General features: G+C 63.5%; 45 protein-coding genes (2 of these 45 only partly in view). 13 read left to right on the forward strand and 32 right to left on the reverse strand.

The window, feature by feature from the left end:
• Positions 1–705, reverse strand: partial view of a PglD-related sugar-binding protein gene (locus tag M1E07_RS13360; RefSeq protein WP_461187155.1) — the 5' portion only. Its footprint begins 15 nt before the window's first position; only the first 705 of its 720 coding nucleotides appear in the window; it begins with the start codon at positions 703–705; its stop codon lies beyond the left edge, outside the window.
• A 198-nt stretch (positions 706–903) separates the two neighbouring features.
• Here M1E07_RS13360 and M1E07_RS13365 point away from each other — a divergent pair, with 198 nt between their 5' ends.
• Positions 904–1,671: an acylneuraminate cytidylyltransferase family protein gene (locus tag M1E07_RS13365; RefSeq protein WP_461187156.1), complete on the forward strand. Its 768-nt coding sequence runs from the start codon at positions 904–906 to the stop codon at positions 1,669–1,671.
• 61 nt (positions 1,672–1,732) lie between these two features.
• Here the strand turns inward: M1E07_RS13365 and M1E07_RS13370 are convergent, their stop codons facing one another.
• Genes M1E07_RS13370 through M1E07_RS13385 form a run of 4 tightly spaced genes read right to left on the reverse strand, consistent with a single transcriptional unit; the run spans position 1,733 to position 4,907 of the window.
• On the reverse strand, positions 1,733–2,764 hold the full coding sequence (locus M1E07_RS13370; protein ID WP_461187157.1) for a hypothetical protein: 1,032 nt from the start codon (positions 2,762–2,764) through the stop codon (positions 1,733–1,735).
• A gap of 56 nt (positions 2,765–2,820) precedes the next feature.
• The gene (locus tag M1E07_RS13375; protein WP_461187158.1) at positions 2,821–3,717 is read right to left on the reverse strand and encodes a glycosyltransferase family 2 protein; all 897 of its coding nucleotides are present in this window, start codon (positions 3,715–3,717) and stop codon (positions 2,821–2,823) included.
• Between the two features lie 2 nt (positions 3,718–3,719).
• Positions 3,720–4,130, reverse strand: a complete 411-nt coding sequence (locus tag M1E07_RS13380) for a DUF2304 domain-containing protein (RefSeq protein WP_461187159.1) — start codon at positions 4,128–4,130, stop codon at positions 3,720–3,722.
• 3 nt (positions 4,131–4,133) lie between these two features.
• Positions 4,134–4,907: a glycosyltransferase family 2 protein gene (locus M1E07_RS13385; protein WP_461187160.1), complete on the reverse strand. Its 774-nt coding sequence runs from the start codon at positions 4,905–4,907 to the stop codon at positions 4,134–4,136.
• Positions 4,908–5,065: 158 nt separating this feature from the next.
• On the opposite strand from M1E07_RS13385, the gene M1E07_RS13390 reads away from it, so the two are divergent.
• Positions 5,066–7,123 carry a DUF6541 family protein gene (locus M1E07_RS13390; protein ID WP_461187161.1) on the forward strand — a complete coding sequence of 686 codons (2,058 nt, stop codon included), beginning with the start codon at positions 5,066–5,068 and terminating at the stop codon, positions 7,121–7,123.
• A 46-nt stretch (positions 7,124–7,169) separates the two neighbouring features.
• Here M1E07_RS13390 and M1E07_RS13395 read toward each other — a convergent pair whose 3' ends face one another.
• The 6 genes from M1E07_RS13395 to glf form a co-directional block, all read right to left on the reverse strand.
• A complete protein-coding gene (locus tag M1E07_RS13395) occupies positions 7,170–8,213 on the reverse strand; it encodes an ABC transporter substrate-binding protein (RefSeq protein WP_461187162.1) in 1,044 nt (347 codons plus the stop codon).
• A gap of 83 nt (positions 8,214–8,296) precedes the next feature.
• Positions 8,297–10,372: an acyltransferase family protein gene (locus M1E07_RS13400; RefSeq protein ID WP_461187163.1), complete on the reverse strand. Its 2,076-nt coding sequence runs from the start codon at positions 10,370–10,372 to the stop codon at positions 8,297–8,299.
• A 185-nt stretch (positions 10,373–10,557) separates the two neighbouring features.
• A complete protein-coding gene (locus M1E07_RS13405) occupies positions 10,558–11,307 on the reverse strand; it encodes an ABC transporter ATP-binding protein (protein WP_307094533.1) in 750 nt (249 codons plus the stop codon).
• A 1-nt stretch (position 11,308) separates the two neighbouring features.
• A complete protein-coding gene (locus M1E07_RS13410) occupies positions 11,309–12,178 on the reverse strand; it encodes an ABC transporter permease (protein WP_461187164.1) in 870 nt (289 codons plus the stop codon).
• Positions 12,179–14,170 (reverse strand): glycosyltransferase, encoded by a 1,992-nt coding sequence (locus M1E07_RS13415; protein WP_461187165.1) that lies wholly within the window; start codon positions 14,168–14,170, stop codon positions 12,179–12,181.
• Entirely contained in the window at positions 14,167–15,354 is a 1,188-nt protein-coding gene (glf, locus tag M1E07_RS13420) for a UDP-galactopyranose mutase (RefSeq protein ID WP_461187166.1), read from the reverse strand. The genes M1E07_RS13415 and glf overlap by 4 nt, the downstream gene beginning before the upstream one ends.
• Before the next feature lie 304 nt (positions 15,355–15,658).
• On the opposite strand from glf, the gene M1E07_RS13425 reads away from it, so the two are divergent.
• Positions 15,659–19,747, forward strand: a complete 4,089-nt coding sequence (locus tag M1E07_RS13425; protein ID WP_461187167.1) for an FtsK/SpoIIIE domain-containing protein — start codon at positions 15,659–15,661, stop codon at positions 19,745–19,747.
• 33 nt (positions 19,748–19,780) lie between these two features.
• Here the strand turns inward: M1E07_RS13425 and M1E07_RS13430 are convergent, their stop codons facing one another.
• Complete coding sequence (locus tag M1E07_RS13430) at positions 19,781–20,284, reverse strand: hypothetical protein (protein WP_461187168.1); 504 nt, start codon at positions 20,282–20,284, stop codon at positions 19,781–19,783.
• Between the two features lie 230 nt (positions 20,285–20,514).
• Between M1E07_RS13430 and M1E07_RS13435 the strand changes: the two genes are divergently transcribed.
• On the forward strand, positions 20,515–20,763 hold the full coding sequence (locus M1E07_RS13435) for a WhiB family transcriptional regulator (RefSeq protein WP_015937605.1): 249 nt from the start codon (positions 20,515–20,517) through the stop codon (positions 20,761–20,763).
• A 99-nt stretch (positions 20,764–20,862) separates the two neighbouring features.
• Here M1E07_RS13435 and M1E07_RS13440 read toward each other — a convergent pair whose 3' ends face one another.
• From M1E07_RS13440 to M1E07_RS13455, 4 genes are read right to left on the reverse strand one after another with little or no spacing between them, the layout of a single operon-like run.
• Positions 20,863–22,332 carry a sensor histidine kinase gene (locus tag M1E07_RS13440; RefSeq protein ID WP_461187169.1) on the reverse strand — a complete coding sequence of 490 codons (1,470 nt, stop codon included), beginning with the start codon at positions 22,330–22,332 and terminating at the stop codon, positions 20,863–20,865.
• Positions 22,333–22,360: 28 nt separating this feature from the next.
• The gene (locus M1E07_RS13445) at positions 22,361–27,214 is read right to left on the reverse strand and encodes an NAD-glutamate dehydrogenase (RefSeq protein WP_461187170.1); all 4,854 of its coding nucleotides are present in this window, start codon (positions 27,212–27,214) and stop codon (positions 22,361–22,363) included.
• A 57-nt stretch (positions 27,215–27,271) separates the two neighbouring features.
• On the reverse strand, positions 27,272–28,579 hold the full coding sequence (locus tag M1E07_RS13450; protein ID WP_461187171.1) for an AAA family ATPase: 1,308 nt from the start codon (positions 28,577–28,579) through the stop codon (positions 27,272–27,274).
• Positions 28,576–29,220 carry a hypothetical protein gene (locus M1E07_RS13455; RefSeq protein WP_461187172.1) on the reverse strand — a complete coding sequence of 215 codons (645 nt, stop codon included), beginning with the start codon at positions 29,218–29,220 and terminating at the stop codon, positions 28,576–28,578. The genes M1E07_RS13450 and M1E07_RS13455 overlap by 4 nt, the downstream gene beginning before the upstream one ends.
• Before the next feature lie 153 nt (positions 29,221–29,373).
• On the opposite strand from M1E07_RS13455, the gene M1E07_RS13460 reads away from it, so the two are divergent.
• Positions 29,374–29,589, forward strand: a complete 216-nt coding sequence (locus M1E07_RS13460) for a helix-turn-helix domain-containing protein (protein WP_045729765.1) — start codon at positions 29,374–29,376, stop codon at positions 29,587–29,589.
• A gap of 50 nt (positions 29,590–29,639) precedes the next feature.
• Here the strand turns inward: M1E07_RS13460 and M1E07_RS13465 are convergent, their stop codons facing one another.
• Entirely contained in the window at positions 29,640–30,209 is a 570-nt protein-coding gene (locus M1E07_RS13465) for a hypothetical protein (RefSeq protein ID WP_461187173.1), read from the reverse strand.
• 139 nt (positions 30,210–30,348) lie between these two features.
• On the opposite strand from M1E07_RS13465, the gene M1E07_RS13470 reads away from it, so the two are divergent.
• Both M1E07_RS13470 and M1E07_RS13475 read left to right on the forward strand, forming a co-directional pair.
• On the forward strand, positions 30,349–31,281 hold the full coding sequence (locus M1E07_RS13470) for a LysM peptidoglycan-binding domain-containing protein (RefSeq protein WP_461187174.1): 933 nt from the start codon (positions 30,349–30,351) through the stop codon (positions 31,279–31,281).
• A gap of 60 nt (positions 31,282–31,341) precedes the next feature.
• On the forward strand, positions 31,342–31,836 hold the full coding sequence (locus M1E07_RS13475) for an Rv3235 family protein (protein ID WP_461187175.1): 495 nt from the start codon (positions 31,342–31,344) through the stop codon (positions 31,834–31,836).
• A gap of 113 nt (positions 31,837–31,949) precedes the next feature.
• On the opposite strand, the gene secA is transcribed toward M1E07_RS13475, so the two are convergent.
• The 7 genes from secA to mtrA all read right to left on the reverse strand — a co-directional run bounded on the left by secA (position 31,950) and on the right by mtrA (position 42,212).
• A complete protein-coding gene (secA, locus tag M1E07_RS13480; protein ID WP_461187176.1) occupies positions 31,950–34,694 on the reverse strand; it encodes a preprotein translocase subunit SecA in 2,745 nt (914 codons plus the stop codon).
• A gap of 47 nt (positions 34,695–34,741) precedes the next feature.
• Complete coding sequence (locus tag M1E07_RS13485; RefSeq protein ID WP_461187177.1) at positions 34,742–36,010, reverse strand: winged helix-turn-helix domain-containing protein; 1,269 nt, start codon at positions 36,008–36,010, stop codon at positions 34,742–34,744.
• Between the two features lie 32 nt (positions 36,011–36,042).
• Positions 36,043–36,768: a ribosome hibernation-promoting factor, HPF/YfiA family gene (gene hpf, locus M1E07_RS13490; protein ID WP_461187178.1), complete on the reverse strand. Its 726-nt coding sequence runs from the start codon at positions 36,766–36,768 to the stop codon at positions 36,043–36,045.
• A gap of 200 nt (positions 36,769–36,968) precedes the next feature.
• Entirely contained in the window at positions 36,969–37,838 is an 870-nt protein-coding gene (locus tag M1E07_RS13495; protein ID WP_461187179.1) for a ComF family protein, read from the reverse strand.
• A 96-nt stretch (positions 37,839–37,934) separates the two neighbouring features.
• On the reverse strand, positions 37,935–39,653 hold the full coding sequence (locus M1E07_RS13500; protein WP_461187180.1) for an LpqB family beta-propeller domain-containing protein: 1,719 nt from the start codon (positions 39,651–39,653) through the stop codon (positions 37,935–37,937).
• Positions 39,650–41,401 (reverse strand): MtrAB system histidine kinase MtrB, encoded by a 1,752-nt coding sequence (mtrB, locus tag M1E07_RS13505; protein ID WP_461190400.1) that lies wholly within the window; start codon positions 41,399–41,401, stop codon positions 39,650–39,652. The genes M1E07_RS13500 and mtrB overlap by 4 nt, the downstream gene beginning before the upstream one ends.
• Before the next feature lie 136 nt (positions 41,402–41,537).
• Positions 41,538–42,212: an MtrAB system response regulator MtrA gene (mtrA, locus tag M1E07_RS13510; protein WP_461187181.1), complete on the reverse strand. Its 675-nt coding sequence runs from the start codon at positions 42,210–42,212 to the stop codon at positions 41,538–41,540.
• Positions 42,213–42,393: 181 nt separating this feature from the next.
• On the opposite strand from mtrA, the gene M1E07_RS13515 reads away from it, so the two are divergent.
• From M1E07_RS13515 to M1E07_RS13540, 6 genes are read left to right on the forward strand one after another with little or no spacing between them, the layout of a single operon-like run.
• Positions 42,394–43,845: a DUF7847 domain-containing protein gene (locus M1E07_RS13515; protein WP_461187182.1), complete on the forward strand. Its 1,452-nt coding sequence runs from the start codon at positions 42,394–42,396 to the stop codon at positions 43,843–43,845.
• Entirely contained in the window at positions 43,835–44,500 is a 666-nt protein-coding gene (locus M1E07_RS13520; protein ID WP_461187183.1) for a DUF4129 domain-containing protein, read from the forward strand. The genes M1E07_RS13515 and M1E07_RS13520 overlap by 11 nt, the downstream gene beginning before the upstream one ends.
• Positions 44,497–45,696 (forward strand): DUF4350 domain-containing protein, encoded by a 1,200-nt coding sequence (locus M1E07_RS13525; RefSeq protein WP_461187184.1) that lies wholly within the window; start codon positions 44,497–44,499, stop codon positions 45,694–45,696. The genes M1E07_RS13520 and M1E07_RS13525 overlap by 4 nt, the downstream gene beginning before the upstream one ends.
• Positions 45,693–46,685 carry an AAA family ATPase gene (locus tag M1E07_RS13530; RefSeq protein WP_461187185.1) on the forward strand — a complete coding sequence of 331 codons (993 nt, stop codon included), beginning with the start codon at positions 45,693–45,695 and terminating at the stop codon, positions 46,683–46,685. The genes M1E07_RS13525 and M1E07_RS13530 overlap by 4 nt, the downstream gene beginning before the upstream one ends.
• Positions 46,685–47,977: a DUF58 domain-containing protein gene (locus tag M1E07_RS13535; protein WP_461187186.1), complete on the forward strand. Its 1,293-nt coding sequence runs from the start codon at positions 46,685–46,687 to the stop codon at positions 47,975–47,977. Before M1E07_RS13530 ends, M1E07_RS13535 begins: the two co-directional genes overlap by 1 nt.
• Positions 47,978–48,013: 36 nt before the next feature.
• On the forward strand, positions 48,014–48,727 hold the full coding sequence (locus tag M1E07_RS13540) for a DUF4166 domain-containing protein (RefSeq protein WP_461187187.1): 714 nt from the start codon (positions 48,014–48,016) through the stop codon (positions 48,725–48,727).
• 34 nt (positions 48,728–48,761) lie between these two features.
• On the opposite strand, the gene M1E07_RS13545 is transcribed toward M1E07_RS13540, so the two are convergent.
• The 8 genes from M1E07_RS13545 to M1E07_RS13580 all read right to left on the reverse strand — a co-directional run.
• Entirely contained in the window at positions 48,762–49,835 is a 1,074-nt protein-coding gene (locus M1E07_RS13545; protein ID WP_461187188.1) for a uroporphyrinogen decarboxylase/cobalamine-independent methonine synthase family protein, read from the reverse strand.
• Complete coding sequence (locus tag M1E07_RS13550) at positions 49,832–50,239, reverse strand: chorismate mutase (protein WP_461187189.1); 408 nt, start codon at positions 50,237–50,239, stop codon at positions 49,832–49,834. Before M1E07_RS13550 ends, M1E07_RS13545 begins: the two co-directional genes overlap by 4 nt.
• A gap of 98 nt (positions 50,240–50,337) precedes the next feature.
• Positions 50,338–52,065, reverse strand: coding sequence for an ABC transporter ATP-binding protein (locus tag M1E07_RS13555; RefSeq protein WP_461187190.1), 1,728 nt, complete (start codon positions 52,063–52,065; stop codon positions 50,338–50,340).
• A complete protein-coding gene (locus M1E07_RS13560) occupies positions 52,065–53,075 on the reverse strand; it encodes an ABC transporter permease (protein ID WP_461187191.1) in 1,011 nt (336 codons plus the stop codon). Before M1E07_RS13560 ends, M1E07_RS13555 begins: the two co-directional genes overlap by 1 nt.
• 2 nt (positions 53,076–53,077) lie before the next feature.
• Positions 53,078–54,169 carry an ABC transporter permease gene (locus M1E07_RS13565; protein WP_461187192.1) on the reverse strand — a complete coding sequence of 364 codons (1,092 nt, stop codon included), beginning with the start codon at positions 54,167–54,169 and terminating at the stop codon, positions 53,078–53,080.
• A gap of 130 nt (positions 54,170–54,299) precedes the next feature.
• Positions 54,300–55,931, reverse strand: coding sequence for an ABC transporter substrate-binding protein (locus M1E07_RS13570; RefSeq protein ID WP_461187193.1), 1,632 nt, complete (start codon positions 55,929–55,931; stop codon positions 54,300–54,302).
• Positions 55,932–56,167: 236 nt separating this feature from the next.
• Positions 56,168–57,307, reverse strand: a complete 1,140-nt coding sequence (gene mnmA / locus M1E07_RS13575; protein WP_461187194.1) for a tRNA 2-thiouridine(34) synthase MnmA — start codon at positions 57,305–57,307, stop codon at positions 56,168–56,170.
• A 138-nt stretch (positions 57,308–57,445) separates the two neighbouring features.
• Positions 57,446–57,671, reverse strand: the 3' end of a protein-coding gene (locus M1E07_RS13580) for a cysteine desulfurase family protein (RefSeq protein ID WP_461187195.1). The gene runs 1,004 nt beyond the window's last position; the window shows 226 of its 1,230 coding nt (coding positions 1,005–1,230); its start codon lies off the right edge, out of view; it ends in the stop codon at positions 57,446–57,448.

Raw genomic sequence — 57,671 nt, forward strand, 5'->3', positions numbered from 1 at the left:
CAGACCTTTCGTAGATTTGGAGGGCTTTGCGGGCACCCCGACATATGTTGTCATACCTGCCAGCGGGCGGTTTGCCACGGCGCCTGCTCCGAGCAGCGCACCGTCGCCCACGGAAACACCCGGAAGTATTCGGGCTCCTGACCCAACGAACACCTGTTGACCGACGGAAGCTGCACCAAGAAGGGCGGCAGCCGGTGCCACGTGGCTTCCTGCCCCAACCTCCGCTTCATGTTCAACGATGGCTCCTGTATTGATCACTGCAGCGTCGTCTATTCGGGCCAACGGCCCAACGTGGGCGTGTTCGCAGATTTGGGTGAGCCGACCGAGAGTCGCTGTAGCGTCGACAGACGCTGTGGCGGCAATCAGGGGCTGGAGCAGCGGCGCAAATCGGGGCTCCGCCAGAAGCGAGGAGGCTATACGGGCACGGACGGCGTTGTCGCCGATTCCAATGGCAATCGACAGTGACTGGTCAACAGCGAAAGCCAAGGCGGCGCCGTCGTCCGTGAAGTAGCGGAGCCCGGCGCCGTGGCCCGTTAGGAAGGGCGCATTCTCCCGGAGAACGGCCAGCTCTTCCGGCGACGAATCACCGAACGAGACGTCGCTGACGGCCGCAACGGTGTCTCCCCTGCCCCTGACTATGGCTGCCAGGCTGCGGCCATGGCCCGAGGCCCCAATGATCAGCCAACGTACCGGCTCAAGTTTCAAAACAGACCTCCTTTCACTGCTACAGAACGCCTGCACCGCGCACCAAATGCCTTTGACATCATACTTTGGCGAGACGCGCGACCGCGGGAACGCTGCGTGCAGCGCGAATCACGGTCTCCACAACAGACAAATGTACTGTTGTAGTAAATGCCTTGCGGCGAGTGCTGCCACCCACACCATATGAGGTTGAAACTAACAATGAACGAGAATTCGCCTGAACCGAAAATCCTTGCCGTCATCCCAGCACGTGGCGGTTCAAAGGGACTTCCTGGCAAGAACATCCGTCCGCTGATGGGGAAACCCCTCATCGCGCACACCATCCTGCTGGCCTCCACTCTCGGGCCGAACGTGCGGACCATTGTTTCGACGGACGACGCAGGCATTGCCGCTGCAGCCCGTGAAGCCGGCGGAGATGTCCCATTCCTGAGGCCCGCTGAACTGGCCAATGATACGGCGCCCATGAGCGTCGTTCTCCGGCATGCACTCCAAACCATGGAAAAGATGGACGGAACAACCTACGATCTGGTTCTTCTGCTGGATCCGACCAGCCCAACGAGACTTGGCAGCGATATCGCGGACGCAGTGGAGCGCCTCGAAACAAGCCCGGAGTTGGACGGTGTGATTTCAGTGTCTGAACCCTCGTTCAACCCGATTTGGGTAGGCGTCAAACCCAGAGAGGGCGGCCACGTTTTGGAGCGATACTTTGATGAGGGCACGGGTGTTATTCGCAGGCAGGATGTCCCGCGCTTTCTTCGCATCAATGGCAGCTTCTACGTCTGGAGGGCGGAATATATCCACCGGCTGGAGACCAGCTGGTTCGACGAAGGAACGCACGGATACGTGGAAATCCCCGAGTCACGGTCTTTTAGCATCGATGACGAAGGCGAATTCCTCCTACTGGAAGCTGCAGTTAAGGCCGGGTTGGCGCCGCTTCCCGGATATTCGCCGAAATCCGAAGAGAACTGACCTCTGCAGGATGCACGCGGCGGCAGCCCCGTTTGACGGGGCCGCCGTCGCCTTGGCACCGTCAGGCGTGGAGCGGCTCAACAGGAGCCAGCGCGGGCAATTGAGGCAAAGGCGACGGCAGGTGCTTCAGCGGGTGCCGCATCCAGTGCCAAGGGGACAGGCCCTTCTCCGTTGCGTGAGCACCATGTGGCACCTCCTTGAGGCCCAGGACGGTCTGTACCTTCGTTAGGGGTCCGCTGGCCCAGTACTCAAGGAATGGGCCAGCTGTGCTCTTATCCCACCCCAGTAGGTGCTTCAGCTCTTCCGGTCTCCTCATGTCGCCATGGCCCAGCTCCGCTTCGGCTAGTTTAATGAGGACTGACTGCGGGGTTGTTTCATCGTAGAATTCGGGCCAAATTTCACGCATGATGAGACCGGGGTCCGCTGCAGCATTGTGCCCGAGCTTGAAGTCCGGGCCGTAAATGGCCACTTCAGCACCACTGACCGCAGCGTACATTATTGATGTGGAAAGACGGTTGGAGACAACTCTCCGGGCCTCTGACATCATGGTCAAAATTCGCCCGATAAACTTTGGGTCCCTTCGGTCCCCGGCACTGACGACCTCGTGACCGGCGGCCTTCCATGCAGTGAGAATGACGTCATCATGCAGGTCATCAATGTGGAGGCAGACCCGGGCCGGCCCTTCTTGGTCCCTTACCATTCGCGCATAAGCGCCATGGTCGCCGTCGACCTTTAACAGCGCCGTTCCGTGAAGAGGCAAGACCAGAGCCTTTTCCCCACGCTGCGGCAACGTGCCCGAGTCCTTTGCCGCCTGCAGCAGGTACAGATAGGGGGCACCCACCGCGGTCAGCATGTTGGTGCCGTCCTCGAAGAAGTTGCCGGGATCTCCAGGGCTCCAGGCACGCGAGGTGCTCGTCCAGGACAGCCGGCGCCGGGAGGGACCCCAACCGGCAAAATCGCCAAACTGAGCGGTAACCGGGCTGCTGACCGTCCAGCCGTGCTGGATCAGCCCCGCAACGTGCCGTAGCCGCTTAATGCCGCAGTAGCGGGCAAAGACAGCCGAGTGGCCGTAATAGTGGTTTTGAATGTCCATAAGTGGTCAATGGCCCCTCGGGTCGAAACGTGGATCTGGAATGTCTTCCCTGGCCCTTAAGGCCGGACGGCGTGGGCCACCAGTTTGCGCAGGCCCGGCCACATTCCCTTCGAAACGACCTTTGGAGTAAGCGATGCGGCGTTCAGGCGCGACGTCAGGTGCCAGCGTGCTGAACGAGCGGCACTGTCCCAGCCCTTGGCGCTGAAGTCGCGTACACACTCATCGAAGAAGGCCCGTTCCTCGGCAAACCGCCGGCCATCCAGCGCACGGACGGACGAGTCAGACTCACGGTGCCGGCGGTACTGGAAGCAGACGGTGTCCAGCACAGCCATCTTCCCCCCACTAAGAATGATGTCGATGGCCAATGCCAGATCCTGAACGACGTCGTACTGCGGCCGGAAGTCATGTTTTTTGACGGCTTCGGCGCGCCACGCGACGGACGGGAAGTACAGCCAGTCCCCGATCATGAGGCTCTCAGCAATAGCCTCCCCTGAGACGATTGCCTCTGAAGACTGGCCCACGAGCCGGTGCCGAAGGTACTGCTTGACCTTGTCGCCGAGGGGCGCATAAACGGCACCGTTCTCGTCAATGACCTCAACGCCCGGCTGCACAATGCTGACGGAAGGATCCTGGAATGCCTTGCGTACGGTGCTGATGTAGTTTGGGAGCATAACGTCATCTGCACCCATGATGACCACGACGTCGTGCTCGACCAGGCCCACGCACTTCTTGTAGTTGCCGTTGGCACCAAGGTTCTGTTCGTTACGGAAGTAGCGGACCCGATCGTCGCCTGCCACGAGGGCGGCGAAGTAATCCGGCAGGCTGTCATCCGGATACCCGTCATCCACGATCGTGAAGCGGAAGTCCCTGTCGTCCTGTGCGAGTACCGAGTCGACTGCAGCTTTCATCATTGCCACGTCGCCGTAGTACGGGAACATTACGTCAATAGTCACTGTCATCTTCTCTCGGTTGGCGGTGTTCCGGGTCCCGACGGACCGTCGTCTGCTGTCGGCTGGGTAATGCTGATCTGATGCTGCAGTTGCTCGAATCCGGCGCGAAGAATAGCCACTTCTTCAGCGAGAATTCTGGTTTCGTCCTCCAGGACGGTCAGTTCACGTGATACGTGAAGACTGACTCCCACCAGCAGCAGAATCGAAAGGGAGAAGAGCAAATTGGCGGGCACTACCACGCCCACCATCGACGCTGCCCAGTTCAGCAGTCGAGGAAACATGCCCAAAATGATCGTGAGACCACCGATGACAAGCCACAGGATGGCGTACTTCTCGCGAAGACGCCCATTGCGGAGCATAACAAGGACAACCGCCACCATAATGATGGCAAGAATCAAGGAACCGGCAACATTCATTCCTTAGGCACTTCCCTCTCCGGCGATGTCGCCGGACAGCGGCGCATGTAATTCGGTCAGCCGGGGTGTCCTGCGTCGCGCCAGCGCGAAACAGAGAACAAGCCCGGACCTGGCTAGGTAAATGGAGGCCTTGAACGGACCCTGGCTGGGGGTGCCCGCCTGACGGGCTTTCATCTCCACCGGTACCTGGGTCACCGTGCAACCGGACTTGATCGCCACGACAAGGGAGTCGATAGTGTCGCCCAGGTACTCGGCCGGAAAGTGCGATATATATTGCCGGATGGCTGCCTCGTTCCCGGCGCGGAAGCCTGACGTCACGTCTGTCAGACTCGTCCCGGCGATGCGGGAAATCACCTTGGCGAGAAAAAACATGGCCCAACGGCGAGGTCCCTTTGCACCGTAGTTGCCTCGGCCCGCGAACCTTGCGCCGATTGAGATGTCTGCATGCTCGAGGCCCGCCAGCACGCGATCGATATCGTGCGGATCGTGCTGTCCGTCAGCATCTACCTGAATAACGGCGCGGTACCTGTTGCGGAGAGCGTACTTGAACCCCGCCCGCATGGCCCCGCCGACGCCGAGGTTGAACGGCAAACGAAGTACTGTGGCCCCGGCTTCCTGGGCGATCCGCGGCGTGTCGTCCTTGGAGCCGTCATCGACGACCAGAACGTCATGCTGAGGAACCGTAGATAACACGTGGCGGATGGTGTTCCCGATCGCTTCCGCTTCGTTCCACGCTGGCATGACAATGAGCACGCCAGATCGCTGTGAGTTACGCATGATTTGCAAGTATAGCGGTGAGAGCGCGTCCCCCTTGACTGCAGAAAGCGACGTGCGGGGCCGACGCCCCGACCTAACTCCCCCCTCGATGCCCGTGAATTCCAAGCAAGTTGCCCCTCCCTTGTAAGGTTGGTGGTGACTTATGAGGAGCTTGATCGATGACTTGGTGGGAAACCCTCCCTACGTTCGCCGCAACATTACTGGTCTACTTCCTGCCGGGCCTGCTGATCCTTGCCGCAGCTGGAGTGCGGCGGCTTAATCTCGCAGCTCTGGCGGCACCGGTCTCTGCTTCGGTGGCCGGCTCTATAGCTGTCGTACTGCCTTACCTTCGGCTCCCGTTTAACCCTGTCACGTATTTCGCCATCACGGGCTTGCTCGCCGGGCTGGTGCTGGCCGTCAGGCACCTGCTCCGACTGCGCCGGGAACGGGCCGGGCTCACCGCCACCCACTGGCGTCTCGAGTCAAACCTCCGCTTATCCGCCTCGGACACTGGTATCTGGGTGTCGCGGCTGGCCATCCCGGTGGCCGTCCTGTTTCCAGCAGTGATCATCGGTGCGCGGTACGTCGCTGGCTTCGGTTCCCCGGAGAGCTTCTCCGAGACCTTCGATAATATTTACCATCTCAATGCCGTCCGTCACATTGCAGAGACCCAGAATGGTTCGACGCTGATGCTGGGCAACCTCACCGAGGCATCCCGCGGGCTCTACCCAGCAGCCATGCATGACTCCATGGCTCTGGTACTTATGCTTGGCGCGCCTTCGGTAATGGTGGCTGTGAATGTCGGGACTATCGTCACCGGCGCGGTCATCTGGCCGCTGGCATGTCTGTTTCTCATCAGCAGGGTGGTCGGCTACCGGCCAATGCCGCTGCTCGCGGCCGGCGTGCTGTCTGCCGGTTTCAGCGCGTTCCCCTATCTCATGGTCGCCTACGGCGTTCTGTATCCGAACCACGCGGCGCTCGCCCTGCTTCCGGCGGTCTTGGCTCTGGCCATCGAAGCCCTCGGGATGTCGCGTTCCCCGGGAAGATCGTGGCTGCCTCCCGGGCTGGCCTTGCTGGCCACTCTGCCTGGCCTTGCATTGTCCCACCCCAGCGCTTTCGTGGCGCTCCTTGGTTTTGCCAGTCCCGTAGTCGCTGCCGCCTGCGTGCGCGCCGTGCTAGCCGCCAGGAACGGTGCTTCAACCAGGTCCAGCGCCTGGAAATGGCTGGCGTTCGCTGCCATCTACGCTGTGGTGACTTTGGCTGTATGGATCGTCGTCCGCCCTAGTCTTTCTACGGCGGGGTGGACTTCGTTCCAGACTAACGCGAAGGCCCTCGGCGAAATTCTGGGCAGTGCCCCGATGGGTACTACGACGGCTTGGCTCCTTATGATCCTCACGGTCATCGGCCTTTATGTCGTTGCGCGCCATTTCCGGCGGCTGTGGTGGGTGGCAGGCATGTACGCCGTTGGCGGCGTGCTTTTTGTCGTTGTCTCGAGCTGGTCAAACGGCGCATTCCGAGATTTCCTCACTGGCGTCTGGTATACCGACAGCTACCGTCTTGCGGCCCTTCTGCCGATGGTCACTCTGCCAGTTGTTGTCCTGGGTGCAGAATGGGTCGTTTGGCGTGTGCGCTGGCTTGCGGGTACGTTCGTGGGTCAAGCGGCCAGCAATACCGGCCCATCGCAGAAAGTTGCCTCCCGGCTACTGGCCAAGCTGCCTGGGAGAACCGAGGCAGCCGTGGGCTGCACGGTTCTCCTGGTACTCGGCCTCGGCGTTCAGGGTGGATCCCTTAACGGAGTGCAGAACCGTCTTCATACTGTTTTCTCAACCAGTGACGTCTCCGGCCTTGTGAGCACCGACGAAGTCGCCCTGTTCAACCAGGTGGCCGGGCTGGTCCCAGCTAGCGATGTCATCGTAGGCAACCCCCGAACGGGCGCGGCGCTCGTCTATGCGTTCAGCGGGCGACGAACCGTTGCGCCGCACATTTTCGGCATCAGGACCGAACAGGAACAGCTGCTTCTGGACCACTGGAGCGAGGCTGCGTACAACCCCCGCGTCTGCCCGGCCATCCATGACCTCAAAGCCTACTGGGCGCTGGACTTGGGCGATACCGAAATCACCCCCCGCGCCGAACCCCTGCTCGGCGTCCGGGACCTTGCCGATGATTCCGCCCCCGGCGTCGAATTGGTCAGGGCAGTCGGCAAAGCCAGGCTGTTCCGGGTCACCGCGTGCGGCTAACGGTCAACGACGGCGGCCGTACGGAGCCGCCGTCGTAGCCTAGTGCCTATCTGGACTTTGAGAGATAGGCCGTCTTGGCAATTTCTGGAACGATGTTCCTTCCGGCCCAGGCGATGCCAAGCGGGGAGCCCGATTCCATGGACAAAGCCTCGTTCCCTGACACGAAATAGACCTTCCCCTTCCCGAAGGCTGGCAATGAGGGCACCGCCCCCTTCGCCTTGAAGGCAGCCATATCGTCAGCTCCGATGGAAACAACCAGGACATCGGCGGAAAGTTCTGATGCCCGCTCGCCTGGCAGCCAGTAGGAGGCCGGGACGTCCGAGGTATCCGCGGGCCGCCCCTGAGCCTGAGCGAACTCCAAAACGGGCGCGTTGCTGGCCAACCCGAATTCCTTCAGGAGTTTCACGGGCAGGGAGGAATCGGAGAATACGCGAATATCTGCGCCGGGAACCGAAGACGCGCTTAGGTACAGAACAGTGGACCCCGGCAGTCCTGGATAGTCCTGAACTGCGGACTTGATCGCATCCTGCGTTGTGTCGATCAGAGCCTTCGCGGCGTCTTCACGGCCCAGGACGCGGCCGATGAGCCTGACACTGGACCGCCAGTCACGTACTGTTTCGTTCTTTGCCGGAATTACCACCGGCGCAAAATCCGACAGCTCCATATACATGTCCCTCGACAAGCTTGAGCCGAGACCCAAAATTACGTCCGGCTTCAGCTTCTTGATTTCCTCAACCGGTATCCCCTGCCGGTCATTGAAGAAGTATGGGACGGGCGCGTCGATTGCCCTCATGGCCACAGTGAACCAAGGGGTCTGCCCTGTTTTGGACATGCCCGCCGGACCGAGTCCCAGTGCCATGCAGATGTCTGCTTCTGCGGCGCCCAGTACCACCACGTGTTGGGGCGGAGCGTCGAGGGTGGTTGATCCAAACTCGTGGTCGACAGTAACGGGGAAGGCATCGGCGCTGGCAGTCGCCAGCACGGTCTTCGGTTCCTGCGCACAAGAAGCGAGCGCCAAGGGCAGGGCACCCATGATCGCAAGGAAACCGCGCCGTCCAAACTTCTGTACTTCGCTGTCCTTCATGGCCATCTATTCAATCCTCAGCAACTCGTTGGGTTTACTCATCCCGGAAACGGCAAACGGACAAGTCCGCTTGTACAGCTGCAGCGAAATCATCCGGAAGCCTCGCGGAAGCGCGACTCAAGGACGGGCTGCAAAGATCTCATATAGCTCCTTGACACGTGATCGGCGTCAAAGTAGACGTGCAAGCCGCCGATGGCGGCGTAACAACTACGCAGATCGCAGAACTGGTCGGACAAGTCCAGCACATGCGCGTTGGCGGAGCCAAGTTTTCTTACGCCTTCCGCCATAGGGTCTGGCGGCAGCGCCAAGGCGCGCTCATTCGCGCATGCCGGAGCATTCCCGCGGTTGCGTGCCAGGCATTCGGGCGTGCTCTTCTTGAACGTCAACGGAGTGTCCCGCAACAGGAAAATGCGCGTGCCGTTCTCTGCCCAGACACCGATCCTGGACCGGACGCCGGTGGCGTATTGTTCAAGCTGTGAGCCACCGCTCCCATCATCGACGGTCTCCTTGGATCCGAACGATGAAACAAACACCATGTCCGGGTTCTCAGCCAAGATCCGGTCGGAGACCAGCCGGCTCCAGTCGAGGCAGCGCTGCTGAACCACAGTGCTGCGGGTGCGGACATCCATAAAGGCCACCCGCGTGGCGTCAATGACCGGGCAACCGCCGAGAAGACTTTCATGCAGCCGCCAACCGTTCTTTCGGGCCAGCTCGATGATGCCCACCTTCCACTGCTCTGCATGGGAATCCCCCACGAGCCAGACGTCGGCCGCCCCTTGTTTCCCGCCGGAGAAGTCGCACTCGTTCAGGTATCTCTTGTCCTGGACGGTAATCGGATTGGATGCCAGCTTGCATTCCGGTTCTGAAAACCAGGGGGCTTCCGCCGGGCCGACGTTGTTTACCAGAGGATCGCCGAAGGCATTCGGGCAGTTGTTCTCCGGATTCATGCTGCGCCCTCCATAGCACGGGCTATTCTCGAGGTCACGAATGCGCTGGGCCTCGGCGCTCTGAGCTACCCCCGCCCCCGTCAAGAGTGCACCACACAGCAAAGCCATGACAGACATCGCGGCCGCCATGGACAGCAGTGTTGCTCGCGGTTTGGATCGTGCAAACAATTTGCTGCGGCCCGGGTCCTCGACAAATTTTTTGGTCAGTCCGGACAACAGGAGTGCGATTGCGAGCAGGCCGAACCGGTCTGTTGTGGATAACTCACGGGTAAGCAGACTCGGGCCCAGCACGATAAGCGGCCAATGCCACAAGTACAAGGAGTACGAAATGTCGCCCAAATACTGGACCGGGCGGGCGTTCAACGAAAAGTTGGGTGACCACAATGGCCCGCGGGGTCCTGAGACGATGACCAAAACCGTTCCGAGGACCGGAATTAGTGCGAGATAGCCCGGAAACTGTGTCTGTTGAGTGAAAACAAGCGCGGCGGCGAAAATCAAACCATAGCCAAGCCACTGCAGGCAGCCCCTGACGTTCCAGGACGCGGGCCCGGACTGGCGGACGCGCTCCGTGGCCGTCAATGCAATGAGCGCTCCAGCTGCAAACTCGTATGCACGCGTGGGTGTGACGAAGTACGCCTGGCTCTTGCTGGTCTCAGTGAAAAAGACGCTGAACGCCAACGACGCCGCGAACACAACGCCCATGCCTGAAAGCAGCACAACCCTGTTGTTAGCGGATTTCCGTCGAGCCAGCACAAAGAGACCGAGCAACAACAGTGGCCAGACGAGGTAGAACTGTTCTTCCACCGACAAAGACCAGTAGTGTTGAACGGTCGATGCCTGCTCATTGTGGGCCGAGTAGTCTACGGACTTGGCGGCGAGCACCCAGTTCTCAACGTAAAAAGCTGACGCGAGCGTTTCCTGCGCCACGCTGGTCCAGCGTGAGAAGGGAAGCATAAGCCAGGCCGCCGCCAAGGAAACTACGCCAACAAGCAGTGCTGCGGGCAGCAGCCGTTTGGCACGACGGGCGTAAAACATACCAAGACGGAGTCCGCCGGTTTCGTCAAGTTGTGCAAGGAGATGCTTGGTGATCAGGTAGCCCGAGATGACGAAGAAAACGTCGACACCGACGTAGCCCCCCGGGAGCAGGTCCGGCCACAGATGGTTAAGGACCACCAGGCCGACAGCGATAGCCCTTAACGCTTGAATATCCTTGCGCACGCCGGTTGACCTGGAGCGCCGGAGCTCAGATCGCACGAGAGTGGACTGCTCCGTCACTCCTGCTCCTCATCCATCAAATCTCTTCATAAAGCACCCGTTGATGAGGCGCCGGCCGGCAGCGGCACGTTCAAGGGTACCTTGCTGCGTCCAGCCCTACTGTCCACAGCGGCATGCATTGGCCTGGCTCAGGCTGCAGACCGTCGCCTGAGTTGCGCCACCACGTCCCGGACGGGTCCGTCCATCAGCACTTCGCCGTGTTCCAGCAGGACACCGCGCTCACATACTGTGGAAACGAGGTCCAGGTCATGGCTTACGACGAAAAGCGTCTTGCCTTTGTCCGACAGCTCCTTGATCTTCGCAATGCACTTGCGCTGGAAGGGTTCGTCCCCGACGGCGAGGATTTCGTCAATAAGGAAGACCTCGGGGTCGGTATGGACCGCGATGGAGAACGCCAACCGAAGGTACATGCCCGAGGAATAGAACTTTACTTCGGTGTCGATGAACTCACCGATCTCAGAGAACTCCACGATGGAGTCAAACATCTCATCGATGTGTTTCTCCGACATACCCAGGATGGCGCCGTTCAAATAGACGTTGTCGCGTCCACTGAGGTCATGGTGAAAACCGGCTCCGACCTCGATCAGCCCTGCTACCCGGCCACGCGTGCGCACGGTTCCGCCGTCCGGCTGCAGCACGCCCGAGATCAGCTTCAACAGAGTCGATTTGCCGGATCCGTTGAGTCCCATGAGGGCCACGGTCTCTCCCTGCTTGACCTCGAGCGAGACGTCCTTGAGTGCAAGGAACCTCTTGGAGAGATCGCCCTTGCGGCCCTTGACCAACCACACGAGAGCTTCCTTGAGGGAGCGGGTGTGCCGCAGGACGAACTGCTTCCGGAGACCGGTACAGCTAATGGCTACGTGGCCGTGCGAGGTCATGTCAGAGCTCCTGGGCGAAGTGTACGGAAAGGCGGCGGAACATCAACTGACCAAGAAACAGGATGGCGAGTGAGATGAGCAGTGACAAGGGGAGCCAAAATCCCAGCAGGTCGGGGGGCATGGTGTCGCTGACCACCTGGTTCGCCTTCAGCGTCGGCTCCCAGAAAGTCCAGTGGAAGACTTCGACGGCGGTGGTGATCGGGTTCAGCTGGTAGAGCCAGTACCAGGGCCCCATGACGCGCTCCACCATGGTCCAGACATAAAGAACAGGCGAGGCCCAGGTGACAACCATAACGATCATGTCCACGATGTTCTCGGAGTCGCGGAAGTAGACGTTGACCGCGCCAAACATGAGGCCAAGGCCGGTAGCCAGCACTGCCATCATGAAGAAGATCAGGACGGCCGCGGCCAGTTGCAGGACAGACGGGCTCCACCCCACAACCAGGCACGCGGCGACCAGCACCAGCAGTTGCGGCAGGAAGTGAGCGGCCGAAACCCACACGGTAGCCGCCGGAAACAATTCCCGCGGCAGGTAGATTTTCCGGATCAGGTCCCGGTTATCCACGATGGAGCGGGTGGCATTGGACAAGGATTCCGTGAAGAAGTTGACCAGCACGATGCCCGAAAAGAGGTAAATGGCGTAGTTCGGTGTCCCTTTCTCAAGGTTCAGGAAGACGCCCAACGCGATGAAGTAGATGAGAAACTGCATCAGCGGTTTTACATAGGACCACATCAGCCCGAGCACGGATCCCCGGTAGCGGATTTTGATTTCCTTGCGTACCAGCAGCTTCAGCAGGAAACGGTCGCCGTAGATGTCGAGGAGACCCCGGCCTGTCCCAGGCTTAACCAGCTCGTCGATCTGGCTGCCCATTTAGCGGCCATCCTGGGAGTCGGCGTCGAACGTCTTCTTCCAGGCCGCCATCGAGGTGATCTCCGGAACGGCACTGCGGTACTGCTCAGCCAGCTTGTCCCACTCACGGTAGAGCCGAAGGTGCAAGCGGGTGGCCTCGGCCAGCATCGACTTAAGCTTTTTGGGATCACGCCGGTACCACGAGGCCCCGGTGCCCTCGGCGTTGGACACAATGACGCTGTCGTAGTGTGCAAGCCGGAACCAACGGTTGTCGCGGTGCGCCAGGAAGCCCTGCGGACGTTCGGAGCTCTCCGGCGCGGGGGTCTGAACAAGCTGACGCGACACCGTCTTGATGCCCCAGGGAACAAGGTCCTTCTTGCGCGGCATACCGATCGGGGCGCCCCCCATGGGGCCCCGGCCCAGCTTTGGCGCCGGGAAGTCGTCAACGTCGTCCTTCAACTGGGCGTCCGGGTATTCGGATTTCAGCGCATTGATTTCAGGAAGCCTGGTGGCCAGGACCCGGTGGAGGTCATCGGGTCCCTTGAACATGTCCTTAAGTGCTTCAATCCGGCCGTGCTCGGTAAAGTACTGCATTGATACAAGGTGCTTGACATCGGCCTGGACAGATTCACGCAACACACGCCCACCTTTGGGGTAGGGGCTGTGGATGAGGGTAGTGATCAGCCTGTTGCGTTCATGGAAATATGACTGCCAACCGACCATGTCGTCTTTGTCGGCCCATGAGACGTGCCAAACCGCTGCACCCGGCATCGATACTGTCGCGTAGCCGGCCTCCCGGGCACGGAGACCGTATTCGGCGTCGTCCCACTTGATGAACAGCGGGAGAGAGAGCCCGATTTCCTCGATCACCTTCGTTGGGATGAGGCACATCCACCAGCCGTTGTAGTCGACGTCCACCCGGCGGTGCAGCCAGGCGGTCTGGCGAAGGTTGGCGACGCTGAAGTCGTGACGGAGTTCCATGTCGGCGTGCGGCTGGGCCGGCACGATCCGGTAAGGATCGACGACCTCACCAAAAGTGTGGAGGACGCTGCGGCTGTACAGGTCAAACATGTGTCCGCCGACGATTGTCGGTCTGCGGCAATGGTCGGCGAACGTGAGAAGCCGGACAATGCTTTCGGGCTCGACAACTATGTCGTCGTCAAGCAGCAGGACGTAGTCGCTGCCGTTCTCCACAGCCTCGTACATGCCGCGGGCAAAGCCGCCGGACCCGCCCAGGTTTGCCTGGTTAATCACCCGCAATTTGCCCCCGAGGGACGCTTCTACCTCAGCGAAACCCTCCTGGTCCTCCACCTTCTCCGTGCCCTGGTCCACGATCAGGATTTCCTTGACGTCGGTGAGGACGTCCAGGTTTTCCGCCAGGATCCGGGCGTTGTTGAGGCAGAACCCGGGCTTGTTCATCGTCGTGATTTCCAACGTCACCTGCCCGTTTTCACGGGCGGCCTCCGCTGTCTCCCACTGTCCGCTTTCCAGCACCAGTCCGTCAGCGGTGGCAGCGAGATCAAACCAGTACCAGCCGCCGTCACCAAATGGTTTGAGCGGTAGCTCGAAAATCGAGGTGGTATCCGCTTCGACGTGGCGGCCGTCAACCCGCTGAATTGAACCGCGGGCGTTTGACTTGTAGACCGTGACTGTTCCGGCGCCCCTTGTCCTGACGACGAGCCGGATATCCCGGACGGACGTCCACCGCCGCCAATAACTCGCGGGGAATGCATTGAAGTAGGTGCCGAAGGAAACCTGCTCGCCGGGTCGAACCCGCATGGATTCCCGTGACAGCAAGTCCTCAAAGTGCGCCTGGCTCACGCCGGAGCTAAACATCTGCAGTTTGTCTTCGGGCAGCTTCGGCGAGCGCGCCAGTTCGTCATTCTCCCGCAAACGGATACCACTCGCCGGACCGGCATCCACGTAAAGCGGAATGGTGTCCGTCTGGTCGGCGGAAGGGAGGATCACTCGCTGAAGAACGCTCCATGAGGACGACTCTTCAGTAGTAGTCATGCGTCCACGCCTCCGCTTTCCAGCTGTACGCCGCTCTCAAAGTGCGGCCGGATCTTGTTGTCGAACATGCTCAGCGCGGACCCGATGGCCATGTGCATGTCGAGGTATTTATAGGTTCCCAGCCGGCCACCGAACAGGACGGCCTTCTCCGCCGCTGCCAGGTCACGGTATTTGAGCAACCGGTCGCGGTCTGCAGAGGTGTTAATTGGGTAGTACGGCTCGTCGTCCTTCTCGGCGAAGCGCGAGAATTCGCGCATGATGACCGTCTTTCCTGTCTGGTAATCACGCTCAGGGTGGAAGTGGCGGGGTTCGATGACGCGCGTGTACGCCACGTCGTCGTCGTTGTAGTTCACTACCGATGTTCCCTGGAAGTCCCCGACCTCAAGAACCTCTTCCTCGAAGTCGATGGTGCGCCAGGACAGGTCGCCTTCAGCGTAGTCAAAGTACCGGTCGACCGGGCCGGTGTAGATCACCGGGATGTTGCCGACAACTTTGTTTTTGCTGTACTCGTGCGACTCGTCAAAAAAGTCTGTGTTCAGCCGGACCTCGATGTTCGGGTGCTCGGCCATCTTTTCAATCCACGCCGTGTACCCGTTGGTGGGCAGACCCTCGTACTTGTCGTTGAAGTACCGGTTGTCGTAGTTGTAACGAACAGGCAACCGCGAGATGATGCCGGCCGGCAGGTCTTTCGGATCCGTCTGCCACTGTTTGCCGGTGTAGTGCTTGATGAACGCCTCATAAAGGGGCCGGCCGATCAACTGGATGCCTTTGTCATTGAGGTTCTGCGGATCAGTTCCGGCAAGCTCGCCGGCCTGCTCCTGGATGAGGTCCCTCGCCTGGCCAGGGGTCAGGTTGGCGCGGAAGAACTGGTTAATCGTGCCCAGGTTGATCGGCAGGGAATAGACCTCGCCCTTGTGCACGCCGTAAACCTTGTGGACATAGTTCGTGAAGGTGGTAAACCGGTTGACGTACTCCCACACGCGCTCGTTGGATGTGTGGAACAGGTGGGCACCGTAGCGGTGCACCTCGATACCCGTTTGCTCTTCTTTTTCGCTGTAGGCATTGCCGCCGATGTGGTGGCGGCGGTCGATGACTACGACCTTCAAGCCGAGCTCAGTAGCGGCCCGTTCTGCGATTGTCAGGCCAAAAAAGCCGGACCCTACAATGACGAGGTCAGCGGTCACAAAATCTCCTGGTTTGAATGCGGGCAGCGCAATGGTGCGCATTGTCTGCTGCTCTAGCCTACCCGAGGCACTGCAGGCGCCGTCGAATCAAGCGCCGCCGCAGGCGGGCCGAAGATCCGGCTTGCGCTCAGGCAGAACGCCGTGTTCACACGGCTTCCCGCAGAACCCGGGACCGCCACGCGGTCGTAGTTTCCAGCGATGCCAACCGAGCGGCGCCGGCCGTTGTCCACATACGGAAACTCTTCCGAGCGACGCGGCGAACCGCTCACTAGCGTGGGTGAAAAGGCCGTGAGGATTTGTACCGATGAGATTCCATTGCACGCTGGTCCGCAGCCCCAATTCCGGGCTGCAGGAATCACCACTTGAACTGACCATTAATGCTCCCGAGGGGACCCCTGGCGAAGTTGTCCATGCTCAGCTGATCCAAAAGTTCGCGACTGGGCCTATCACGATCAATGGCAATGACATCCGGTGGATGACAGTGGGCTCGGAACCATTGACCAACGGCGCCATTCTTGTAGACAGGGCCTCACAGCGGAACGCCCGGAAGGTCCGACGGCGGGCGCCGGCCGAGGACGCCCGCCTCGCCCTTGCTGTGCACACCGGTGTAGGGGCGGGCACCGTAGTGCCGCTGCGGCGGGGCTCCTACTCCTTCGGGCGGAGCGGCACGCGCATCGTCATCCCGGACCCGGAACTGTCCCGCGAACACGCGCGCCTCGACGTCACCGAGACCGAGATCATGATCATCGACCTGGACAGCGCAAACGGCATCCACGTCGACGGGGAACGGGTCCGGAACGCCGTCATCTCCACGGACTCGATCATCACCTGTGGCAACACAACTATGTCGCTGGTATTTATGGACCTGGCGGACAAAACACTTGCCTACGCCGGGACCTCCACACAGCAGCCCCTCACCGTCCCTGGCCGAATGGATACAGGCAACAGGACGATGCTCCTGGTGACCGCCCTTCTTCCTTTGCTGATCGGGATAGGACTTGCCGTGCTCACAGGTGTGTGGATGTTCCTCGCCTTTGCAGCCGGATCGGCAGTGTCTGTCCTCGTGCCCCTCGCCTCAGGGCGCCGGCAGCGCCGCGACCTCGCTAAAGCCGTCGCAGCGGCCGTGGCAGAAGACCGGGAAAGACGACGCCGGGCCGGCCCTTCCCTGGCGATCCTAACGCTGGCCGTCAGTCAGAGGCAGGCTCCTACCTCTGTTTCCTCTGGCGAAGAAGGCGCATGGCTGCGGCTCGGGGAGTCTCCGCAGCCCGCAAATGTGAGAGTCGAGCCAGCCGCCTTGCTGGTGCGCGTCCCCTCCTTATGCACAGTTCCTGTGTTCCTGGACCCAACGGTCCAGCGGACCACGTTCCGGGGACCAAGTGCAGTGGCGGACGGGATTGTTCGTTCCTTTGTGATGCAACTTGCCGGCTACCCCACGGGCCACGGCACACGAATCGTGATTTATGGTGAAGCAGGTCGCCTTCCCTTGGGCGCCCGCTACTTGCCCGGAGTCATTCTCACCGCTTCTGCCCACGACCTACTCCGCATCCTCAGCGAGGGCTTCGGGCGGAGTTATCAATACGGCGTACTCCTGCTGGCACCCTGCGATTCAGGCGACGACGGCGGCACCGTTGGCGAAAGTGCAGCGGCGTTGGGTTGGCAGGTCCTTGAGTTTCTCGCGCCTGCAGAAGGTGCAAGCGCTTGTGATGTGGAACTTTCCGAGCGGAAATCCGTCTTGCGGCTTACGGCCGGCGATGTCACCTTTGTCCCTGATCTGGCACCGGAGGACGTCTTCCTCAGTTTCTGCAGACAGCTCGCCTCGCGTCGCGAACGGCGGGTCAACGACGAACCGGCTGTCCCCACTGTGTGCTCACTCCAGGACGTGCTGCAGCTCTCTCCTCGCCAGACTGCTGCCCGCTGGCAGGCAAGCGGCGCGGATCACGGCCTCAACATTCCTTTAGGGCTGGGCGCCATGGGACCGCGCACCCTGGACCTTCAGGTCGACGGCCCCCACCTACTGGTTGCCGGAACCACAGGCTCCGGCAAGTCGGAGCTCCTCCGCAGCCTCACCCTAGCTTTGGCCCTGAGCTACCCACCCGAGCGGGTTAATTTTCTTTTTGTGGATTTCAAGGGCGGATCAGGGCTCGGTCCCCTCGCGGAACTTGTGCACTGCGTCGGGCTCCTGACGGACCTGTCCGCTGACGACCTCGAACGCACCCTTACTTCCCTCCGTGCAGAAATCCGGCTGCGCGAGGAAGCGCTGGCTTCCGCCCGGGTGCCGGATATCGCGGCATACCGGTCCACCCGCGCTTCACAGGATTTCCCCCTCCCCCATCTGGTCATAGTCATTGATGAGTTCCGCATGCTCGTGGATGATGCCCCGGAAGCTCTCCGGGAGTTGATGCGGATCGCAGCCATTGGTCGCTCGCTGGGACTCCATCTGGTTATGGCCACCCAACGGCCACAAGGGGCCCTGACCGCAGACATCCGGGCCAATGTCACCTCGAGCATTGCGCTTCGGGTGCAATCGGAGATGGAGTCCTCGGACATCATCAATTCCAGAGTTGCGGCCGCCATCAGCATTGACGCACCGGGCCGGGCCTTCCTGGCACGCGGTACGGAAGCTCCGCAGGAATTTCAGACGTCAGCCGTAGCATCAACCAACGGCGAGTCCCGCTTGGCGGACGCAGTCGAGGTGCAGCTCGCCGTGGACGGTCTCGCCTCCGCCGGGATGGCCGGCCCTGAAAGTCGCCTCTGCACCGGGCAAACACCTGCTGAGGCCGCAGCGCCACTGGTTGCCATGGTGCGGAACTTGTGGCTTGAACGTAATGGAGCGGCGCCGAGGCGGCCAGTCGCTCCTCCCCTTCCTGCGAACCTGACCGCCCCGCAAGAGGCAACACCGACATCTCCAGCCGGCAGCGACAGGAGCACGGGATGGTCAATTGAGCTCGGCCTGCTGGACCTGCCGGAAAAGCAACGAGTGGTGCCACTTGAGTGGAGTCCGGCCGAAGACAGTCACCTGGCCTTCATCGGCGCTCCGTCCTCCGGCGCCACAGAGGCGCTCGAACTAGCCGTTACGCAGTTGCTTCTGAAACCGTTCAAAGCACACGGCTACATTTTGGATGCTGGCAGTACCTTTCTGGATATGGGAACCCACCGCAGCATCGGGGCGCATGCGGGCCTGCATGAACTGCGGCGCGGCGTCCGGGTGCTCGAGCGGCTGAAAAAGGAATTGGCACGCCGGCTGAGCCGAGCCGCCGAGCATGGTGAAGCGCCCTTGGTACTTGTTATCTCCGGCTGGGGTTCATGGGTTTCAGCGTTCCGGGCAGGGCCTTTGGCCTGGGCCGAGGATCTTATTCAGGACCTGGCCCGCGATGGCGGACGCGCAGGGATCATTCTGATGGTCGCCGGCGATCGCGAACTCGTCAGCTCCAGGGCGTTCTCGGCATTTCCGAACCGGCTCTACTTCCCCACCGGTTCCAATTCGGACAGCCGGATAGGGTGGCCGCGATTGCCAGCCACTGCCGAACTCAAAGGGCGCGCCGTGGCCTTCGGGCCTGTCTCCCACGGAGGGCCGGCTGTCGCCCAGCTGTACAGCGTGAGCCCTCACCACTCCTGGGATTCACCACCAGCGGCCTGCCTGGACAACAGCGAAGCAAGCCTGGACAGTTCGGAGAGCATGGGCAGCCAACCAGGCAAGCGCCCGTTCAGGGTGGAACAACTGCCGGCGTTGGTGCCGGCCCCGAAAATACGGCGGGCGGCAGAGTCTGCCGGAGTGGCAGGGCAGCTGACCGGGCGCGGCCAGCAAATAGCCGCTGCGGATAGCTCCAGATTGCAGGACATCCTTATGGGCCTGGGCGGTGACGAACTTGAGCCAACGTCCTGCAGACTGCAGGGGGCAGGAGTACTCACCGTCCTGGGCGGCCCTGGATCCGGAAAAACGAACGTCCTTCGCGCGCTGCCGCTGATGAATCCAGGCTTCCCGTGGCTCTGTCCCGAAGATGGGACTGACCCATGCGACTTCTGGAAGCGACTACTAGCCACCGCTGCAGCAGGTGAAACGCTAAAGGGGACGGTGGTGTTGGCTGATGATGCCGACCTCCTCCCCGCCGAGGCCATCCGGAATCTATCGGAGCTTAACGCCTTGGGGTACCCAGTGATTCTCACCGCGACCTACGGCTCCTTGCTCATACAACGCGTGCCACTGGTCATGAACTCCCGCTCGACCGGCACCGGCCTCCTGCTCGCGCCGCGTTCCATGCAGGACGGTGAACTCTTTGGGGTCCGATTCGAAGTGGAGCCCAACGCACCGCCCGGCAGGGGCGTCCTTATCTCCCAGGGCCTGGCCCGTAGCATCCAGGTGGGATGGGCTGCTCCCGTGCAGGAACACACCTAGGACACGCAAAAGACATGCACCCGGCCACCGCGGTCACAGGGCGGGGGTCCCGCTCCCGGTACGGGAAGCGAAACTGATGACCTTGTTATGGAACAGCAGCACGATGGAGGTGACGGCCGGGACCAGCATCGCCATTCCAGCCAAAGGCAGACCGCCAGTTAGCGTGGGAAATCCGATGGTCAGAACGAACAACTGCGCCACAAGCGCGGCCGCCCTGGTCCACCGGTATCCCCGGTAAAGGAACACCGCCACTGAATAGAGCCAGGCCGAGAGTGCCAGCAGCAGCCCGAGTGTGAAGACTGCGCCCCAGAACGAAAGAACGGGGCTCCCTGCTGCCAGCTGGTAGCCGTACCAGGCAGCGGCTGCCAATAGGGCTGTTGCCTCAGCCGCCACAATCAGCGCCACCACGAGGACAGCTGCCGGCCGTGCCGGGCGGGCCCCGCCCGCCTGCAGCTCCGGCGACGGCTGCCCCGGGCCTTGGCCCGCGCCTTCCGGGTCGCTCGGCGGGTTGGTGGGATACACAGGGGGTCTTGACACACTGGCACCCTACCGGACATAGTCGGACAGTGGTGAGGGCCAATACTGCCACTGTGACGTATCGCTCAGCGATCCCGGTATTTCAAGCCTTATTACCCCTTGTTTACACAGCGTTAACATGACAGGCTTGATTCAGATGACCAACGGGGCCCTGCCGGGCCCCTTTCCTTTGTAGCTACTAGTGAATAATTTCACAAGGGCTCTTCCCAGAATTGGAGCAACTGATCAGCATGGATTGGCGTAACCGCGCAGCGTGCCTCGAAAAGGACCCGGAACTGTTCTTCCCCGTCGGAAACACAGGCCCGGCCCTCCTGCAGATCGAGGAAGCGAAAAGCGTCTGCCGCCGGTGCCCGGTAGTGGACACATGCCTGCAGTGGGCTCTCGAGTCCGGCCAGGATGCCGGCGTCTGGGGCGGCATGAGTGAAGATGAGCGCCGCGCCCTCAAGCGGCGGGCAGCCCGCGCCCGCCGGGCTTCCTGATTCGGTCAGACACACAGGCGTAAGCTAAACAGCTCTTTTTGATAAGGCCCTGGCCGCAACCCGCAAAGGTTGCCGCCAGGGCCTTTCGCTGTCCCGTGACTACTTGGCTTCGAGGCTAAGGCGAATCTGAACGGCGGTGCCGCCGCCCTCACGCGGCTGCCACTGGATGGTGCCGCCGAGCTCGCTGGTCACCAGGGTTCGGACGATCTGCAGGCCGAGACCCTCAACGTGGGGCGTTTGAGGCAGGCCCACACCGTCGTCGGCGATAGTGACCGTCAACTCTTCCTCGCCTTCATCCCCTTCGGAGCGGTCAGCGAGAAGCCATACAGTTCCGGTACGCCCCTCAAGGCCATGCTCCACCGCGTTGGTAACGAGTTCATTGATGACCAGCGCCAACGGGGTGGCGAAATCACTGGGCAGTTCGCCGAACATACCGGAACGCTCGGTCCTGACCTGCTGCGACGGCGAGGCAACTTCTGCTGAAAGCCGGAACTGGCGCCCGATCAGCTCGTCGAAGTCCACGCTCTGCGTCAGGCCTTGGGACAACGTTTCGTGAACGAGGGCAATCGTGGCCACCCGGCGCATCGCCTGCTCCAGGCCCTGCTTCGCCTCGTCACTGACCATCCGGCGTGACTGCATCCGCAACAGCGCAGCAACGGTCTGCAGGTTGTTTTTCACCCTGTGGTGAATTTCGCGGATGGTGGCATCCTTGGTCACCAACTCCATCTCCCGCCGCCGCAGTTCGGACACGTCGCGGCAAAGAACCAGCGCACCGAAGCGCTGCTGCTCATCACGCAGCGGGATTGCCCGCAGTGACAGGCTCACCCCACGGGATTCGATCTCGCTGCGCCACGGCATCCGGCCGGTCACCACCAGGGGCAGCGTCTCGTCCACCATGCGGCGGTCCTTCAGCAGGCTCGCGGTGACCTCGGCCAGCGAGCGCCCTTCCAGCGATTCCCCGTCACCGAGGCGCCGGAAAGCGGAGACACCGTTGGGGCTGGCGTACTGAACGATGCCCTCGGCGTCAAGCCTGATCAACCCGTCACCTACACGGGGAGCCCCGCGACGGGAACCCGTGGGCGAGGCGAAGTCCGGCCACAACCCCAGAGTGCCCATCCGCAGAAGGTCGTACGCGCACTGCCGGTAGGTCAGCTCAAGCCGTGAGGGCATCCGCGAGCTCGACAGGTCCATGTGGGTGGTGACAACGGCCAGCGTGCGGCCGTTCCGCACCATGGGGACCGCCTCCACCCGCAGCGCCATGTCACTGCTCCAGTTGGTTTCACTGGAACGCTCAATGGAGCGGCTGTTCCAGGCTTTGTCCACGAGTGGCTGGAGATCCGGGCGGATGGGTTCCCCCACGAAGTCGCCGTGGAACACGGTATGGGTGGTGGAGGGCCGGACATGCGCCAGCGCCACGTACCCATGGTCAGGGTGGGGGAACCAGAGCGCCAGGTCCGCGAACGCCAGGTCCGCGACCATTTGCCAGTCCCCCACCAGGAGGTGCAGCCATTCGGCATCCCCCGGCCCGAAATCAGCATGTTCCCTGATGGGGTCCGTAAAGATTGCCACTGCACCTCCATTTGCGACGCCTGACTCGCTAGCGTCGAACGATTGACCTCAAGAGCCTCAATGCTACCGACAGTGAGGCCATATCGTCGGCCTCGAGCGCATTGACCTCATCAAACATGCTCTTCGCCCGGCCCAACTGCTCCGCGTTCCGCGCCTCCCAATCCTTCAGCCGCGCCTCAGGCGAGTCGGCAGAATTGGTGGCGTCCAGCACCGCCGTCGTCATGTCCGAGATGGTGGAGTACAGGTCATCGCGCAGGGCCGCCCTGGCCAGCGCCTGCCACCGGTCCTGCCGCGGCAGGCTGCTGATGCGCTCCAGCAGGGAGTCCGCGTGGAACCGGTTGAAGACGGTGTAATAGACCGCCGCTATCTCCTCCACGGGGTCCTTGCGGCCGCGGGCGATCTTGGCGATGTCCAGCAGGACAAAGCTTTCGAAGAGCTCCGCCCACCGCAGAGCCAGCCCTTCCGGGAGCTCCCAATCGCCCGCCTTCTCAAGCCATGCGGCGACCCTGTCCCGGTCATCGCCGCGCAGGTAGTCCAGCAGGCGGGCCCGCATGGGATCCACGAGGGGTTTGAATTCATCCACCACGTCGGCAATCGGCCGGGAAACGCTGCCCTGCCCCAGCAGCCACCGGACAGCCCGGTCCAGCAACCGCCGTATGTCCAGGTGAACTGTGCTCCAGTGCTCGGTGGGGAACGATGCCGGCAGGTTGTTCAGCTCCTCAACCATTACGTCGAGCTCGTACACCTCCCGCAAGGCAACGAATGCTTTGGCAACAGCCACTTCGGAGGCAGACGTTTCTTCCATGGTCCGGAAGGCGAACGTAATTCCGCCCATGTTGATCATGTCGTTGGCCACGATGGTTGCGATGATTTCACGCCGCAGCGGGTGGGTGTCCAGCTCCGCGTCAAACCGGTCGCGCAGCTGCTTCGGGAAGTAGGCCCGCAGCGTCTTCCTGAACCAGGGGTCGTCGGCCAGGTCGCTGTCCCGCAGGGCGGAGGTCAGCTCGATCTTGGCGTAGGCGGCCAGCACGGACAACTCCGGCGAAGTCAGGCCCTGCCCCTGCTGGAGCCGCTCCCTCAACACTTCCGTGGTGGGAAGCGCCTCCAGCTCGCGGTTAAGGTCAGCCTTCTTCTCCAGCCAGTCCATCAGCCGTTCGTAGCTGGGACTCCACTCGGCCACGCGTGTACGGTCATTCAACAGCAGGATGTTCTGGTCGATGTTGTCTTCCAGCACCAGCCGGCCCACCTCATCGGTCATCGAGGCCAGGAAACCGGCACGCTCTTCGGCCGACAGCTTCCCGGCAGCAACCATCCGGTCCACAAAGATCTTGATGTTGACCTCGTGGTCGGAGCAGTCAACGCCGGCAGAGTTGTCGATGGCATCGGTGTTGAGGATAACTCCCTGCAATGCGGCCTCAATCCGGCCGCGCTGCGTCATGCCCAGGTTTCCACCCTCGCCCACCACCTTCACGCGCAGGTCCCTGCCGTCAACACGGATGGCGTCGTTGGCCTTGTCCCCCACGGAGGCGTTGGACTCGGTGCTTGCCTTGGCGTAAGTGCCGATGCCGCCGTTGTAGAGCAGGTCGGCAGGAGCCAGCAGGATTGCACGGAGTAGTTCCGGCGGGCTGAGTTCGGTTGTTTCGGCGGGAAGTCCCAGGGCCGCCCGTACCTGGGCTGAAACCGGTATCGACTTTGCCTGGCGGGGGAACACTCCGCCGCCTTCGCTGATGAGGGACTTGTTGTAGTCGTCCCACGATGACCGCGGCAGTTCGAACAACCGCTGCCGCTCCACGAAGGAGGTTTCTTCGTCCGGGTTGGGGTCAAGGAAGATGTGACGGTGATCGAAGGCTGCGAGGAGCCGGATGTGGCGCGAGAGGAGCATACCGTTACCGAACACATCGCCGGACATGTCGCCCACCCCCACCACGGTGAATGGCTGGGTCTGCGTGTCCAGGTCAAGCTCGCTGAAGTGGCGTTTCACGGATTCCCACGCGCCCCGGGCGGTAATGCCCATCGCCTTGTGGTCGTAGCCCACTGATCCCCCGGACGCGAACGCATCGCCGAGCCAGAACCCGTATTCCTTGGCCAGACCGTTTGCGATGTCGGAGAAGGTCGCGGTTCCCTTGTCGGCCGCCACCACGAGGTAGGAATCGTCGTCGTCGTGCCTTACAAGCTCCGACGGCGGCACCAGCCTTTCGCCATCGCCCCCGCTGATCAGGTTGTCAGTCAGGTCGAGGAGTCCGCGAATGAAAGTCTTGTAGCTTTCGATGCCTTCGGCCATCCAGGCGGACCGGTCAACAGTGGGGTCCGGAAGCTGCTTGGCGAAGAAGCCGCCCTTGGCCCCGGTGGGCACGATGACGGCGTTCTTCACGGTTTGTGCCTTGACCAAACCCAGGACCTCGGTGCGGAAATCCTCGCGGCGGTCGGACCAGCGCAGCCCGCCTCGGGCCACCTTGCCGAAGCGGAGGTGAACGCCTTCAACACGGGGCGCGTAGACCCAGATTTCGAACATGGGGCGGGGGAACGGCAGCCCTTCAATTCCTGCAGGGTCGAGCTTGAAGCTGAGGTGGGGCTTGTACTGGTAGAAGTTGGTCCTCAACGTGGACTCAATCAGGTTCACGAAGGTCCGCAGCACCCTGTCAGCGTCAAGTGTGGCCACCTTTTCGATGGCCGCTGCCAATTCTTCACGGACGGAAGCCTGCGCCTCCAGCCGTTCCGCTTCATGCAGGAAAGGATCAAAGCGGGCGGCGAAGAGCGCGGTCAGTCCCTTGGTCACTTCCGGGTTAGCCAGCAGGGTATCGGCCATAAAACCAAAGGAGTTGGCATTGCCCATTTGGCGCATGTAGCGGGCGTAGGCGCGCAGCACCGTAATCTGACGCCACTGCAGTCCCTCGCGCAGGACCAGCCGGTCAAAGGCGTCCGATTCAGCCGCGCCGGTAACGGCAGCGGAAAAGGAGTCAGCCAGCAGCTGGCCTGTGGACACAGGATCCACTCCGGCCGGATACTTCAGCCCCAAGTCGTAGAGGAAGAAATCCCTCCGGTCCGCGGTCTCGATCTCGAACGGCCGCTCATCCAGCACCTCCAGGCCAAGGTTATGGAAGAAGGGCAGGATCTGGCTCAGGCTCTTGGGCTCCAGCATGTAGAGCTTGACCCGGGCGTCCTCCTCCAGCGTCGCCCCCGCTCCTTCCGGGAGGTAGACGTGCACGCCTGGCCGTTCCTGCCTGGCCCCGACAGTCCGCTCAGCTGTCGCACCGTATTTCTCGAAGCGGGCGATGTCCTCAAGGGCGTCCTCGACTTCGTAGTCCACGCGGTAGCTTGCCGGAAAGGCCTCGGACCAAATTGCGGCCAGCTCCTTCGCCTCTGCAATGTCACGCCCTTCCCGCAGCACCTCAGCGATACCTTCGCTCCAGGAGCGGGCGGCCCGCACGAGCCGCTTCTCCAGTTCCTCGGTGTTGACGTTGCTGACGTCGGCACCCTTGGGCAGGCGGATGCGGAAGAACAACCGGGCAAGCGCCGACTCCGTCATTCGCGCTTCATAGTCGATGGACACAGCCTGGAACGTTTCGCGGAGTTCCTGCTCAATGCGCAGCCGGACGTTGGTGGTGTACCTGTCCCGGGGAAGGTAGACGACCGCGGACATAAATCGGCCGTAGATGTCCGGACGAAGGAAGAGCCGGGTCCGCCTGCGCTCCTGCAGTTTCTGAATACCAAGAGCTGTTGCGGCGAGGTCCGGAACCTCGATCTGGAAGAGCTCGTCCCTGGGGTAGGTCTCCAGGATTCCCAGCAGGTCCTTCCCGGAATGTGAGTCCGGCGGGAAGCCCGCACGGCCCAGGACCGCATGGACTTTTTCCCGCACAATCGGGATGTTCCGGACGGAGCCGGTGTAGGCGCTGGTGGCAAAGAGGCCGATGAAGCGGCGCTCGCCGTTGACGTTCCCGGCGGCGTCAAAACTTTTAACCCCGATGTAGTCGAGGTATGCCGACCGGTGGACAGTGGAGCGGGAATTGGCCTTGGTGATGACAAGCGCACGCTTTTCGCGTGCCTTTTTCCTGCCCGTGTCGGTGAGGTGCTGGATGTGCGGTGCATCCGCCGCTGCCCGCAGCAGTCCCAGTCCGCTGTCTTCCCGCAGTTCCAGGACATCTTCCCCGTCCACGTTGACCAGGTCGTATTCACGGTAGCCGAGGAACGTAAAGTTGCCGTCGTCCAGCCAGTGCAGGAGGTCCTGTGCCTGGCGGAGCTCACCGATCTGCGTCGGGTTCGCGACCTTGTCCAGGCTTTCCGCAACCTGCAGCGCTTTCTGGCGCATGTGCGGCCAGTCTTCAACCGCTGCCCGGACATCGCTCAGTACCCGCTGCAGGCCTTGCATCAGCGCTGCTTTCGCTTCATCGGATACGCGGTTGATTTCAACGGCGATCCATGACTCCATATGCGAGGCGTTTTCACCCTGCGCTATGAGGTGGGACAGATTCGGCATGGCAGCGGTATCGCCGCTGGAGATGCCCAGGTGGGAGGGAACCCTGCTGACCTTTACCAGCGCCGCCGTATCCCTGTTACGGGTAGCCACAAAAAGGGGGTGTACCACCAGCCTGATAGCCGCGTGCTGCCGGACGAGTTCAGCGTTCACGGAATCGACGAGGAACGGCATGTCGTCGGTGACCACGAAGACCACACTGCTGTCTTCCTCATCGACAATGGAAACGCTCGCCTGGCCGGGTTTCCGCACCGACGCCACGTTTCGGTGCGCTTCCGCGCGCGCGGTCAGCATGTCTGCCGGATAGCTCCGGGCATCTTCTTCGGCTAGATGCTGATAGTAGTCCCCGATAAAGCCTTCACGGCCTTCAATGAAAAGGGGCTGATCCTCCACGCTGGATCCAGACGACATCGACACACGCCTCCATCACGAGATATTCGCTGCTTCGTTGCAGCTCTTACGGCGAGCCTAGTCTTTTAGCCTGCGGGCTGCTGTGGAAGAAAATACAGAGGTTTTCGACTTTTGCTGGGCGGGTGCACAAACGAGTAGAGCAATCGCGCGACGCAGGGGTGATTCAGGTGCCGCCTCCAACAACAGCGAGCCGCCCAGCAGTGCCGCGTCCGCGGCCGCCCTGTCTTCAGGGAGGAATGCCTTCAGCTCCGACGCCGGCCCGAACCTTTCCCATGCGTCCTGCAGCTGCCGCTCGGGGCCCCGGCCCACCGAGGAGGCCCGCGCCTTGTTCATCACCACAATGGGCGCGGCCTGGGGAACGGCGGTCTCGAGCTCGGCCAAACCCCGCACGAGCCTTGGCACTCCGACAGGATCCGCGGCGCCGACCGCGTAAACAGCGTCCGCGAGTTCGAGGGAGCGCAGAGTGGCCGCGTTCCTCCGGGGAGCCATGGTGTCAAAACTGAGCTCCTCGTCAGCCTCAAGGCAGAATCCGGTATCCACGACAACCACGTCCGCAATCTGTTTTGCCCGTACCAGGACGAGGGCCAGTGCGGATGCCCGGAGCTCCGTCCACCGATCCGCGCGGGTGATTCCGGTAAGGACCCGGAAAGAACCGAGTTTGGTCGCGACCGGCGTGGCCACTCTTCTGAGCGCGTGCGCGTCCAGGAGCCCCTGGTCAGCCAGCCTGCATGCTTGTGCCAGGCCGGCGGACTCATCCATCAGGCCCAGCACAGCCGCTATGCTCGCACCGTAACTGTCGGCGTCGACGAGAATAACGGACTTCCCCTCGGCGGCTAGTTCGCCCGCGATGTTCGCCGCGACCATGGTCCGTCCGGGCGACCCGGCCGGACCCCACACCGCGATGATCCGGCCAGGCCCCGACTCCTCCGGGTTGCTTGGCGGTGCCGCCGGAACAGGATGGAGGGCAGCGCCGGTGTCGGCAGCACCGCTCCGGTGCGCGCCCCGGGGTCCCCCGCCCGTCAGGTGGGCTACAGCCTCGGCAATCCTGTCTGACAGCACGGCCGATTCCACTCCGGTCAGGGCCGAAGCCACCCCTATCCCCCGGAGTCTTGCCGCTTCCTCAACCGAATCGGTCAGGGCAATAATGGCGACACCGACCGCTCCGAGCCGGTCCACAAGGGAAGCGGTCAGGCCCTCGGAACCCTCGGCAACGACGGCGGCCCTCGCCAGTCCGCTTTGGCACGCTGCCAACAACTCGGCCAGTTCCGCACATCTCCGGACTACAGTAACCGGACCATGCAGGCGTTCGAGCCCCCCGACCAAATCCTCGCGGCTCTGCCCAACGGTGACGACGGGAATACTCATCGGGGGCCGCCTCCGGGATTCCACACCACAGAGATTTTTGCTTCATTCGCCTGCGCCCCCAGCAGGGCAGGCATCTGGTTATCCTCCACCAACACCATCAATACGGTGGTACGGGACGAGCCGAGGGCCGTGGAACCGTCCGTCACCTCGGCTATTTCAGCGCCCGGAAGCAGAAGCTTCGGTTCGCTGAAGCCGTTGCGGGCATCGGGCTGGGCCACCCAGACGTCGACCCTGGCCCCTGCAACCGCCTGCGCCGGAAGGGTCTCCTCGATGGTCAGGGCAACGGGCTTACGGTCCAGTTGGTCCACTGCGCCTAGGCTTGCCCGGGGAACGAGCTGGTCCTTGCCGATCCTTTGCACCGCCACCATGTTCTCCGGCAGGCCGGACTCGGCGGTGATGTAGTGCGCCTCCGTCTCCCCCAGCCTGACCTTGGCGCGGACGACGTTCTCCGACGTCAGCTTTTCGCCCACCCCTATGCCATCGCGGGCCGCGTAAACCTCCGTGGTCCGGTCCGCGCTTCCCACCAGGAAAACGACGCCCGCCACGGATGCCAGCACAAGGAGAACACCTACCAGCAAGCGCGGATCCTTCCACGACGGCCGTTTCAACCGTGCGGCCGTGGCAGCTGACTCAGGAACCATTACCGTTTCTCCCCCTATGCGCACCGGAACTGCTCGCTGTGTCCGGACTCCTCATTGTTACGGCAGGGACGCCGGAACAAAAGTCATAAGTTCAAACAAGGCCAAATTGTGGATAACAACAACAAACTGCCCGCCCAGTGGCAAAATGGATGTATGCCCAGGTTCCTTACACTCGCAGACGTCGCCGAGCAGCTCCAGATTAATTCTCCGGCTGCTTATGCCCTGGTCCGAAGCGGCGAGCTCAAAGCGATCCAGGTCGGTGGCAGGGGGCAGTGGCGGGTCGAAGAAAAGATGCTTGAGCAGTACATCGAGGAACGGTACGCCGAAGCAAGCCGCATGATCCAGGAATCCAAGTCCAAGTCAGTCTGACTCCCAGGCCTGCCCCTCCGGCCTCGGTCCCGGCCCCCGGTAGCGGCCCTCTAGATCCCGTTGGTCCGTCGCGACCTGATCGCTGCCAGTGCGGCAAAGGGAATGGTGGCAATTTGGCTGACCTGGTGGCTGCGGCGCACTTCGCCCGGGGCGAGGACAGCGAGGTCGAAGTAGTCCCTTCCCACCCGGTCTATGACACCTGCCAGCCGCACCGTACCGCTGGCATTGCCGGTGATAACTGACAGCTCTGCCCGGTCCCTGGCCATGCCGCGCAAGGCGCTGGCGAGCCCAATTCTCCGGCGCACAGAAGACGATTCCGCCAGCGACAGCCGGCCGAGGCCCACGTAGCGCACTGCTGCCGCATACGGAATAAGCAGCTGGTGCTGTTCTTCATCCAGGACGAGTGCGTCTCCACCCGCGTGGGTGAGCGTCCCGGAGAACGACTCCCCGGCGGTCACGTAGACGGTTAGCCGGCAGCCCAAAACCGCGCGCAAGCGATCGGCGAGTTCCAGACCCACCATCTCCGCACGCACCCGCTCATTGACCTCAGCATCAAGATCAATTCGGTCCGCCTCCGCAAATTGGCTTTCGAGGTCCTCAAAGAGTGCATCCCAGCGCATTCGGCCAGCGTAGGGGCCCCGCACGCACAGCGTCAATGACAAGGCCATTTCTCTCCAACGTCTGGACAAAGGAAGACGAAGCAGTGCAAACTGGCCTTACAAACATCAAACGGCATCAAAATGCGTCAAAAGGAGAATAATGACCCCATCAGCAGAACCTGGGCGATGGACCGACGCCATCAGCGCGGCGGCCATACTGCTCCTGGGTTTCCTGCTTTATGCAGCCGGTTTCGGGATTGTGGAGCAATGGCAGGAATCTTCCGCCAAATACCAGGGGCTCCAAGCAGAGCACCTTTTGGGGGCAGCCGCGGCGGCCGCCGGAGCTGCCCTGATGAGCTGGTGGTTCCTTGGACTGCTCTTCGCCGCTGCCACGACTCTGCTCGATCGGAACGGCAAGACCCGCGCGGCAGCCGTAACCCGGAGACTCTCGCCCGCCCTTATGCAGCGGCTGGTGCTCGCTGCACTTTCGATTCAGCTGATAACCGCTCCGGCCGCGAATGCGCACACGGCGTTATCCGGACCGGAATGGATCCCCACTCTGGACCACGTTGCATCGGCTCCGGCGTCTGCCGGGAGCCACAAGAACCAAGGATTGGAGCCGACGCCGGCCGTAGAGGATGCAACGGCGAAAGCTTCCGTGGGCTCAACAGAACCGTCAGCACAACCCGTGGCAGCATCCCCAGAAGAACAGACTAATGCGGCTCCCCCGCCCAGAGCGGAACACAACAGGGCCGAACCCGCTCCAGTTTCAAGGGAGGAGGGCCCTGAGAACGGTGCAGCTCCCCGGTCAGAAATCACCCCGGGCTGGCAGCCGGCTGCCCCAATAACGGGCCCGGGACTGCTGGCAGCTCCTGCAGTACGCGCCGCAGATGACGCTCACGTCGGTGCCGTGACCGTCCTGGCAGGAGACACTCTGTGGGACGTTGCCGCGCACGCGATGGGGACAGATGCCTCGGACGTTGACATCGCAACACAATGGCCCCGGTGGTACGAGGCCAACCGGTCAATTATTGGCCCAAATCCGGACGTGCTGCTCCCGGGACAAATTCTTCAGCCACCCTCCCCAGCATAGGCAGGGCCCCGGCTTCAACCATCCACGCCCTAACGCCAACCACTAACCAAGGGGAAAGCAATGCCCGCAGCCACGCCTATCCGAGCCCTCGAAGCGCCAGGGCGGGAGGGTAACCCACCGCCCCGGCGGATTCCACCGCATCCTCCAGCCAGGACTTCCCCTCCAGCCCATACAGGTGTGCCCCCGGTTTTGCGTCCGGTCGATGAGTTAGCGGAGGTAAAGGCGGTCACCCGTGGTACGGTCCAGGCAGCCATGGAAGTGCTCGCCGGAATCCGCCCCGTCCACCAGCTGGCACGGCGGCTTGATCCACGATGCCTGGCGGCGCTGCAGCACCGCGCATGCCTGATCCGGCGCGAACTCACCCGCACCGGCAACCCTGCCCTGGCACGGCTGCACCGGAATTCCATCGTCCGCTCGGTCCGCGTTTGCGAAGTGGCGGACGGAATTTTTGAAGCCAGTGCAGTTGTGGTGGACGATGTCCGCGCCCGTGCTGTGGCCGTCCGGCTTGAGCGGGGCAAGCAGGTGTGGCGGGTGACTGAGCTTGTCATCGGCTGACGGAAGAGCATCGATGGGGCCGCGCAGACTGATTCAGCAGGAGACGGAGACAGGGCCGGGAAACAACGCCCCGGCCCTGCTCTGGCTTCAATTAACAGCGCATACGGAACGCGTCAGCGCCTCTTCTTCTTGGCCTGCCGGCTGGCCGCGTCCTGGGCCGCCGCCTTGGCAGGATTTCCTGAGCGGCCGGCGGAGGACCGGGTTTCCACCCGGGTCTGTGTGCCGCCGTCTTCGCGGGGAGCCGTGTACTGCAGTTGGGCAGGCTGGGCCGGTGTTTCCAGCCCGGCTGCCCGTACCTGCGGCTCCACGTGTTCGGTGTGTCCACCCTCATCGTCAGTCACAACGACGTCCTGGGCAGGGGTGACTTCCACTTCGAGGTTGAAGAGGAACCCTACGCTCTCCTCCCGGATAGCCTCCATCATGCTCTGGAACAGGGTGAAGCCCTCACGCTGGTACTCAACGAGAGGATCACGCTGTGCCATCGCACGCAGGCCGATCCCTTCCTTGAGGTAGTCCATCTCGTAAAGGTGTTCCTGCCATTTGCGTCCGATGACTGACAGGACAACGCGGCGCTCCAGCTCACGCATGCTTTCGGACCCGATGGCTTCTTCCCGGGCCTGGTACACCAGGCGGGCGTCGGACAGCAGCTCCTCCTTGAGGAGCTCAACCGTAAGCCTGGACTTTCCGCCGGCTTCCTCGATGATTTCGTCGGCCGTGACGCTGACCGGGTACAAGGTTTTGAGGTTGGTCCAGAGCTGGTTGAAGTCCCAGTCGTCGCCGTTGCCCTCGGCTGTGGCAGCATCTATCAGGGCGGTGATCGTGTCCTCCACGAAGTACTGCACCTTTTCATGCAGGTCATCGCCTTCGAGGATCCGCCGGCGGTCACCATAGATGGCCTCGCGCTGGCGGTTCAGAACGTCGTCGTACTTCAGAACGTTCTTGCGCTGTTCGGCGTTACGGCCCTCTACCTGGCCCTGCGCCGAAGCGATGGCACGGGATACGAGCTTTGATTCCAGCGCGACGTCGTCCGGCACCGAGCTGTTCATCAGGCGCTCCGCCGCACCGGAGTTGAAGAGCCGCATGAGGTCGTCAGTCAGCGAAAGGTAGAAACGGGATTCGCCCGGGTCGCCCTGGCGGCCGGAACGGCCGCGGAGCTGGTTGTCGATGCGGCGCGACTCGTGCCGTTCGGTGCCCAGCACGTAAAGGCCGCCCAGATTGAGGACTTCCTCGTGCTCGTCCTTGACGGACTGCTTGGCAGCTTCAAGGGCGGCAGGCCAGGCGGACTCGTACTCTTCGGAGTTCTCTTCCGGATCCAGCCCGCGCTTGGCAAGCTCGGCTACGGCAGTGAACTCTGCGTTGCCGCCGAGCATAATGTCCGTACCGCGGCCTGCCATGTTGGTTGCCACGGTGACTGCGCCCTTCCGGCCGGCCTGCGCCACGATGGCTGCTTCCCGAGCGTGGTTTTTCGCGTTCAGGACTTCGTGGCGAATTCCCTCCTTGGCAAGGAGCCGGGACAGGTATTCGCTCTTTTCCACGCTCGTGGTGCCCACCAGGACCGGCTGGCCCTCTTCGTGCCGTTCGGCGATGTCCTTCACCACGGCGTCGAACTTGACGGTCTCGTTCTTGAAGACCAGGTCCGACTGGTCGAGCCGCTGCATGTCGCGGTTGGTGGGAATGGCGACCACACCGAGCTTGTAGGTGCCCATGAATTCCGCTGCTTCTGTTTCGGCAGTTCCGGTCATGCCCGAGAGTTTGCCGTACATACGGAAGTAGTTCTGCAGGGTCACGGTGGCCAGGGTCTGGTTCTCGGCCTTGATCTCCACGCCTTCTTTGGCTTCGATAGCCTGGTGCATGCCCTCGTTGTAGCGGCGCCCGGCGAGGATGCGGCCGGTGTGCTCGTCAACAATCAGGACTTCGCCGTCCAGGATGACGTAGTCCTTGTCCCGCTTGAACAGTTCCTTGGCCTTGATGGCGTTGTTCAGGAATCCGATGAGGGGCGTGTTGGCGGATTCGTAGAGGTTCTGGATACCGAGGTAGTCCTCGACCTTTTCGATGCCGCTTTCCAGGACACCAACGGTGCGCTTCTTTTCGTCGACCTCGTAGTCCTTTTCCGGCTGCAGACGCAGGACCACCTTGGCGAATTCGCTGTACCAGCGGTTGGTGTCGCCCTGGGCGGGACCGGAAATAATCAGCGGGGTACGGGCCTCATCGATGAGGATGGAGTCAACTTCGTCAACGATGGCGAAGTTGTGGCCACGCTGGACCAGTTCGGACTTGTCCCAGGCCATGTTGTCGCGGAGGTAGTCGAAACCGAACTCGTTGTTGGTGCCGTAGGTGATGTCCGAGGCGTACTGGTGGCGCCGCACGGCCGGGTCCTGGTTGGCGAGGATGCAGCCGCTGGTCAGGCCGAGGAAACGGTAAACGCGGCCCATGAGGTCGGACTGGTATTCGGCCAGGTAGTCATTAACGGTGATGACGTGGACACCTTTGCCGGTGAGCGCATTGAGGTAGGCAGGAGCAGTTGCCACCAGGGTTTTGCCTTCACCGGTCTTCATTTCCGCGATGTTGCCCAGGTGAAGGGCTGCGCCGCCCATCAGCTGGACGTCGAAGTGGCGCATGCCCAGGGTCCGTGCGGATGCTTCCCGGACTGCGGCGAAGGCCTCAGGAAGGAGGTCGTCAAGCTTCTCTCCCCCGTCCTGGTGGCGTTCGCGCAGCCGGTCCGTTTCTTCGCGGAGTTCGGCGTCCGTGAAGGTCTTGAACGAATCTTCCAGGGCGTTGATGGAGTCGGCATAGTTCCGCAGTTGCCTGAGCGTTTTTTTATCGCCGGTACGGAGAAGTTTTTCGATGAGTGATGCCACGTGAAGATGCTCCCAGTCTTATGCCGCCGAATTCTGGCGTTTTTAGTCTACGGGAGAGACACCGCCCCGCGGCCTCTTTGTTCCCTGAGAGCGGATACGGGCTGAGTGGCGGCAATGGCCTCCGCGAGGGCCCCGGCCAGATCGCCGCGGGAACCCACCTCCACCTCAGGAAGTCCCAGCCATTCCGCCATCAACCGAAGCTCCGCGGCGAGTTCGACGGCGGTGTCCGCCGGGGCGGCGGGCTCGGCGAAGGCCGATTTAGCCAACAGTCGCCCACCTGCGCGGTCAGCCTTCAGGTCCACCCGGGCCACAATCCTGTCCCTGAGGAGGAAAGGAAGGACGTAGTACCCATAGCGCCTCTTGTGCTCCGGGGTGTAGATCTCAATTCGGTAGTGGAAGCCGAAAAGTTCCTCCAACCGGCGGCGTTCAAAGACCAGGGAATCAAACGGGCTCAGCAGGGCGCGGCCGGCCACGCTGCGCGGAAGCGTGGCTTCGACGTGACGGAACACTTCACGGTTCCAGCCGGCCACGGTCACACGCTCCAGCCTCCCGCAGTCCACCAGATGTTCCACCGATTCGGCCGCAGCCTTGGCCGGGGTGCGGAAATAGTCGGCAAAACAGCGCACGGTTCCGATGCCGTGCGCCTGGGCGGCCGCATCAATAAGGCGGTGCAGCGCAGGGGCGGGATCCGGTTCACCGGAACCTGTAAGGGGCACGTTCGGCAGCACCCTGGTGGTCAACGCGTACTTGCGCTCGAACTGCTCGGTCCTGGAGGCTGCCGAAACCAGGCCCTCCTCGAACAGGTGTTCCAGGACCCGCTTGACCGCGCTCCAGTTCCAGCCCCAGTTGGCCGCCTGCTTTTCCTCGACGTGACCGATCCTCGCAGCGATTTGGGCAGCAGTCATGGGGCGTGCGGAAGTGAGCGTTTCCAGGATCCTGGCGGATATGGTGGCGCGCAGGTCCGGGTCCATGCCGGCGGCGCCTACCCAGGCCCTTTTTTGCCAGAGGCGAAGATCGGGAAAGTGCTCGGGGCGGATATAGCTGGCTTCGTGCGCCCAGTACTCCACCATGCGCCGCGGATGGGTACCGGACATCCGCTGGAGGATGGTGCGGTCGTAGTTCCCCAGCCGTGAGAAGAAGGGGAGAAAGTGACTCCTGGCCAGAACGTTGACGGAATCAATCTGGACGAGCTGGAGCCGGGCAAAGGTGCGGCCCACCGTCCGTGATGTCACGGGGCCGGTGGGCCGTCCTTTGTCGAGTCCCTGTGCCGCCAGAGCAATCCGCCGGGCCTGGTCCAGGCTCAGCGTCGCTGGCACATCAGTCCTCTCTGTGGATGGTGTTCACCACCCTAGGCGTTGGCTGCTGCGTCGTCCGAACGGTACGCAATAATTTTTTCTTCGACCACTGAGTCACCCGGTTCGCACTCGTGGTCCAGGGTGATGACCCCATAGGTCCAGCCGCGGCGCCGGTAAACGACGGACGGCGTATTCGTAGCCTTATCCACGAAAAGGTAGAAATCATGGCCGACGAGTTCCATGTTGTCGACGGCGTCGTCCAGGGAAAGTTGGGCGGCCGGGAAGACCTTGCGCCGGATCAGGACGGGGGAATCGCCGGCCGGGATGTCGTTGTCGACATCATAGGGGGACGTCTCTGCAGGGGCCTCCGCGGTTTCGTTCCGGTGGCTCGCCTCTACATAGAGGGGTTCGTGAGCGCTTGCGGGCTCCAGCGTGGCGGTTGCTTCACGAACAGCTTTCGGCGTGTGCCTGCCGTGATGGACCTTCTTGCGGTCCTTTGCGCGGCGGAGCCGCTCAAGCAGCTTGTTGTACGCGAGGTCGAATGCAGCGAATTTGTCAGCGGCGCTTGCTTCGGCACGGATTACCGGTCCCCTGCCCAGTACTGTCACCTCGACTGTCAACTGGTCGCCGGTCTGCCGGGAGCTGGTCTCCTTGGAAACCTTTGCATCGACCCGCTGGACTTTGTCTCCCAGCGACTCGATCTTCGAGATCTTCTCCCCGGCATATTCGCGGAATCGGTCTGAAACTGTCAGATTTCGTCCGCTGATCATAAACTCCATGGTGCCCTCCAAATGACTTCGGTGACACGACGGCAGCACTTCGCTGGGCCGATCTGATTGACAGTCAAGCCCCTCTCCGAGCCGCCATCGAAAGGTACATTCTGTTCTTGGTACCCACCACCGACGTTAGTTCATAGCCACATGTTATTCATCCTTTCCTGGTTTATTTTTTTCTAAGTCATACGCCCTTCCCCCGGGGTTCAGGGGGTTACAGTGCCGGGGCCCGAAGAGTCGGGCGGGCGTGTCGCGGCCAGGACTACAGCACCGGTCACCACCGCCCCTGCAAGGTGCAGTGCGCGCGCTGCTTCCGCGAGTGTTGCACCGGTGGTAAGGACATCATCGATGATGATGCAGCGTTTTCCGGCCACCCTTTTCCGCCCTCGCCGGCGGACCCGCATGGAGCCCCGTACGCGCTTGGCGCGGCCGCCGCGGTCCAGGCCTTTTTGGCCTCCGGGCAGCTGCAGGCCGCCTGATGCGGTCTTTTCCAGCACGTCCTGCACAGCGAGATCCGGCAATTGCCGTGACACCTCACGCAGCAGTACGTGGACCGGGCTGAAACCGCGCTTCAGGAAGGCCGCATTGCTGCTGGGCACCGGAACCAGGCAACTGACCTCCGTTCCCGGTGATGCCGAACGGACACCGCCGGCGAGCGCCCGGCCCAGGCTGCTCCTGAGCTGATACTGGCCGTGCCGCTTAAAGGAGAGGAGGGCCTGCGCGAGCTCTTCCCTGTACACACCGGCGGCCACCACCGGCAGCAGCACCGTCCCGCCAACGTCCATCAGGGCAGGTGCTCCGCTTTCTGCCCGGAAGGGGTCACGCGTAAGCCGGCGGATGTGGCGGCCGCACTGCATGCAGAGGGCCCGGTCTTCGGATCCACAGCATACGCAGTCCACCGGAACAGCAAGCGCAAGGAGGTCTGCCGCAGCTCCGGCTGCCTGGTCTGTCAGGCGCAGGAGGGCGCTCTGATACTGGGAGCGGTGTGTGGCGGACCGTTCCGCTGCGGGTAGAAGGTCCGGGTCGGGCCGTACCCTTCTCCCCGTTCCGGCTTTAGCGTTGGATATGTTCCCCACCCGGACAAGCTTCTCCCCTCAGCCCCTCTGAGGCCAGGCCGCACCCGCCTATGTGGACAAACGCGTGTTTGGACAATGCGGGACCGGGCTACGGCATCAGCCGGGGAACGACGGGTCGATGGGACCCTTGATCTGCGGGGACCAGCCGTTCCCAAGCCGCTGAAAAACACCCTCGGCGGACTGCGCGTAGATCTCTTCCGCACCGTTGCCGGCGCTGAGCGCCACGAGGCCGGGCCACGGGGCAAGCTGCTGGGGCTGTCCCGAAGTGAGGGAGAGCAGCTCCGGCGTAACGTTTGACGCCGCAGCCCCCTTCATCACGGCAACGGTGGTGTCGCTGACCCACACGCCCTGGTCCGGCTCGCTGTCGGTAGCCAAGGTGACAGGCGGTGTCAGCTCCCGGGGTGTTCCGTCCCCGCCCCGGATAATGCCCGTCACCTGCACGCGGGTCTTCCCGTTCTGTTCGCTAATCACCAGCGCACGCACTCCTTCGCGCGAAATCCGGAAGTCCTTGACGGTTCGTCCGGCCAGCCAGGCAGGCGCCAGGGTTACCGACGGAACGTTGGCCCCCTCGGCCACTCCGGTGGGAAGGTAGGCAACAACCTCAGTTCCTCCTTCAGCTCCCGGTCCCGCTGACCACACCCAATCATTCAGGCCGAAGGACGGCCTGGTGAGCGTGCTCCGCCTGGTCAGTTCCCGTGCCGGCTGGCCGGGATTGATGCTGTAAAGGGTGGTACGGCTGGCGTTGAGGAAGGCCACGGTCTGCGATACCTGGGACTCTGCGGGGAACCGCGGCTTGAGGGAAGACACCGGCTGCATATCCGGCAGCGGTGACACCCTGTTGTTCTCGTAGCGCACCAGCTCGTTGCCGCTGACCGCGATCTGGCGCGACGGCACGCTCTTGTCCAGCACCGGCGGCAGGACCGAGCCGCTGTCCTCCACCCGGACCAGGTCCTGATTGGCACGCAGTTCAACGTTGACCACATCCGGCTGGCTGCGGAAGGTCAGGGTCAGCTGCATCTGCATGCGCAGGCGGTCTTCGGGCGAGGTTTCGGTAAGTTCTTTGGCCGTCAGGTCCACCTGCGCCGCCCCTGACACAACCGGCACCGACTCGCGGGCCAGCTTTATCCCGGAAGGAAAAGCACTCACCACTGCACCACGCAGGTACGGGGCGGGCCCGGCCAGGAGCGCACTGGTCATCGCCTTGACGGTCTTGTTCCTGATGAACCAGCGCACATCCGGTACCGCGTACGTGAAGCTGGGGTCATAAAAATAGATGGGGTAGGCGCCGTAGATCACTTTGAACGTCTCTTCAGCGATGGCTGTACCGTCCGGAAGGGCGGAGATGCGCCATTCCCCGTCCACCTGGGTGAGCGTTACAGGGATTTTCTCGACGGTACCTTCCGGTGACTGGGTGGCGATGCCGTCCGCATCGACGGAATATGCGACGTCGAGCTCGTAGTTGTAGACATTCTCGGCGCCCGCGGCCACCACCCTCGCTTCCCGGTAGACGAGCGCACGCTGGTCCGGCTTCCAGGAGACGGAGGACGCCTGGGTCAGATACTGCCGCGCGACGGCGTAGTCGTCCTCGTAACCGCTGCCGGCCCGATAAAAGTAATCAATGATGGTTTCGGGCGACGCGCCGTCCTGCGGCGCCGCCGGCAGGAAGACGGGCGCGCTGAGGTTGCCCGCGCTTCCCTCGCTGCTTTTGCCCACCGGCCCGGACGTGGGAATGCGGGCGCAGCCGCCCAGCAGGACCACCAGCAGGACCAGCAGTACAGCCACGGGCATGGCCCGGCGCGGGGCATGGCCCGTCATGTAGTCTCCTTCGAGGTCGACGCCGGAGCAAGCGGCGCGCCGCCGGCTTCCAGCACCAGCATGTTCCGGTTATCCACTTCGCCGGGGATGATGATGTCCTCCGGTTCCAGCTGGACCGGCGACTTATCGATTTCCTCGCCTTGGCGAAGGGGCAGTGTCAGCCGGAAGTTTGCTCCGCTGCCCTTCTTCCCCCACGCCTGCAGCCAGCCGTTGTGGAGCTTGGTGTCCTCCATGGCAATGGACAAACCGAGCCCGCTGCCTCCGGTGGTGCGGGCACGGGCAGGGTCGGCACGCCAGAACCTGTCAAAGACGCGGGCGGCTTCGGCCGGTGCCATGCCAATGCCATAGTCCCGGACGGCTATTCCGACGGCGGTCCGGCTGGCTGCCACGGTGACGCGCACCGGTTTCCCTTCGCCGTGCTCCACGGCGTTCAGGATGAGGTTGCGCAGGATCCGGTCGAGCCTGCGGGCATCCATTTCCGCAATGACGGCGCCGGGTGGGGCGCTGAGGATAATTTCCGAGCCGTATTCGGCTGCAACCGGCGCCGCGCCTTCAATAACGTGGCCCACCACCTGCAGGATGTCCTCCGGCTCCGCGTCGAGCGTAGCCACGCCGGCGTCGAAACGGGAAATTTCCAGCAGATCAGAGAGGAGGGACTGGAACCGTTCCACCTGGTTGTACAGGAGTTCCGCGGAGCGCTTGTTGATGGGATCGAAGTCTTCCCGGGCGTCATAGAGCACTTCCGCAGCCATCCGGACGGTGGTCAGCGGCGTCCGCAGTTCATGGGATACATCGGATACAAAGCGCTGCTGCATCTGGGACAACGTGGCCAGCTGGGTGATCTGCTCCTGGAGGCTGGCTGCCATGTGGTTAAAGGAGGCGCCAAGGCGGGCCACCTCGTCTTCGCCCCGGACCACCATCCGCTCCTGCAGCTGGCCGGCCGCCAGTTTTTCGGACACCATCGCGGCGTGGCTTACGGGGCTGACGACGTTGCGGGTGACGTACCAGGCGATGGCGCCGATCATCAGGACCAGCACCGCGCCGCCGGCCCACAGCACACTTTGGATCTCGTCGAGCGTCTGCTGGGCGGTGTTGAGATCGTAAATCAGGTACAGCTCATACACGGTGCCGTTGAACGTCACCTTGTTGCCCACCGCGATGCCGGGACGGTCCTCGGTTCCAACCGGAATCACGGTGGAAGCCCAATACTGGTCCTTCCCGGACTCCTGCACGGATTTGCGCAGCTCCGGCGGGATGACGCTGACCGTCAGCTGGTCCGAAGCCCGTGACTCCACCCACCGGTTGCGGGGCTTGGTCTGCTCGGGCACGGCCTCGAAAACATACCTCCGCTGGATGACCGAACCGCGGCCCTCCACTGCGTTGAGGGTGTCATATACCAGGGTGATGACGCTGGACTGATCGGTGACCTGGGCGCCGTCGAACGTGTCCTGGACCTGCTTCACGTTGTAGCGGGTCTCCGACTCGGCCTGGGTCAGCCGCTCCTGGAAGAGGTTGTTGGCGATCTGGTTGGACAGGTACGCGCCCACCGCTGCAAACGAGGTGACCGCGAGGAGCAGCGTGGTGAGAACAGTGCGGAACTGCAGCGAGCGGCGCCACCGCTGGTGCAGGGCCCGCCCTATATAGCGGAGCGCCGGAAGGAACCGCCGGAACCCTGTTCGGACCAGCCGGGCAACGCGAAGACTGACGATCAGGGCGCGGCGCTGCCAGATCCGGGCACGGAAGGACAGCCTCTGGGGGCCGGGCGTTACGGCGTCGGCGTGCTCCGGCGAATTGCGGGGCTCAGGCTTGTCAGGCCCGCCGTCGGGTTCCGGAGAATTTCCCGCCACGGGCACGTTGGCAGCTCCCCCCTGGGGAACCGCGGGGTCAGACCCCTGCTTTGTAGCCGACACCACGCACCGTTAATACAACTTCCGGAGCTTCCGGGTCCTGCTCGATTTTGGACCGGAGGCGCTGGACATGGACATTGACCAGCCGGGTATCGGCGGCATGGCGGTAGCCCCAGACCTGCTCGAGCAACAGTTCGCGGGTGAACACCTGCCATGGTTTGCGGGCAAGGGCCACCAGGAGGTCGAATTCCAAGGGCGTCAGGGAGATCCGCTCGCTGCCCCGGCTCACGGTGTGCCCGGCGACATCAATGGTGATGTCGGCGATCCGCAGGGTTTCCGGGGCTTTTTGGTCGCCAGGCCGAAGCCGCGCGCGAACGCGGGCCACGAGTTCGGCCGGTTTGAACGGCTTGGGCACGTAGTCGTCGGCACCCGATTCCAGGCCGCGGACGACGTCGGACGTGTCCGCCTTGGCAGTGAGCATCACAATGGGCACATCCGACTCCGAGCGGATCTGCCTGCAGACCTCAATGCCGTCCACACCGGGAAGCATAAGGTCCAACAGCACAAGGTCCGGCCGGGATGAGCGGAAAACGTCGAGCGCCTTGGCGCCGTCCGCGCAGAAGACCGGCTCGAAACCGTCATTGCGAAGAACAATCCCGATCATTTCGGCCAGCGCTTCGTCATCGTCTACCACCAGAATGCGTGCCTTCATAGTTATATATTCCCTTATCAGGCAGGCTTTGTCCTGTTCAGGGCGTTGCGGCATGACGGAACGCTAGGTGGCCTGCCTGCCGAACTATAGGCTGGGACCATGCCAGGGCGTTCCCGGTGCCCAGTGAGCTGAGGCCCGGGCACCGGCAGCGGAGGCATTGGTACAGGGGGAAGGAACACGGGTGTCACAACAAGATCCTGGCGCACAGCAGCCCCAGGGCGGAGACCGGCCGGCTGAGGGCGAGGGCGCCCACAGCAAGGACCCGGGTGTCGACGGCGGCCCGAGCGGCAACGGCCGCAGCCAGGACGACGTCGGGCCGGGCTTCGGCCCGAATGCCCAGCCCGCACCCCCTCATAATGCCCAGCCCGAGTGGGGCGCGCCGCCGGCGTGGGGCAGGCAGCCAGGTTGGGGTCCCCCGGCCGCACCAGGACAGCAACCCGAGTGGGGAATACCACCCGCCTGGGGATCCCCGCCAGGGCAGCAGCAGGGCGCACCGCAGGCCCCTTACCAGGCCTCCCCCTACGGTCAGCCCCCGTACGGCCAACAGCCTGCCAGCCAGTACCCCTACGCCCAGCCCCGCTACGTCGCCCCGCCCAAACCGGGCATCGTCCCGCTGCGCCCCCTGATGTTCGGTGAAATCCTGGACGGTTCCTTCCAGACAATCCGGCGGAACGCAAAGGCCATGCTGGGCGCGGCCGTCCTGGCGCAGTCGCTCGCCGCAATTCTGGCCGCCGTGATCACTGCAGTGACAGCCACCTCGTTGGTCTCCTTTGAAGCGTGGGCGGCGAACGCCAGTCCTGCGGACCTTGCCTCACTGGGACTGGGATTTCTGGCCGCCATCCTGGTGGTGGTTGTCCTGACGATCTTTATCTCGGCTGTGCTCCAAGGCGCAATGGTGGTGCCTGTGGCACGGTCCATCCTCAACCGCCCCACAGGGTTCAGGCAGATGTGGCGCCTGGCCCGTTCGCGTGCCTGGACGCTGGTCCGCCTGGCAGCGCTGATGATGGCGGCGGGTATGCTCGCATTCCTGGTGCTGGCCGGGATCGCCGTGGCGCTGGTCGCCAGTATGGAAGGCACCGGCGCCCTCCTGCTCATTCCCTTGGTGCCGGCTTTCATCGCCTTGTTCGTGTGGATCTACACCAAGCTGTTGGTGGCCCCTGCCGCCGTCGTCATCGAAGAACTGGGCGCCGTTGAGGCCCTGCGCCGTTCCTGGTCCTTGACCCGGGCCAACTGGTGGCGGATTTTCGGAATTACCCTGGTGGTGAGCATCATGGTGGGCGTCATCGGGCAGGTGGTGATGATTCCGGTGAGCCTGTTGCCCACCTTCCTGGGCGGAGTCATCTCACCCCATGGCGGCGGGGAACAGGAGATCGCCATTGCCGTAGCGGTCGGGGTGGCCACTGCTGTCCTGGGCGCAGTGGTCGGCGCAATAGGCTACGCGTTCCAAACGTCCGTGATGGCGTTGATCTACATGGATCTTCGGATGCGGAAGGACGGATTGGACATCGCCCTGCTCCGGCTGCTGGAAACGGGTGCAGATCCTGGCGGCATTCCGGGGCGTGGAATTCCTGCAGCCGGGCCTGGCACATTTCCCGGGACAGGCCCCGGAGGAGTCTGGCCGAATGGCCGCTGAACCTCCGGTGCTCCCCGATGCTGCGGAAGCCCGGCGCTGGGCAACAGAGGAACTGGCTAAATCGGAATACCGGGGCGCTGAACCAAGCTGGCTTGACTCGCTGTGGCGCAGTTTCCTGGACTGGCTGCTGTCCCTGGACGGGCCGTCCGGCGGACCGGGTCCGGTACCGGGCCCGGTGATCGGAATCGTCATCGCCGTGATCATCGCCATCGCGGTGATCCTGGCCCGGCCCCGCTTGAACCCTAAGGCCCGGCAGGGCAAGGAAGTCTTCGAGCCGGACAGCGAACTGACAGCTGCGGACTACCGGCAGCGGGCGGAAGCTTCGGCCGCCGCCGGCAAGTGGGGGGACGCCGTCGTCGACCGTTTCCGCGCGCTGGTCCGCTCTGCGGAAGACCGTACTGTACTGGATCCGCAGCCGGGCCGGACCGCTGATGAAGTGGTGCTCGCCCTGTCCATCCCGTTCCCGCCAGAAGCGGCGCGCCTGGACCAGGCCGCCAGGACCTTCGACGCCGTCCACTACGGCAATTGGACTGCCGGCAGCCCCGACTACCAGGCCATAGCAGCCCTCGATCAGGATCTCGAGGCGGCAAGGCCCGCCAGAAGGATCGGTCGGCAGGATGACTTCAGCCAGCAGAATCCGGCGGCGGTGCCATGACCGGCCTGGCCCCCGATGTCGAAGCCACGGAAAGCCACAGTCCCGAAACCGGGCCTGCCCGCCGGAATCCGCTCCGATGGCTCCGCCGGCACCGGGCCGCAGCGGCCTTGGCAGCCGTTGTGGCCGCTGCGCTGGGACTTGTCATCTGGGGACAGCTGGCCCCCAAGGGTGACGGTGTTTCCTTGTCCGTCCATAATGCAGGACCCAATGGGGCACGGGCTCTCAGCGAAATCCTGGGCCGCCACGGAGTGAGCGTCCGGGACTCAGACACGTTCGAAGAGGCAATGACCGCCCTGGCGGGCAGCAACTCCCCCACCCTCCTGCTGTACGACCCTGACGGGTTCCTGGATGATTCCCGGCTGCGGCAGTTGTCCGGCGCAGCGGAGCGTGTAGTGGTTGTTTCGCCCCGGCTGCAGACACTTGCCGCGCTTGACAGCGGGATCAGCCAGGCCGGTGTTGTGCCCGAGGCTGCGTCCATACTGGAGCCCGGCTGTTCCCTGCCGGACGCGGAAGCTGCCGGCGCGGTGTCAGGCGAGTCAGGCTTCGTGTACGACGGCGGGACGTCCTGTTACCGGCCCACTGCGTCCGCCGCCGGGCTGCTTGCCGTAAGCGGCGACGGACACGTTTCGGTCCTAGGCAGCACAGCCATCCTCAGCAACGAACGGCTCAACGAACTGGGCAACGCAGCCCTCGCCATCCGGACCCTGGGCAGCGCGCCGGATTTGGTTTGGTACCTGCCGTCCGTGGCAGACCTTGATACGTCCGGTTCCCCGAAGACGCTCGATGAGCTCGCCCCGGACTGGGCACGTTTCCTTGGCCTCTGGCTTGCCCTGGTGGCACTGGCGGCCATCGCGTGGCGGGGCCGGCGCCATGGGCCGCTGGTGTTCGAGCCGCTGCCGGTGGTGGTCAAGGCCGTGGAGACGGCAGAGGGAAGGGCCCGGCTCTACCACGACTCGCACGCCCTCGACCAGGCGCGGGACAACCTTCGGGCCGGGACGCTGGTGCGGCTGGCCCGGAAGCTGCGGCTGGGGCCAAGCGCCACCGCGGACGGCACGGCGGAAGCCACGGCACGGTTCCTGGAACGGCCGCCCCATGACATCAAACAACTCCTCAACGAGCGTCCGCGCAACGAGGCACGGCTTGTGGTTTGGTCGCAGGAATTGGACACCCTAGAGAAAGAGGTCAATAGCCGATGAGCGAACAAGGCGGCGGCCCGCGCGTCCTTGACAACACCCATGATTCGGCCCGGCAGTCGCTGCTGGACGTGCGCCAGGAGGTGGCAAAGGCCGTGGTGGGGCAGGATGCCACCGTCACCGGCCTGCTGATTGCCCTGCTTTCCCAGGGGCATGTACTGCTGGAAGGGGTGCCGGGTGTAGCCAAGACCCTGCTGGTGCGCGCGCTGTCCGCAGCCCTGAGCCTCGACACCAAACGTGTGCAGTTCACCCCGGACCTGATGCCCGGAGACGTCACCGGGTCGCTGGTGTACGACTCCCACAGTTCCGAGTTCTCGTTCCGGGAGGGGCCGGTGTTCACAAACATCCTGCTGGCCGACGAAATCAACCGGACCCCGCCCAAGACCCAGGCGTCGCTGCTCGAGGCCATGGAGGAGCGGCAGGTCTCGGTGGACGGGGTTTCCCGCCCGCTGCCCTCACCATTCCTCGTGGCTGCCACCCAGAACCCGGTGGAGTACGAGGGCACCTATCCCCTCCCTGAGGCCCAGCTGGACCGGTTCCTGCTCAAGCTCACCATGCCCCTGCCGGAGCGCCGGGATGAGATGGAAGTCATCCGGCGGCACGCGGCCGGCTTCGACCCCCGTGACCTTGCGGCCGCTGGCGTCCGGGCAGTGGCAGGTGCGGCCGACCTGGAGCGGGCCCGGCAGGCGGTGGCCACCATTGCGGTCGAGCCCGGGATCATTGGCTACATCGTGGACCTGGTGCGTGCCACCCGTTCAACGCCCTCGTTCCATTTGGGCGTCTCACCCCGCGGCGCAACGGCGCTGCTGAACACGTCCCGGTCCTGGGCGTGGTTGTCGGGACGGGGTTTTGTCACGCCCGATGACGTCAAGGCGCTGGCCTTGCCCTGCCTTCGGCACCGGGTGGCCCTGCAGCCTGAAGCGCAGATGGACGGGGTCCGGGTGGACGACGTCCTGGCCAGCATCCTCGCGTCCGTACCCGTGCCGCGTTAATGGCCATTTCCGGGCGGTTTGTGCTTTTGGTACTGCTGGGCGTTGTGCCGGTCCTGCTGCTGCCCGGGTGGGGAACTGTCCTCCTCGTGGCCGGCTGCCTGCTGGCCCTGGCCGCCGTGGACCTGCTCCTGGCCGGCTCGCTCCGCCAGGTCCACGTTGTCCGCCGGGAACCCGGCAACGTGGCGCTGCACGGGACCGCGGACTCTGTTGTCACCGTCCGGAATAACGGGCGGCGCAGGTTGCGAGGAAGCCTGCGGGATGCCTGGCAGCCCTCCGCCGGCGCCCGAAATCCCCTTCAGGACATCAACGTTCCGGCGGGAGAGGGCCGGCGGATCGTCGTGCGGCTGCAGCCCGTCCGCCGCGGCGACCTCAAGGCCCCGCACGTCACCGTCCGCTCCTTCGGCCCGTTGCTGCTGGGCGCCCGGCAGCGGACCGTCGACTGCCCCGGGTTACTGCGCGTCCTGCCTCCTTTCAATTCCCGGCGGCACCTGCCGTCCAAACTGCGAAAGCTGCGCGAGCTCGACGGCAAGGCCGCCGTCCAGATCAGGGGCGCCGGTACGGAATTCGATTCCCTGCGTGATTACGTCCGGGGCGACGACGTCCGGTCCATCGACTGGCGGGCGACGGCACGCCGCTCTGCGGTGGTGGTGCGCACCTGGCGGCCGGAACGCGACCGGCGCGTGGTGATGGTTCTGGATACGTCCAGGACGTCGGCAGCAAGGATCGATGACGAGCCGCGCCTTGATACCGGGATGGAAGCAGCACTCCTGCTGGGAGTCCTCGCGGAAAGGGGCGGCGACCGCGTGGACTTCCTGGCCTTTGACCGCCGGATCCGGGCCAGGGCAGGAACGGCCGGCCAGGGTAATCTCCTCGGCCAGCTGGTCCAGGCAATGGCACCCCTGGAGGCGGAACTCATAGAACTCGACTGGCCGGCGATCCCGGGGCAGGTCCGCGCCGTTTCCGCCCACCGGTCGCTGGTGGTGCTGTTGACCTCTTTGGAGGGTGGTGCGCCCGAGGAAGGCCTGATCCCCACTGCGGTGCAACTGGCCCGTCAGCATGTTGTGGTGGTCGCAGCAGTCCGCGACCCCCAGCTGGGGCTGATGCTGCGGGAGCGTGACAGTGTCGCGGGTGTGTTCCGCGCCGCCGCCGCCGAACGCGCCCTTCTGCAGCGCGCAGCAGTAACTGCCGAGCTCCGCCACCACGGCGTGGAGGTGGTTGACGCCGAGCCGCAGGAACTGCCGCCCCAACTGGCTGACATGTACATCAGGCTCAAGGCTGCAGGTAGATTGTGAAGTCCCCAATGCTGTTCGTGCCCCCAGGAGGTCTCCATGAACTTACCGATCTACCAGCAGGCCCTGGGATCGGACTTCCACCGGCTGCAGCCCGAGCTGCAGGAGTACTTTTCCCTGGTTCCCGGCAGCGGCCGGTACGGCGTAGGCGAGGGAACGTTTGACGTCGTCGGCTGTCGGCAGGACTGGCTGTGTCCCCTCCTGCGGCTGACGGGCGGGGAGGAAGCCTTTTTCCCCGAGTACGGAGAGAACATTCGGTTCCGGATTGAGAACCATGCCCACCAGGATCCCTTTGGCCGCTCCAGCCTGACGGCCCGGCGCGAAATCCGCTTTCCCGGCCGGACGAGGATCTTCCAGGACACCACAAGCGTGACCCGCGGGAGCGGCACACCCCAGCTTGTTGACTATGTGGGCAGGTACCGGCGGCTGGTAACGGACCTGAACCTGGGTGTGACGCCGGAGGGGCGGCTCCGCGGCGTGTCGGAAGCTTCCCGGCTGTTCCTTGGCCCCCTCCGCATTCCCCTTCCCGCCGCCCTGGACGCCAAAGCTTACGCGGAACAGTGGTGGGACCCGGCCCACGGCAGCAATGGCAGGCACCACATCCAGGTTAAGGTGATCCAGCCGCAGATCGGCCTGGTGCTGGTCTACGCCGGCAGCTTCGACTACAGGCTGCGCCCGTACACGGGCGGAAGTTCCGCGCAGAGCTTCCTGCCGCGGTACGCGCAGCCGGACCGCTGGGAAAACCGGGTCTGAGCCGCCGGGCCACGGCTTGCGGTGGCCGTGGCCGCTAACCCTGGGCCAGCTGGTTCAGCCCATCGGCGAGCTGGGTGATGCGGCCAAGAACTGCCGTGGCCTCGGCCGGACTCCGGCCGGCGAGTCCTGCGGAGGGCGTGACGCGTACAGTACTGAGGGCCGTTGCCGGCAGGCCCAGCTGCCGCCAGGGGCGCCACAGCGACTCAACGCAGTCAGCCACCCTGGGCAGGGAGCTCCCCGCTACGTCCAATGCGCCGAGCCACAGGCGCTTTTCCGATTCCACGGCCCCTGCCAGCTGTTCCCACTGCCGGGCGGTCAGGGCCTTCAGTGGAACAGCAATACCGTCGGCTCCGGCCGCGAGGATCTGCTCAAAGGGCGCCTCAATTTCAGGAACAGAAATAACCGCCTCGGCAGCGCCCGCGGCGCGCAAAGCGTCCAACACCAGCCGCCAGGACTCCCGTGCCTCTGACGCCGCGACGGCACGCAGGGTGCGGTAGCCGCTGGAGGTGGGAATGGTGCCGGCCAGGACGGCGGCGATATCAGGCTCGTCCACCTGTACCACCAGCCGGGCACCGGGCACAGCTGCGGACACCCGCGAAAGATAAGGCCCGACGCCGGCAGCAAGTGAGGCAGCCACATCCCGCCGTGCGCCGTAGTCGAGAAGGGCACGCTCGCCGTTGTGCAGGTGGAGGCCGGCCGCCAGGCTCAGCGGACCCACCAGCTGGACCTTAACCTCGGCGGCGGGCCTTTCCTCGGCCCCGGCCACGTCGGCCAGAATGTTGATGTCAGTGGCAAGGGCTGACGCGGCGCGGCGGAAGTCTTTGCCGGGGCGGTCCACCAGGCGCCAGCCGTAGGGCTGGACGTCCACCGCCAGCTCCTCCAGGAGGCTGGCCGTACGCCCCAGAGCGTCTGAACCGACGCCCCGGTCCGGCAGTTCGGCAAGGAAGGGCAGGTGGGGGCTTCCGAGCTCACCCCGGATGATTTTTGCCGCTTCCACCGGATCTTCGCCCGGCCATGGGCCCAGCGCTGTGGCGGTTACCTCACGCGGCGGTGCCTCGTTCCCGCGGGCGGCTCCGGAACCGGCCTGCTGCCGTTCGCCGGTGCTCACGCGAGTGCTGATGCCTGCGGGTGCTGTCCGGAGGCGGCCTCATGGTCTTCGGCGATCGCCTCGTGATGCCGGATAACCTCACCGATGATGAAATTCAGGAACTTCTCCGCGAACGCGGGATCCAGGTGGGCGTCTTCGGCCAGCCTGCGGAGCCGTGCGATCTGGGCCGCTTCACGCCCGGGGTCGCCGGCCGGCAGCCGGTGGGCGGCCTTGAGGAAACCCACTTTCTGGGTGGCCTTAAATCGTTCGGCCAGTAGGTAGACCAGGGTGGCGTCGATGTTGTCGATGCTGGAGCGGATGGACAGCAGTTCAGCCATCACCGAGTTGTCCACGTGGCCAGCCAACGAACTGGCGGAGGGGTCGAAGTCATCGGAGTCAGGAGTGTGAAGGTTGTGCTGCGTCATGGTTCAAGTCTATGGGAGGGCTCCTGTTTCGACCGGGTGTTAAGCGCCGGTGCCGGTGTCGGGCACCGGCGCTTTACCTGGGCCGGGATTTCAACCCATCAGATGCCGAGCAGCGCCCGGTGTTCTTCCCGCCGCCTGGCCTGTTCCTGCGGGTCCGGTACGGGCAAGGACGCGATGAGCCGCCGCGTGTAGTCATGCTGCGGGTTTCCCATCACCTGGCTGCCAATCCCCTGCTCAACGAGCCTGCCCTTGTACAGCACACCCACCCAGGAGGACAGGGTGTCCACCACGGCCAGGTCGTGACTGATGAAGAGGCAGGCAAAGCCGAACTCCTGCTGGATGTCCTTGAACAACTCCAGGACCTTCGCCTGCACCGAAACGTCCAGGGCCGACGTCGGCTCATCAGCTATCAGCAACCGCGGATTCAGGCTCAGGGCCCGCGCCAGGGACGCGCGCTGGCGCTGGCCGCCGGACAGCTCGTGCGGGTACCGTCCCGCGTACGACGCCGGCAGCTGGACTGATTCAAGCAGCTCACCTACCCGTACCCGCGCCTGCGCCGGGCTTGGCTTGGTGTGGATGACCATGGGTTCGGCGATGCAGTCCCCGATGGTCAGTTGCGGGTTGAAGGAGGCAGCCGGGTCCTGGAACACGAAGCCGATGTCCTTCCGGAGCGGCTTGAAGGTGCGTTCCCGGAGGTTCAGCATCTCGTAGCCCAGCACGCGGAGGCTGCCGCCGGTGGTCCTGTTGAGACCGGCGATGGCGCGCCCGATGGTGGTCTTTCCGGAACCGGACTCCCCTACCAGTCCGAAAACTTCTCCCCTGGACAGGGTGAAGCTGACGCCGTCCACAGCCTTGAACGAAGGCGTTCCCAGCCTGCCGGGGTACTCGACGGTCAGGTTACTGGCTTCCACCAGGACTTCCTCATCCTGGTGTGCCCGGCTGGTCAGTCCTTTAGAGGCGGAGTTGTGTCCCAGATGCGGCACCGCAGCCAGCAGCTTCCGGGTGTAGTCCTGCCGCGGTTCTGCGAACAGTGTGCGGGCCGGCGCTTCCTCAACGACGTCCCCCTGGTACATCACCACCACGCGGTCGGCGAGGTCTGCCACCACCCCCATGTTGTGCGTGATGAGCACTATGGACGTGCCGTACTTGTCCCGCAGGTCCCGGAGCAGTTCCAGGATCTCGGCCTGGACTGTGACGTCCAGTGCGGTGGTGGGTTCGTCGGCGACGATCAGGCCGGGATTCAGTGCCAGCGCCGCGGCGATGACCACCCGCTGCTTTTGTCCGCCCGAGAACTGGTGCGGGTAGTAGTTGACGCGCTGTTCCGGATCGGGGATGCCCACTTTGCGCAAGGCTTCGATGGCCCGGGTCCGGGCTTCCTTCGCCGAAACCCGCTTCCGGCCGCCGCCTGCGTGTGCCCTGATGCCTTCGGCGATCTGCCATCCCACGGTGAAGACCGGGTTCAGCGCCGTGGACGGTTCCTGGAAAACCATGGCCACGTCGCGGCCGCGAATCTGGCGCAGGCGGGCAGCACTGACACTGATGACGTCAGCCCCGTTGATCACCACAGCACCCGAACTGCTGGCCGTTTCCGGCAGCAGACCCAGAATTGTCTTCGCGGTGACCGTCTTTCCGGAACCCGACTCCCCGACAATCGCCAGCACTTCCCCCTTCCTGACCTCCAGGCTCACGTCCTTGACCGCATGGACCGGACCACCGTCGGTGGCGAAAGTAACCTGGAGGTGGTCGATGTCGAGCACCGGGCGCACGGCGTCGGAATGGGCTTCGTCTGAATGCCGGCCGGACAACGGATCGATGTTGATCGTCATTAAGTCCTCACTTCTGCTGCGATGGCGGCGGTGTCCGCCGGTGCCGGGGAGCTGCCGCCTGTGCTCTTGCGTCCGCGCAGGCGCGGATCGTTGAGGTCGTTGATGCTCTCGCCCACCAGGGTCAGGCCCACCACGGTCAGCACGATGGCCAGGCCCGGGAACATGCCGGTCCACCAAATCCCGGAGGTAGTGTCGGCGAGCGCCTTGTTGAGGTCGAAGCCCCATTCCGCAGCGGAGCTGGGTTCAATGCCGAAACCGAGGAACCCCAGTCCGGCAAGGGTGAGGATGGCCTCGGAGGCGTTGAGGGTGAAGATGAGCGGCAGGGTGCGGGTGGCATTGCGGTAAATGTGGCGGCTCATCATGCGGATGTTGGAGGCGCCCACCACTTTGGCGGACTCTACGAACGGCTCGGCCTTCAACCTCACCGTCTCGGCCCTGATGACGCGGAAATACTGCGGGATGAATACCAACGTGATGGCTGTGCCGGCGGCGAAGATACCGCCGATGAGGCTGGACTGGCCGCCGCTGATGACGATGGCCATCACAATGGCCACCAGCAGCGACGGAAAGGCGTAGACAGCGTCGGCGATCACCACCAGGATCCTGTCCAGCCACCCGCCCAGGTAGCCGCTGACCAATCCAAGGACGACGCCCACAACGATGGACATGGCCACGGCGACGACGATCACCAGGATCGCCGTCTGCGCTCCCCAGATCACCCGCGACAGGACGTCGTAACCGCCTACCGTTGTGCCGAGGAGGTGCTTCCCGCCTGGCGCCTGCTGGGTGGGGAAGTTGCCGTCGGCGTCGGAAAGCTGGGAGAAACCATAAGGGGCGAGCAGCGGGGCGAACAGCGCCGTCAGGACAAAAGCGCCCGTGAGGATCAGCCCCGCCACCAGCATGCCGCGCTGGAGCCCAACACTCTTGTTGTAGTGCGAGATGACGGGCAGGCGCCGGTACCAGGGCGCCCGGGGACTTTCCATGGGGACGGCAACGGCTGGGATGCTCATGGTCAGTACCTCACGCGGGGATCGATCAGCGCGGCGATGATGTCCACGATGAAGTTGGTCATGGCGACGATGATGGCGAGCAGCACCACGATGCCTTGGACGGCGACGAAGTCACGGGCAGTGAGGTAGTTGGCCAGCTGGAATCCCAGGCCCTTCCACTCAAACGTCTTCTCCGTCAGCACGGCGCCGCCGAGCATCACGGCGATCTGCAGCCCCATCACGGTGATGATGGGGATCAGGGCGGGCTTGTAGGCGTGCTTGGTGACCAGGCGGTATTCGCTGACTCCCCTGGACCGGCCGGCTTCCACGTAATCCCTGCCCAGGGTTCCGATGACGTTGGTCCGGACAAGGCGGAGGAAGATTCCGGCCGTCAGGAGCCCCAGCGCCGCCGCGGGCAGCACTGCATGGGCCAGGACGTCGCTGAGCGCCGCCATGTTTCCGCTGCGAAGCGCGTCCAGCCAGTAGATGCCGGTGGGGGCCTCGAGGGACGTTAGGGCGAGTTCGCTGGACGTCCTGGCCCTGCCGGCCACCGGGAGCCAGCCCAGCCAGACCGAGAAGGTGAGCTTGAGCAGCATGCCCGCGAAGAACACGGGGGTGGCGTAGCAAAGGATCGCGAAGACCCGCAGGACGGCGTCGGGCGCCTTGTCCCGGCGGTGCGCGGCCAGCATACCGAGGGGAATGCCCACCAGGAGGGCGACAAGCAGTGCGTTGATGGTCAGCTCGAGGGTCGCTGACCCATAGGTGGTGAGCATTTCGACGACGGCCCGGTTGTCCGTGAGGGTGCGGCCGAAGTTGCCGGTGGCCAGCTGGCCGAGGTATTCGAAGTACTGGACCAGGAGGGGCCGGTCGTAGCCGGCTGCCTGGATGCGCTCCTGAAGCTGGTCCGCGGGCAGCCGTCCTCCCATGGCTGCCGTAATGGGGTCACCGGTGATCCTCATCAGGAAGAAAACCATGGTCACGAGGATGAAGATCGTGGGGAAGATCAGCAGGAAACGGATCAGGATGTACTGTCCCAGCCCACCGCCGGCGGATTTTTTGCTGGCCGGGAGAAGGCCATCCGCGTCGCTTGGGGGCGCGTCTATGAGTGTTGTCATGGGTACCTAAGGTTGTCGTTGCCGGCGCCGTGGCTTCAACTGGAGGACGGCACCGTGACCAGCAGGTTGGGGCGGGACGCCCGGCAGGCGTCCCGCCCCATGCGCGGTCATAACCGGGTGGCGGTTGGACCTACTTGGACATCACGCCAAGACGGGTCTTGAATGACGGGTCCAGGGTCTTTTCGACTCCCTGGACATCCGTGCCGGCCACCATCACCTGGGCACCCTGCAGCAGCGGCAACGTGGAGAGGTCCTTGGCGATCGCTTCCTGCGCCTGGCCCAGCAGTTCACTCCGCTCCGCCTTGTCCGTGGTCACCAGCTGCTTCTTGACGATGTCCGTGACGGCCGTGCTCTCGTAGTGGTTCCCGAGGAAGTTGCCGGGGATGAAGAACGGGGTCAGGTAGTTGTCAGCGTCCGAGTAGTCCGGGAACCAGCCGAGCTGGTAGGCCGGGTAGGCGTCTGCCCGCCGTTCCTTGGTGTAAGTGGTCCACTCCGTGGACTTGAGGTCCACGCTGAAGAGGCCCGAGTTCTCAAGCTGTTCCTTTACGAGGGCGTACTCGTCAGCGGCGGACGTGCCGTACCGGTCGGTGTACTGCAGCTTGAGGTCAACCACCGAGGTGATGCCGGCGTCGGCCAGGACCTTTTTGGCCTTGTCCAGGCTGGGCTTGCCGCTGCCGTCGCCGTAAAGGCTCTTCAGCGGCTCCGTAGCCCCCTCGAATTCCTTGGGGACGTACGAGTAAACGGGAGTGTAGGTGTTCTTGAAGACTTGTGAGGCAATGACGTCGCGGTCAACGAGGTGCGCCACGGCCTGCCGGACGGCCAGGGACTTGGCGGCATCAGCCTCCGGTGTCTTCGCACCGAACGGCATGGTGTCGAAGTTGAACACGATGTAGCGGAGCTCACCGCCGGGGCCCTTGTGGACCTTGACCTTGGAATCCTTTTCCAGGTCCGAGACGTCCGTGGCGGTGAGGATACGGCCGGCGACGTCTATGTTGCCCTGCTGGACATCGAGTTTCAGGTTATTCGGGTCCGCATAGTGCTTAAGCGTGGCGCCGTCGTTGGAGGCCGCGCCCAGGAGCCCCTGGTAGTCCGGGTTGGGCTTGAAGTTGACCAGCTCGTTCTTTTTGTAGCTGTCAATCGTGTACTGGCCTGCAAAAGGCTTCGCGGCGACGATGGCGTCGTCGTCCATGATCTTGTCCGCCGGGAAGACTTCCTCGTCCACAATCGGTCCCGGGTTGGAGGCCAGGACGCCCGGGAACACCTGGTCGTTTGCGGCGGCCAGGGTGAACACAACGGTGTTGGCGTCCGTCGCCTCGATCTTCTCCATGTTCGAGAGGAGCGAAGCGGGGCCGTTGGGATCGTTGATGGCCTTCACGCGGTTGAACGAGAAGACGACGTCGGAGGAGTCAAGGGTGTTGCCGTTGGCGAACTTCAGGCCCGGCTTTAGTTTCACTGTGTACTCGGTGGGGCTGGTGAAGGAGGCCGACTCGGCGATGTCGGGGCTGGCATCGGCGGTGCCGGGCTTGTAGTTGAGCAGGAAGGGGTAGATCTGGTTCATCACCATAAACGAGCCGCCGTCGTACGAGCCGGCGGGATCCAGCGTGACAACTTTGTCAGTGGTTCCGTAGGTGATGGCACCGCCGCCGGCGTCACCGGTTGAGGTTCCGCCGCCGCCTGAGGGGCCCGTGCAGGCCGTCAATGCCAGTGCGGAAATACCTGCCAGCGCGATGGCGCCGTGCAGTGCCTTGTTGCTCTTCGTCATCTGTGAACTTTCTGTTCGATGAGTACGCCCGCCCCGCCGACCCCTGTAGGGTGCCTCTGCCGAGGCGGGAGCGCGCTGTGCTGATGCCTAGATTCAATCAGAGAGACAACCCCCGGACGGGTCCATTTAGTGAGTTGAGACACAAAATTTACCTGAATGATGCTGCGCTCTCATTTGCAGCGCACAACGAAGAACGCCGCCCCGGCGGAACCGGGGCGGCGTTGGGAAACTTGGGTCTAGAGCTCGGCGCGCTGGAGGGAGCGGGCGGCGTCGATGGTTGCCTGACCCAGCACCCTGCTGCCTTGGTAGAGGACCACGGTCTGGCCCGGGGCAACGCCGCGCAAGGGGTCGGTCAGCCTGACCACCAACTGGCCACCGGCAGCACCGTTGCCTTCTTCGGAAAATTCCATGTGCGCGGTCGCGGGGACGGGGTCGCCGTGCGCGCGGACCTGGGCGTAGCAGTCGAACTCCGCGCCAGTCTCCACCTCGGCGATGGGCAGTCCTGCCCAGGACACCTTGATGCCCCGGATTTCGTCGATAGCCAGCAGGGCCTCCGGACCCACCACCACCTTGTTCTCCTTGGGCCGGATCTCAAGGACGAACCGTGGCTTGCCGTCAGCTGCGGGAGTCCCCAGTTTGAGGCCGCGGCGCTGGCCCACGGTAAAGGCGTTGGCGCCGGGGTGCTCCCCCACCTTCGTACCTGATTCGTCCACAATGTCGCCTGTGGACATGTCGATTTTTTCGGCCAGCCAGCCGGCGGTGTCGCCGTCGGGGATAAAGCAGATGTCGTGGCTGTCGGGCTTGTTGGCCACCGACAGGCCGCGCCGCTCGGCCTCTGCACGCACCTCAGCCTTTGACGGTGTCTCAGCCAGCGGGAACATGGAGTGCTTGAGCTGCTCATGGGTCAGGACGCCCAGGACGTAGCTCTGGTCCTTGGCCCAGTCGGCGGCACGGTGAAGTTCGCGGTTGCCGTCGGCGTCCTCGATGACCTTGGCATAGTGTCCGGTGCAGACCGCGTCGAAGCCGAGGGCTATCGCCTTTTCCAGCAGTGCGGCGAACTTTATCCGCTCGTTGCAGCGCATACACGGGTTGGGTGTGCGGCCGGCGGCGTACTCGTCGATGAAGTCCTGGACAACGTCCTCTTTGAAGCGCTCGGAAAAGTCCCACACATAGTAGGGAATGCCCAGGACGTCGCAGGCGCGCCACGCGTCACGCGAGTCCTCAATGGTGCAGCAGCCCCGGCTTCCGGTGCGCAACGTGCCGGGCATGCGGGACAGCGCCAAGTGGACTCCGACGACGTCGTGTCCCGCCTCGACGGCGCGGGCGGCGGCGACGGCGGAATCAACTCCGCCGCTCATGGCTGCTAGAACTCGCATAGTGGCTTCCTGTTGGGGGTCTTTCCGGCTCCTGGCCGGTGCTGCGGACCGGTGCTGACTGAGAGGGCTGCCAGGGAGTCAGCAGCCTCCGGATACGATCATCGCCTACCTATTCTACGGCCTGCAGCGGAAGCACTGTCAGCGGGTGCCCAAACCATGGCGGGCCACGGTGCCGGCCGTTTGGATGGAGGACTCGTGGCCGGCCATTCCTGCCTGCCGCGCCCGCAAGCAGGCACCGGGAAGCGCGGCCAGCAGCGCATCCACATCCCCATCCATGGAGGAGTGCCCCAAGGTGAAGCGCTGGGCCCCGCGCGCCGTTTCCTCATCCAGCCCCATGGCGAGCAGCACATGAGAGGGGCGCGGC

It is taken from the genome of Arthrobacter sp. Z4-13, from assembly GCF_054792705.1.

Bases quoted from the DNA above. Each gene is read 5' to 3' on its own strand.
- M1E07_RS13365 (WP_461187156.1), top strand. From the start codon at position 904: ATGAACGAGAATTCGCCTGAACCGAAAATCCTTGCCGTCATCCCAGCA.
- M1E07_RS13370 (WP_461187157.1), bottom strand. From the start codon at position 2,764: ATGGACATTCAAAACCACTATTACGGCCACTCGGCTGTCTTTGCCCGC.
- M1E07_RS13380 (WP_461187159.1), bottom strand. From the start codon at position 4,130: ATGAATGTTGCCGGTTCCTTGATTCTTGCCATCATTATGGTGGCGGTT.
- M1E07_RS13385 (WP_461187160.1), bottom strand. From the start codon at position 4,907: ATGCGTAACTCACAGCGATCTGGCGTGCTCATTGTCATGCCAGCGTGG.
- M1E07_RS13390 (WP_461187161.1), top strand. From the start codon at position 5,066: ATGACTTGGTGGGAAACCCTCCCTACGTTCGCCGCAACATTACTGGTC.
- M1E07_RS13395 (WP_461187162.1), bottom strand. From the start codon at position 8,213: ATGGCCATGAAGGACAGCGAAGTACAGAAGTTTGGACGGCGCGGTTTC.
- M1E07_RS13405 (WP_307094533.1), bottom strand. From the start codon at position 11,307: ATGACCTCGCACGGCCACGTAGCCATTAGCTGTACCGGTCTCCGGAAG.
- M1E07_RS13410 (WP_461187164.1), bottom strand. From the start codon at position 12,178: ATGGGCAGCCAGATCGACGAGCTGGTTAAGCCTGGGACAGGCCGGGGT.
- M1E07_RS13415 (WP_461187165.1), bottom strand. From the start codon at position 14,170: ATGACTACTACTGAAGAGTCGTCCTCATGGAGCGTTCTTCAGCGAGTG.
- M1E07_RS13425 (WP_461187167.1), top strand. From the start codon at position 15,659: ATGAGATTCCATTGCACGCTGGTCCGCAGCCCCAATTCCGGGCTGCAG.
- M1E07_RS13435 (WP_015937605.1), top strand. From the start codon at position 20,515: ATGGATTGGCGTAACCGCGCAGCGTGCCTCGAAAAGGACCCGGAACTG.
- M1E07_RS13445 (WP_461187170.1), bottom strand. From the start codon at position 27,214: ATGTCGTCTGGATCCAGCGTGGAGGATCAGCCCCTTTTCATTGAAGGC.
- M1E07_RS13450 (WP_461187171.1), bottom strand. From the start codon at position 28,579: ATGAGTATTCCCGTCGTCACCGTTGGGCAGAGCCGCGAGGATTTGGTC.
- M1E07_RS13455 (WP_461187172.1), bottom strand. From the start codon at position 29,220: ATGGTTCCTGAGTCAGCTGCCACGGCCGCACGGTTGAAACGGCCGTCG.
- M1E07_RS13460 (WP_045729765.1), top strand. From the start codon at position 29,374: ATGCCCAGGTTCCTTACACTCGCAGACGTCGCCGAGCAGCTCCAGATT.
- M1E07_RS13465 (WP_461187173.1), bottom strand. From the start codon at position 30,209: ATGCGCTGGGATGCACTCTTTGAGGACCTCGAAAGCCAATTTGCGGAG.
- M1E07_RS13470 (WP_461187174.1), top strand. From the start codon at position 30,349: ATGACCCCATCAGCAGAACCTGGGCGATGGACCGACGCCATCAGCGCG.
- M1E07_RS13475 (WP_461187175.1), top strand. From the start codon at position 31,342: ATGCCCGCAGCCACGCCTATCCGAGCCCTCGAAGCGCCAGGGCGGGAG.
- hpf (WP_461187178.1), bottom strand. From the start codon at position 36,768: ATGGAGTTTATGATCAGCGGACGAAATCTGACAGTTTCAGACCGATTC.
- M1E07_RS13500 (WP_461187180.1), bottom strand. From the start codon at position 39,653: ATGACGGGCCATGCCCCGCGCCGGGCCATGCCCGTGGCTGTACTGCTG.
- mtrA (WP_461187181.1), bottom strand. From the start codon at position 42,212: ATGAAGGCACGCATTCTGGTGGTAGACGATGACGAAGCGCTGGCCGAA.
- M1E07_RS13520 (WP_461187183.1), top strand. From the start codon at position 43,835: ATGGCCGCTGAACCTCCGGTGCTCCCCGATGCTGCGGAAGCCCGGCGC.
- M1E07_RS13525 (WP_461187184.1), top strand. From the start codon at position 44,497: ATGACCGGCCTGGCCCCCGATGTCGAAGCCACGGAAAGCCACAGTCCC.
- M1E07_RS13530 (WP_461187185.1), top strand. From the start codon at position 45,693: ATGAGCGAACAAGGCGGCGGCCCGCGCGTCCTTGACAACACCCATGAT.
- M1E07_RS13535 (WP_461187186.1), top strand. From the start codon at position 46,685: ATGGCCATTTCCGGGCGGTTTGTGCTTTTGGTACTGCTGGGCGTTGTG.
- M1E07_RS13540 (WP_461187187.1), top strand. From the start codon at position 48,014: ATGAACTTACCGATCTACCAGCAGGCCCTGGGATCGGACTTCCACCGG.
- M1E07_RS13550 (WP_461187189.1), bottom strand. From the start codon at position 50,239: ATGACGCAGCACAACCTTCACACTCCTGACTCCGATGACTTCGACCCC.
- M1E07_RS13555 (WP_461187190.1), bottom strand. From the start codon at position 52,065: ATGACGATCAACATCGATCCGTTGTCCGGCCGGCATTCAGACGAAGCC.
- M1E07_RS13560 (WP_461187191.1), bottom strand. From the start codon at position 53,075: ATGAGCATCCCAGCCGTTGCCGTCCCCATGGAAAGTCCCCGGGCGCCC.
- M1E07_RS13565 (WP_461187192.1), bottom strand. From the start codon at position 54,169: ATGACAACACTCATAGACGCGCCCCCAAGCGACGCGGATGGCCTTCTC.
- M1E07_RS13570 (WP_461187193.1), bottom strand. From the start codon at position 55,931: ATGACGAAGAGCAACAAGGCACTGCACGGCGCCATCGCGCTGGCAGGT.
- mnmA (WP_461187194.1), bottom strand. From the start codon at position 57,307: ATGCGAGTTCTAGCAGCCATGAGCGGCGGAGTTGATTCCGCCGTCGCC.